We start from the raw sequence: 54253 nt of genomic DNA, 5'->3' as shown, positions 1-54253 counted from the left end.
GCCGTCGGCCTCTCGGGCTGGACCGGCTTCGCGCCGCTCACGCTGGCCAAGGAAGCCGGCATCTTCAGGAAGAACGGCCTCGACGTCACGCTGAAGAAGATCCCGCAGAAAGACCGTCACCTCGCCATCGCTTCCGGTGACGTGCAGTGTGCCGCGACCACCGTCGAAACGTGGATCGTGTGGAACGCCAACGGCGTCGCCACCACGCAGATCTTCCAGCTGGACAAATCCTTCGGCGCCGACGGCATGGTGGTCAAGGGCAACGTCCAGAAGATCGCCGACCTGAAGGGCAAGACGATTGCCGCCAGCGCGCCCGGCACCGCGCCCTACTTCACCATGGCCTGGATGCTCAAGAAGAACGGCCTCACGCCCAAGGACGTGAGAATCGTCAACCTCGAGCCGCAGGCCGCCGCCAACGCGATCATCGCCGGCACCGCCGATCTCGACGCGGCGATGACGTACGAGCCCTATCTCTCCGCCGTGCGGGCCAAGCCGGAGGCCGGCAAGATCATCGCGACGACGCTCGACTACCCGATGGTGATGGACACCTTCGGCTGCACGCCGAAGTTCCTGGCCGACAACCCGCGCGCCGCCAAGGCGCTGGCCGACAGCTACTTCGAAGCGTTGGAGATGATCCAGCGCGAACCGGCAAGGAGCTTCGGGATCATGGCCGCCGACGTGAAGCAGAGCGCCGAGCAGTTCGAGGCGAGCCAGAAGTACCTGCGCTGGCAGGACCGCGCGGCCAACCAGAAATTCTTCGCCGGCGAACACGCGGCGTTCAGCAAGGAAGCGGCGGAGCTGCTGCTGGAGGCGGGGATCATCCGGCAGATCCCCGATCTGGCGAAGCTGGCGGACACGCGCTTCATCAAATAGCGTCGTCCCCGCGCAGGCGGGGATCCAGGGCTTCCGCTTTTGAATGCCCTGGATTCCCGCCTCCGCGGGAATGACGGAGGAGCAACATGAAACCTCTCGTCCCCGTCGCACCCGGAACGCGCGCGCTGCTCGGCGTCTCGTTCTTCGTGCTGTTCTTCCTCGTCTGGGCCGCCGCCACCTTCGGCGGCCTGGTGAGCAAGACCTTCCTGGCCGACCCGCTCACCATGGTGCATTCGGGTTGGACGCTGCTCACGCAGCATGGCTTCATCGGCGACATCGGCATGACCGTGTGGCGCGTGGTCGGCGGCTTCCTGATCGCCGCCGTCCTCGCCGTGCCGCTCGGCGTGCTGATGGGCGCGTACAAGCCGGTGGAGGCGTTCTTCGAACCCTTCGTGAGCTTCGCGCGCTACCTGCCCGCTTCCGCCTTCATCCCGCTGCTGATCCTCTGGGCCGGCATCGGCGAGGCGCAGAAGCTCGCGGTGATCTTCATCGGCTCCTTCTTCCAGCTGGTGCTGATGATCGCGGTGAGCGTGGGCAACACGCGGCGCGATCTCGTGGAAGCCGCGTACACGCTGGGCGCGCTGGACCGCGGCGTCGTCACGCGCGTGCTGCTGCCTTCCAGCGCGCCCGAGGTCGCCGAGACGCTGCGCATGGTGCTGGGCTGGGCCTGGACCTACGTGATCGTCGCCGAACTGATCGGCGCCTCCAGCGGCATCGGCCACATGATCACCGACAGCCAGGCGCTGCTGGCCACCGACCAGATCATCTTCGGCATCATCGTGATCGGCCTCATCGGGCTGGTGACGGACTTCGCCTTCAAGGCATTCAACCGGAAGCTTTTCCCATGGGCGCAATTGCGATGAAGATGCCTGAAGTTGTCATCCCGGGCTTGACCCGGGATCCATGGATTGCGGGTCAAGCCCGCAATGACAAGTCGGGGGCGGTGCTGGATGTCAAAGGCGTCGGCAAGACCTTCACCGGCGGCACCGTCGCCCTGCAGGCCACCGACCTCTCCGTGCAGGAGAACGACTTCATCGCCATCCTCGGCCCCTCCGGCTGCGGCAAGAGCACGCTGCTGCGCATGGTGGCCGGCCTGGACGCGCCCTCCGGCGGAACCATCACCCTCGACGGCAAGACCGTCGCGGGACCCGGCGCCGACCGTGGCATGGTGTTCCAGAGCTACACGCTGTTCCCCTGGCTCACCGTGCTGGAAAACGTCTGCTTCGGACTGCGCGAGAAGGGCATGCCGCTCGCGCAACAGCGCGAAATCGCGCAGCGCTTCCTCGCCAAGGTGGGCCTCAAGGGCTTCGAGAAGCACTACCCGAAGCAGCTCTCCGGCGGCATGCAGCAGCGCACCGCGCTGGCCCGCGCGCTGGCCAACAATCCGCGCATCCTGCTGATGGACGAACCCTTCGGCGCGCTCGACCACCAGACGCGCGAGCTGATGCAGGAACTGTTGCTGGGGATCTGGGAGGACGAGCGCAAGACGGTGCTGTTCGTCACCCACGACATCGACGAGGCGATCTTCATGGGCAGCCGCGTGGTGGTGATGAGCGCGCGGCCGGGCCGCATCAAGTGCGACATCCCCGTGCCGATGCCGCATCCGCGCCACTACTCGATGAAGACGACGCCCGCGTTCGCGGAGCTGAAGGCGCGCCTGACGGAGGAGATCCGTACCGAGGTCCAGCGGGCCGCCGGACTGCTGCCTTGAGTCAGTGCATCGCCATCGCGTGCTCGACGGCGGGCGGCGACAGTTCGCGGCCGACCATGGCGCGGGCGTAGAAGTAGTTGTTGCGGGCCCGTTCGCTCATGCGGTCGAGGTCGACCTCGCCGTGGTCGTCGCAGGGGAACGCATAACCCCGGCCGCTGTGGAACAGGGAGCGGAAGCACAGCTGGTATTGGTTGACGGTGGTCTCGATCATTTTCGGTCTCCTGGGGCTTCTTGCCTTTGGGCTTGCTTCCACTATCGGCGACAGACCGGTTTACCGCGATCGGAGGACGCAGCATCCGCGCCTCGGCGCGCTTCGATTCGCGACGACGCCACGGGCTGAGGCTGGATAGGCGCCGTCTTATGCCGAGGTGGATGCGCGCTCGTAGGGCGCCGTCCTACCTGGGCAGGAAGAAAGGAGGCTCAGGCGGCCTTGCCGGGAATGGCGCCCGGCTCCGTGCGCCTGGGCGCGGGCGTGGCCGGCAACTGGCTGACGATGAGGAGCGAGAGGACGGCGGTCGCAGTCATCAAGCCGAGCAGTGCGGCGAATCCGGCCTGCTTCACCAGCGGCCCGATGAGCCAGACGGCCAGCGAGCTCGCGCCGAGGGAGACCGTCAGGCGCATGCCCGAGACCCGCGAACGCATGCTGTCGTCGACGAATCGCACGATCATGGTGTCCGTGAACGGGATGGCCCCGAAGATGGCGGCCATGAACAGGAACTGCAGCACGTAGAAGGTCCAGCCATCCGAGATCGCCGCGAGCGCGAGCAGCACCGCCTGCGCACCGACGATGCCCAGGTACAGGGTCTTGAGCGGCATGCGGTCGATCAGGTGGCCGACGAGCAGTTGCGTCACCGAGGCGGCCGCGTAGGTCATCGCGAGCAGCACGCCGATCCGCGCCGGGTCCTGCAGGATGCTGCGCAGGCGGTCGGTCAGCAGCTCGTAGTTGCTGTTGGTGGAGAAGTTGAACAGCAGGCTGGCGCTGGTGGCGGCCACGGTCATCACCAGCAGCAGCCTGGCGATCGACACGCCCGGCGGCACGACGGCACTGCTCGCCTTCTTCTTCGCGGGCGCCGCGTGCTCGCGGGTGGCCATCAGCGCGAACGCGCATCCGAACAGCAGGCACAGGGCACCCGGAACAGCGAAGGCCATGCGCCAGCCCAGGTACTTGACCAGGAAGCCGGTGGTGACCGCTGCGACGGCGACGCCCAGGTTGCCGACGAGGCCGTTGAGGCCGATGGTCAGGCCCGGCCGCACGGCTCCCTGCACGAGCATCGGGATGCCGACAGGGTGGTAGATCGAGGCGAAGCAACCGAGGAGCGCCAGGGCGAATGCCATCTGCAGGGGCGACTGCGTCACGCTCACCAGCAGCGCCGCGGCGCCCATGCCGAAGAAGAACACCGTCATCATCTTGCGGCGGCCCCAGTGGTCGCCGAGCTTGCCGGAAGGCAGCGAGCCGACGCCGAAGAAGAAGAACGCCGCCACGCTGTAAGGCATCAGGTCTTCCCAGCGGGCAATCCCGAAATCCGCTGCGATGCTGGTGACCGCCGTCGCGAAGATCAGCAGGAACATGTGGTCGATGGCATGACCGATGTTCAGGAGCCACTGGGTGGCCATCGAGTTGCCGGGGCGGACGGGGTGCTGGGCGGAATCCATGTGCGGATTGTCAGCAGGACGGGCCTGGCCGTCCTGCGACGGTCGGCCGTAAATCCCCGAATCCCGGCCAAGATGGGAGGCCGGGAGGAAGCTGGCGCGGCTGGCGGGGATCGAACCCACGACCCTTGGCTTCGGAGGCCAATACTCTATCCACTGAGCTACAGCCGCAGAGGGGTCCATTCTAGCGGCAGGCGGGCATCCCTTCCGCGGCAGGCCCGCCGGCCGCCGGCTTCATTCGTTCGTGATCTTGCGTTCCTTCACGATCGCGCCCCACTTGGCGGACTCCTTCGTCATGAAGTCGGTGAGTCCGGCACGCGAGGTCGGATGCGGCGTGAGGCCGTGCTTGGCGAGCGCTGCCTGCACCTCGGGGTCCTTCAGCACCTTGACCACTTCGGCGTTCCAGCGGTCCAGGATGGTCGCGGGCGTCTTGGCCGAGGCGACGAAGGCATACCAGTTCAGCGCCTCGAAGCCGGGCAGGCCGGCCTCGGCGACCGTCGGGATGTTGGGCATGTAGGCCGGGCGCGTGAGGCCGGTGGTGGCCAGCGGGATCACCTTGCCCGTTTCCACGTGCGGCAGCGCGGTGGGCGGCGCGGCGAAGTAGCCCGTGAAGCGGTTCGCCAGCAGGTCCTGCATCGCGGGGGCGCCGCCCTTGTAGGGCACGTGCGTCATCTCGGCGCCGATGCGCTGCGCGAACAGTTCGCCGGTGAGGTGCGAGGCCGAACCCGAGCCGGTGGACGCGAAGGTGACGTTGCCGGGCGACTTCCTGGCGGCGGCGATGAAGTCGGCGAGCGTCTTGATGCCCGATTGCGCGCTGACCACCAGCATGTTCGGGAAGTACACGCCGCCCGAGATCGGGGCGAGGTCCTTGAACGGGTCGTAGCCCACCTTCATCATGTGCGGCGCGATGGTGAGCGGGCCGATGGACCCGAACAGCAGCTGCGAACCGTCGCTCGGCCCGTTGGCCGTGAGCTGGTGGGCGATGTTGCCGCCCGCGCCCGCCTTGTTCTCCACCACCACGGTCTGGCCGATGTTGTCGGACAGCTTCTTGGCGATCAGCCGCGCGGCGGCGTCGGCCGCACCGCCGGGCGCGAAGCCGACCATCATGGTGACGGGCTTCTTGGGCGGGAAATCCTGGGCAAGGGTCAGGCCCGGCAGGGCGAGGGCGGCCGCGGCAAACAGGCCGGCGCGCAACACGTGGCGCTTTTGCATGACAACGTCTCCTGGTGTGTTTGTGCCCCTATCGTAGCGGCGCCGCGCCACCGGGCCCCGCGCGCCGCCGCGCAGGCGGGGCGGCCGGGGGGCGCTGGATATAATCGACGATTGATCCGAAAAACGTGCATTCATTGAGGACGCCATGAGCGACAGCCACGAAGCCCACACCGGCCCGATCAAGACGCCGAAGCAACTGCTGATCGCGGTGCTGTTCTCCTTCCTGATTCCCGTCTTCATCATCATCGCCCTGGTGGCGTACGTTTCGTCCGAGAACAAGCCCGCCGGCTCGCAGGACATCGACAAGTACGTGCTGGGCGGCGTGACCGCGCAGGACCTCGAGCGCGGCGTCTCCCAGCGGATCAAGAAGGTCGGCACCGTGGAGATCCGCGACGCCAACCGGCCCCTGGCCACCGGCGAGACGGTGTTCAAGGCCCAGTGCTCCGCCTGCCACACCGCCGGTGTCGCCGGCGCGCCCAAGTTCGGCGATGCCGCTTCCTGGGCCAACCGCATCAAGACCGGATTCGACGCGCTGGTGACGTCCGCGCTCAAGGGCAAGGGCGCGATGCCCGCCCAGGGCGGCGGCGACTTCAGCGACACCGAGATCGCCCGTGCCGTGGCCTTCATGGCCAACGCCGGCGGCGCCAGGTTCGCCGAACCCGCTGCGCCGACGCCCGTCGCTGCCGGCGCCGCCCCGGCGGCTCCCATCGCCACGGCTGCACCCGCTGCCGGTCCCGCCGCCGCGACCGCTGCCGCTCCCATCGCGGGCGGCACCGCCCCCACCCCGGTCGCCGCAGCCGGCGCCGGTGGCGAAGCCCTCTACAAACAGGCCTGCATGGCCTGCCACGCCGCGGGCGTGGCCAACGCGCCGAAGTTCGGCGACAAGGCCGCCTGGGCGCCGCGCATCGCCCAGGGCGTGCCCGCGCTGGTGACCAGCGCGATCAAGGGCAAGGGCGCCATGCCGCCCAAGGGTGGCACCTCCGCGCCCGACACGGAGATCAAGGCCGCCGTCGAATACATGGTGAACGCCGCCAAGTAAGGCGCGTCTCGCCACGAAAAAAGCCGGCCTAGCGCCGGCTTTTTTGCGTCGGGGTTTGGGCTGCTCCGCTCACCCCGACCTACGGGTGACTGGCCTCGACCCGCTGCGCCGGACTCGTCACATAACCATAGCGCGCCGGCAATTCCGCCGCGCGCACGTCCAGCGGCACCCAGCGTCCCGACTCCACGGCCTCCGACGCCTGCACGATGTCCTGCGTGTGCACCAGGCCGAAGCCGCGATCGGTTTCGAGATAGAGGCGGCCCGCTTCGTCGACCAGCGAGGACCGCACCTGCGCGGGCTCGCCCGTGTGCGTCATCACGCGGTCGACGCCGGCGACGCGGAAGATCCAGGGCGTCGCCGCCAGCTCCACGTACACGCGCTGCGGCCCGTTCTGGAAGAACCACTGGCCGCCTTCGTCGCGGTCGTAGTTGCGGTGGATGAAGTCGATCAGCTTCTCGTGCCGCAGCAGCGAGCCCTTGGACTGCGGGAACGGGCCGGCCGCCTGCACGCGGTCGTCGCGCATGTACCAGTTGCCGCGCTCGTCCAGCCCCAGCCAGCCGAAGCAGTTCGGCACGTTGGGCCACTTGGCCATCGCCTGGCGAACGATATCGTCCATTGAATGATTATGGTGCCGCAGGCGCCGTATTGCAGGTGGACAGTGACTCCGCGCAGCGGCACATGGACCGCGTGGAATAACATGCAACGCGGTCTCCCTTGCGAAGAGGATCCGGCTTTGCCGGTCCTCTTCGCACTGATCAGGCCACTGAAAAGAGTCGCTTGCGACTTTTTTCAGTGAATCATCTAAGGAAGGCGTCGTAACCGGTCTTGAGGATGAGCGCGCTGACGACGAGGATGAACACGCCGCGCACGAAGGATGCGCCATGCTTGAGCGCGAGATGCGTGCCCAGCAGGCTGCCCAGCACGTTCGCGACGGCGAGCGCCGCCGCGTATTGCCACCAGACGTGGCCCTTGAGCGCGAACAGGATCAGCGCCGCGAGGTTGGTCGCCGTGTTGAGCAGCTTGGCCGCGGCCGAGGCATTGAGGAAGTCGTAGCCCAGCACGCGCACGAACAGGAACACGAAGAAGCTGCCGGTGCCCGGGCCGAAGAAGCCGTCGTAGAAACCGAGCACCAGGCCGATGCCGCAGGCGGCGAGCGTCTGCGCCCGGCCCGTGAGCGTCGGCGCGTGGTCGCGCCCGAGGTCCTTGCGCACCAGCGTGTAGAACAGCACGCACAGCAGCACGATCGGCAGCAGCTTGCGCAGGAATTCGGACGGCAGGACGGTGACCGCCCAGGCACCGGCGAAACCGCCGGTGAAGCCCGCCGCCGCGGCCGGCAGGAGCGAGCGCCAGTCGATCTCGACGCGCCGGCTGAACTGGCGCGCGGCGAAGGCCGTCCCCCAGACCGAAGCGCTCTTGTTGATGCCGAACAGCGTGGCGGGGTGGGTGGTGGGGAACACCGCGAACAGCGCGGGCACCAGGATGAGGCCGCCGCCTCCCACGATCGCATCGACGAACCCGGCCAGCAGCGAGGCCAGCGTCACCAGAATCCACTCCATGCCCCGGATTGTGGCATCCGCCGCGGCAAGCTCTTCCGTCCAGTGCGCGGACAAATAAAAAAGGCGCCGCATCGGCGGCGCCTGAATTTGCCCGGCCCTCTACGGGTGCCGTGCGACAGTGTTCGTGTTCTGGTCGGGGTTTGTCTCCTCGGTCCCTCGTCCTGCCGTGCCCACGGTGGGGCCCGGCGCGAGTGCACGCAATGTAGCGTGGCGCACGGGCCCGGTGCATCAGGGCTTACCCGGCAGTCGGCTGTGGTATAGGAGCGCTGCCGCGGCGAGCGTCCTGCAGGATCCAGTCGGCGGCCTTCTCCGCCATCATCAGCACCGGCGAATTGGTGTTGCCGCTGGTGATCGTGGGCATCGCGCCCGCATCCACCACGCGCAGGCCGGCGATGCCGCGCACGCGCATCTGCGCATCGAGCACCGCGCGCGGGTCGCCATCGGCGCCCATCCTCGTCGTGCCCACGGGATGGAAGATCGTCGTGGCGATGTCGCCGGCCAGCCGCGCGAGATCGTCGTCGCTCTGGTATTGCGGACCCGGGCGCCATTCCTGCGGCCGGTACTTCGCGAGCGCGGGCTGGGCCGCGATGCGGCGCGTGACGCGCAGCGAATCGGCGGCGACCTTGCGATCCTCCGGCGTGCTGAGGTAGTTCGTCGCGATCGCCGGTGCGTCCTCGAATTTCCTGCTGCGGATGCGCACCGAACCGCGGCTGGTCGGATTGAGGTTGCAGACACTCGCCGTGAACGCGTTGAAGCCGTGCAAGGGTTCCCCGAAGGCATCGAGGCTCAGCGGCTGCACGTGGTATTCGATGTTCGGATACTGCTGCTCCGGCGAACTGCGGGTGAAGGCGCCCAGCTGCGACGGCGCCATGCTCATGGGACCGCTGCGCTTGAACGCGTACTCCATGCCGATCTTCAGCTTGCCCCACCAGCTGTTCGCCAGCGTGTTCAGCGTGGTGACGCCGTCGACCTTGAACACGGCGCGGATCTGCAGGTGGTCCTGCAGGTTCTCGCCGACACCGGGCAGGTCGTGCACCACCGGCACGCCGTGCTGCTGCAGCAGCGCCGCCGGCCCGATGCCGGAAAGCTGCAGGATCTGCGGCGAGCCGATGCTGCCGGCGCACAGCAGCGTCTCCTGCGTGGCCTGCACCTGCACCATCTCCGTCCCGGTCCAGACCTGCGCGCCGGTGCAGCGCTTGCTGCCGTCCTCGCGCGTTTCGAACAGCAGGCGCGCCACCTGCGCACCGGTCCACAGCTCGAAGTTGGGTCGCCCGTAGCACGTCGGCCGCAGGAAGGCCTTGGCCGTGTTCCAGCGCCAGCCGTCCTTCTGGTTCACCTGGAAATAGCCCACGCCTTCGTTGCTGCCGCGGTTGAAGTCCTCGCTGTGCGGGATGCCCGTTTCCTGCGCGGCCTGCGCGAAGGCATCGAGCACGTCCCAGCGCAGCCGCTGCCTTTCGACCCGCCACTCGCCGCCCGCGCCGTGCAGCGCGTCGGCGCCCTTGTAGTAGTCCTCGTGCTTCTTGAAGAAGGGAACGCAGTGGTCCCAGGTCCAGGAGGCGTCGCCCACTTCGCGCGCCCAGCCGTCGTAGTCGCGCGCCTGGCCGCGCATGTAGATCATGCCGTTGATGCTGGAGCAGCCGCCCAGCGTCTTGCCACGGGGATAGCGCAGCTTGCGGCCGTTGAGGCCTTCGTCGGGCTCGGTGTAGTACAGCCAGTCGGTGCGCGCGTTGCCGATGCAGTACAGGTAGCCGACCGGTATGTGGATCCAGTGATAGTCGTCGCGGGCGCCGGCTTCGATCAGCAGCACGCGCTTCGAAGGATCCGCGCTGAGGCGGTTGGCGAGCAGGCAACCGGCGGTGCCGGCGCCGATGATGATGTAGTCGAAGGTCGTGTCGCTCAATCTTGTCTCCTCGCGGGCGTTCTACGACGCCTCTTGAACAACCAACATCCGGACGCAGAGGCCGCAAAGGTTTCGCAGAGGTCGCAAAAAGTTTTCAAGAATTTTCTGCGTTCTCTGCGTGACCTCTGCGTTCTCTGCGTCCGGTTGTTTGTCTTTCCGACCTACTTCGCCGTCGGCATCACGAACTCGGCGCCCTTGCCGATCGACTCCGGCCAGCGCTGCATGATCGACTTCTGCTTCGTGTAGAAGCGCACGCCCTCTTCGCCGTAGGCGTGCATGTCGCCGAACAGGCTCTTCTTCCAGCCGCCGAAGCCGTGCCAGGCCATGGGCACCGGGATCGGCACGTTGACGCCGACCATGCCCACCTGCACCCGGCGCGAGAACTCGCGGGCCGTGTTGCCGTCGCGCGTGAACAGCGACACGCCATTGCCGAACTCGTGCGCGTTGATCAGGTCGGTGGCTTCCTTCAGGTCCTTCGCGCGCACGCAACCGAGCACCGGGCCGAAGATTTCTTCCTTGTAGATCTTCATGTCCGGCTTCACGTCGTCGAACAGCGTGCCGCCGATCCAGAAGCCGTTGTCGCAGCCGGCGCCCGCCATCGCGCCCTGGAACTTGCGGCCGTCCACCACCAGCTTGGCGCCCTCGGTCTCGCCCTGCGCGATGTAGCCGGTGATGCGCTGCTGCGCGGCGCTGCTGACGATCGGGCCCATCTCGGCATCGAGCTCGGCGCCGTTCTTCACCTTCAGCGACTGGGTACGCTCCGCCAGCTTGGCCATGATCTTGTCACCCGCTTCGCCCACGAGGATGCCCACCGAGATCGCCATGCAGCGCTCGCCGGCGGAACCGAAGGCCGAGCCGATCAGCGCGTCGACGGCCTGGTCCATGTCGGCATCGGGCATCACCACCATGTGGTTCTTGGCGCCGCCCAGAGCCTGCACGCGCTTGCCGTGCTTGGCGCCGGTTTCGTAGATCTTCTGGGCGATGGGCGTGGAGCCCACGAAGGAGATCGCCTTCACGTCCGGATGTTCCAGCAGCGCGTCGACGGCATCCTTGTCGCCCTGCACCACGTTGAACACGCCGTCGGGCAGGCCGGCTTCCTTCAGCAGTTCGGCCATGCGCAGCGAGGGGCTCGGGTCCAGCGGGCTGGGCTTGAGGATGAAGCAGTTGCCGGCGGCGATCGCCACCGGGAACATCCACATCGGCACCATCACCGGGAAGTTGAAGGGCGTGACGCCCGCAACGACACCGAGAGGCTGGCGCAGCGTCCAGTTGTCGATGCCGGTGGAGACCTGGTCGGTGTAGTCGCCCTTGAGCAGCTGCGGGATGCCGCAGGCGAACTCCACGATGTCGATGCCACGGGTGACCTCGCCCTGCGCGTCGGTGAACACCTTGCCGTGTTCGGCGGTGATCATGCGCGCCAGTTCGTCGCGGTGCTTGTTCAGCAGTTCGAGGAACTTGAACATGACGCGCCCACGGCGGATCGGCGGCGTGTCGGCCCAGGCCGGGAACGCGGCCTGCGCGGAGGCGACGGCCTGCGCCACTTCGGCGTTGTTGGCCATCGCCACGCGGCCGCTCACCCGGCCGGTGGCGGGATTGAAGACCTCGGCGCGGCGGCCGCTCTGGCCGGCCGCGACCTTGCCCTGGATCCAGTGTTCGATGGACGCCAGCGCGGGCGCCGGGCGGTTCGTGTCGGGTGCGTTCATGGCGGGGGATCTCTCTGCGACGGTGGGCCAGTCTAGGCCGGCCGCTTCCGTTTGGAAATACGCTGCAGCTGATCAGATTGTTTGGGAAAATGAACAATCCCCATGAAAACCAGCCCCGTCCCCGCCTTCGCCGACGTCCACCTGCTCACCGTGCTGGGCGAGACGCGCAGCTACACCCAGGCCGCGCGCCGCCTGGGCATCTCCAAGGCGTCGGTCAGCAGCCGCATCGCGGAGCTGGAGCGCGCCGCCGGCGTGCCGCTGGTGCGGCGCACGACACGCTCGGTGGGACTCACGCAGGCGGGCCAGCAACTCGCCGACGAGACCCGTGCGTCCTTCGAGCGCATCTCGCAGAGCTTCGCCGGCATCCGCGACCTCGCCGGCACGCCGCGCGGGGTGCTGCGCGTGACGGCACCGGTGGCGCTGGGCCGGCAGTACGTCGCGCCCAGCCTGCCGGCCTTTTTGCAGCAGTACCCGGAGATCCGCCTCGAGCTGGACCTGGGCGACCGGCTCGCCAACCTGCCGCAGGAAGGCTTCGACCTGGCGATCCGCCACACCCAGGCACCGCCAGAAACGCACGTGGCCTGGCAGCTGTGCGCCTCGCGCTCGCTGCTGGTGGCGAGCGCGGAGTACCTGCGGCGACATGGACGGCCCACGCATCCGTCGGAACTGGCGGAGCACGCCTGCCTCGCGTACCTGCGCGACGCGGCGGGACAGGGCTGGTCGTTCGAGCGCGGCTCGGGGCGCAAGTCCGAGCGAGTCGTCGTGCAGGTGCAAGGGCCGTTCAAGGCGAACAACAGCGAGGTGCTGCGCGAGGCGGTGCTGGGCGGGTTGGGGATCGGGCTGCTGCCGGACTTCAGCGCGGCTGCGCACCTGGGGCCGCGGCAACTGGTGCAGGTGCTGCCGGAATGGCGGCCGCTGGGGTTTTTCGGCGACGGAATCTATGCAATCCGGCCGTGGGCACCGCAGGTGCCGAGGGCGGTGCAGTGTTTCGTGGATCATTTGCGATCCGTGTTTGCCGGCGGATTTGCCGCCTGACGGGCTGGGGTTGCACCCCAGCCTACGGGTAGTCGTAGCTCCTCGCCTTCGCCCGCGGCACCTTCACCGGCATCGCCAACAGGATCTGCGCCATCCCCTTGCCCAGCGGATCGTTGCGCAGCGACGCCATGCCGCCGCCATCCAGCGCCTCGGTGCAGAGGAAATTCATCGCGTGGATCCCCGGCACATCGAAGCGCAGGACATCTCCCGCGACGAGATGTCCCAACCATTCCTTCACCCGCGCCTCCGTCACCTGCGCGCGCAGCCACGGCAGCCACTCGGGCCTGCGTGCGATCACGCCGATGTTGGAGTGGTTGCCCTTGTCGCCGCTGCGGGCCCAGGCCAGTTGCACCAGCGGCACGTCCACCAGTTCGCCCGAGGGCATGGCCGCCGGCACCGCTGACACCGCACCCGGCGGCGGCACCGGCGCCTGGCCGCTCGGCACGTGCACGTCGGTCACTTCGCCGCCCAGATGCAGTTGCACGCCCACCCGCGTCTTGTCGACGAAAAACCCGACCTGCCGGATGCAGGGCGAAGGACTCGGCCTGCCGCCCGCCCCCGTCGTCCCCGGCGACCAGCTGGTACCCGCCGGCGCGATCTCGCGCGCGAACAGTTCCAGCGCTTCCTTCTGCGGATGCATCACCGCCACCTGCAGCACCGCCTCGCGCACGTCCTGCGTGCGTGCATGCGGCCCGTAGTTGGAGAGCTCGGAACCGAGCACCTCGATGTGCGTGCGCGTGTACGGCAGCCAGCGCTTGTGCGCGATCAGTTCGCGGGTCCGCGCGAGGATCGCCTCGCCGGTGCGCTGGGCCTTGCGCGCCGCATCGATGCCGACGATGGTGAGCTGCGAGGTGCAGCGGTAGCCATCCATGGCCGTCGCCGACACCTTGTACGCCGGCCCGGGCGCGATGCCGCGCGCGCCAGTCACGCGCACCCGCTGTTCGCCCAGCTGCTCGAGCTTCACGCCGGTGAAGTCGCAGCTCACGTCCGGCAGCAGGTAGCGCCGCGGATCGCCGATCTCGTAGAGGACCTGTTCGGCGATCACCGCCGTGTTGACGAGGCCGCCCGTGTCCTGCGGTTTGCCGACGACGAAGCTGCCGTCCTCCTCGCACTCGATCACCGGGTAGCCGATGTGCGGCCAGTCGGGCACAGCCTCCCAGTCGGTGTGCAGGCCGCCGGTCGCCTGGCAGCCGCACTCGATGATGTGGCCGGCGAGGCTGCCCTGCGCCAGCCGGTCGTAGTCGTCCTCGCGCCAGCCGAAGGCGTGCATCAGCGCGCCCAGCGTCACCGCGCTGTCGACGCAGCGTCCGGTGATCACCACGTCGGCACCGGCGTCGAGCGCCGCGCGGATCGGCAAGGCGCCAAGATAGGCGTTGGCGGTGACCAGTCGTTCGGGCAGCGGCGCGTCCGTCTGCAACTCGCGCACACCCTGCTCGCGCAGTTCCGGCAGCAGCGGCAGCACGTCGTCGCCGGTGACCACCGCGACCTTCAGCGCCACGCCCTGCTCGCCGGCCAACGCCTCGAGCGCCTGCGCGCAGGCCCGCGGGTTCACGCCGCCCGCATTGCCGATCACGCGGATGCGCTTGGCGACGACATCGCGCAGGATCGCCTTCATCGTGACCTGCACGAAGTCGGTCGCATAACCGAGCTCGGGGCTCTTGCCGCGCGCCGCCGCCAGGATCGACATCGTCAGTTCGGCCAGGTAGTCGAACACCAGGAAGTCGATCCTCCCCTTGGCCACGAGCTGCGGCGCGCCGACGCTGCTGTCGCCCCAGAAGCCGGAGGCGCCGCCGATGCGGATGGTGCGGGTCATGCCTGTCTCCTTCCGGCGCCGTTATACCGCCGGGCTGCGCCCATCGCTGTCCTGCCCGCGCCACCGCTGCCACGCGGCCCGTTCTCCTACACGGCAGGACCTGACTCTGCCGTTAGCATGACAGCCCCTTCCCGCGCCCATCATGACCGACGCCACGCCCCGCTTCGAACAGGCGACAGCGCCGACCGGCCGCGCCGTCCGGCTGCTGGGCGACTGGACGGCCGGGCAGTTCGCCCACCCCCGGCTGGCCGGCGAGCTGCGCCGCGGCCTGCCGCGCGCGCGGGGCGAAGCCTGGGACCTGCGCGAAGCGAGCCAGCTCGATCACGTGGGCGCGCAGCTGCTGTGGGACCACTGGGGACAGCGATGGCCCGAGCAGCTCGAAGCCTCGCCGGCGCAGCGCGCGATCCTGGAGCGGGTGTCGCGCTTCACCGCCCGCCGTCCCCGCCCGTCCCGGCCCAATCTCTGGACCCTCTTTCTCGCCTTCGGCGCTTCGCTGCTGCGGGCGATGGGCCACATGCGCGGCTTCGTGCGGCTGATCGGCCTGCTCACGCTGGACCTGCTCGAACTCGCCCGCGCGCCGCACCGCGGTCCCTGGCGCGATTTTTCCGGCCACCTGTACCGCATCGGGGCGACGGCATTGCCGATCACCGCGCTGGTGGGTGGCCTGATCGGCGTGGTGCTGGCCTACCTCACCGCGCAGCAGCTGCGGCAGTTCGGCGCCGACGCGTACATCGTCGACATCCTGGGCATCGCGCTGGTGCGCGAGCTCGGTCCCATGCTGGGGGCGATCCTGATCGCCGGGCGTTCCGGCTCCGCGATCACGGCGCAGATCGGCGTGATGCGGGTGACCGACGAACTCGATGCGATGCGCGTGATGGGCATCTCGCACACCTACCGGCTGGTGATGCCGCGCGCGATGGCGCTGGCGATCGCGATGCCGCTGATCGCCGCCTGGACCACCGTCGCCGGACTGATCGGCGGCATGGTCGCTGCCGACCTCTCGCTGGGGATCAGCCCGATCTTCTTCCTCAAGGCGCTGCCCGGCGCGGTGAGCCTGCCCAACCTGATCCTGGGCCTGTCGAAGTCGGTGGTGTTCGGCATCCTGATCGCGCTGATCGGCTGCCACTTCGGCCTGCGCGTGCAGCCCAACACGCAAAGCCTCGGCCAGGGCACCACCGCCTCGGTGGTGACCGCGATCACGGTGGTGATCCTGGTCGATGCGCTGTTCGCCATCCTCTTCAGCCAGGTGGGGATGTGATGGCGGAGATCGCGACCCGCAACGACGACGGCGGCGAACCGCTGGTGGAGATCCGCAAGCTCTCGTCCGTGTTCGACATGCCGGAGCGCAAGCTGGTGATCCACAAGGATCTCGACCTCACCGTGAACCGCGGCGAGGTGCTGTCGATCGTCGGCGGCTCCGGCTCCGGCAAGACCGTGCTGCTGCGGCAGATCCTGGGGCTGGAGCGGCCCGCGGCCGGCGAGGTGCGCATCATGGGCCGGCCGGTGCAGGCCTGGTCGCGGCGCGGCGCTTCCAGCCGCATCGGCATGCTGTTCCAGCACGGCGCGCTGTTCTCCGCCTTCACGGTGCTGGAGAACGTGGCCTTTCCCCTGCGCGAGCTCAAGACGCTGCCGCAGCGGCTGATCGAGGAAGCCGCGCTGGTGAAGCTGCAGATGGTGGGACTGAAGCCGAGCGATGCCGACAAGATGCCATCCGAGCTGTCGGGCGGCATGATCAAGCGCGCGGCCCTGGCGCGGGCGCTGGTGATGGACCCGCCGCTGCTGCTGCTGGACGAGCCCACGGCCGGGCTCGACCCCGACAGCTCGGACGCCTTCGTCCACCTCCTGCGCTCGTTGCACCGCGAACTGGCGCTCACCGTCATCATGGTCACCCACGACCTCGACACGCTGTTCGAGCTGTCCACGCGCATCGCCGTGCTCGCCGACCAGCGCGTCATCGTCAATGCCCGGCCCAAGGAGGTGATCGCCTTCCGGCATCCCTTCGTGGAGGACTTCTTCCTGGGCGAGCGCGGGCAGCGCGCGATGGAGCTGCTGCGGGAGTACCCGTTCGCGATCTGAGAATAGGAGAACAACAGCATGGAAAACAAGGCCCACGCCCTGGCCGCCGGCATCTTCGTGGCGGCGCTCACCGTCCTGGTGCTGGCGCTGGCCGCCTGGCTCACGCGCGACACGGGCATCCGCGACCCCTACGAGATCTCCACCAAGGAGACCGTCACCGGCCTGCAGGAGCAGGCGCCGGTGCGTTTCCGCGGCGTCGACGTCGGCAAGGTGAAGAAGATCGGCTTCGACCCGAAGGCCAACGGCAGCGTGCTGGTGCGCATGGAGATCGACCGCGACACGCCGCTGACGCGCGACACCTTCGCCACGCTCAGCTACCAGGGCGTGACCGGCCTCGCGTTCATCCAGCTGTCCGACGACGGCAAGCCCGCGCCCAAGCTGGTGCCCAACGACGAAGTGCCGCCGCGCATCCCGCTGCGGCCCGGCCTGCTGGCGCGGCTGGAGGAGAAGGGCGAAGTGATCCTGGACAAGGTCGACCAGGTGACGGGGCGCGTCAACACGCTGCTGGGCGACGACAACCAGAAGCGCATCGCCGCGGCGCTGGAGAACATCGCGACGGCGGCGCACGGCGCCAACCAGCTCACGGCGCGCCTGGACAACACGGTGCGGCAACGGCTCGATCCCGCCATCGCCGAGGCGACCGTCACCTTCCGCGGCGCCCAGCGCAGCATCGACCAGATCGGCGCGGCCGCCACGCAGTTCGGCCAGACCGCGCAGAAGATCAACGCGCCCGGCGGCGCGCTGGACCGCGTGAGCGAAGGCACCGATGCCCTGGCGCATGCCGCCGAGACCTTCAGCGTGACCAGCCTGCCGCGCATCAACCGCGTCACCGACGAAGTGACGCGCACGGCGCGCACCGTGAACCGCGCGATCAACGACCTCACCGACAACCCGCAAATGTTGATCTACGGAGAAGGCCCGATCCGCCCCGGCCCCGGCGAACCCGGATTCCAGGCGCCGGGGGTGCGCCGATGATGCGGCGCCGCGCCGTCGTGCTGCTGGGCGTGGCGCTGGCGGGCTGCAAGAGCCTGCCCGACAAGCCTAAGGCGCAGACCATGTACGACTTCGGCCCGGCCGCGGCCGCCGCCACCGCCACGGTGCCGCAGCGTCCCGCGCTGCTGCTGCCCGAAGTCGAAGTGAGCGGCGTGCTGGAAACCACGGCCTTGCTGTACCGCCTCGGGTACGAGGACCCGTACCAGCTGCGCCCCTATGCCTTCGCGCGCTGGAGCGCCGCGCCGGGCCAGCTGGTCCGGCAGCGGCTGCGCGACGTGCTCGGTCGCGAGCGGCCGGTGCTCGATCAATCGGCAGCCGCCGCCCTTGCGCGGCGCGGCGGCACCCCGCCGCCGGTGCTGCGGGTGGAGCTGGAGGAGTTCAGCCAGCTGTTCGACTCGCCGCGCGAGAGCCAGGGCGTGCTGCGCCTGCGCGCCACGCTGCTGGAGAACACGAGTGGCGGCGAGCGCCTGCTGGCGCAGCGCAGCTTCGACGTGCGCCGGCCCGCGCCCAGTGCCGACGCGCCCGGTGGCGTGCGGGCGCTCACCGCTGCCGTCGATGCCGCCGCTGCCGACCTGGCGGCCTGGCTGCGCGAGCGCTGATCCCATGGACAAGCCTGGCCTCGAGGAGCAGATGCGGGCCAAGGGCCTGGAGATCCTAGGCTGCTGCGAGCGCCTGTCGCGGTGGCCCGAGCTGTGCGAGCAGAGCATGCTGCTGCAGGACCTGAGCGCCGAGGAAGTCGATGTGGTGGGCTCGCTGATGTTGCATGTGCGCGCGCAGCCGGGCACGATGCTGATCGTCGAAGGCGAGGTGAGCGACTGGATGATGCTGCTGCTGCGCGGCACCGTCGACGTCGGCAAGCGCATCGGCCCGGAAGCCGACACCGAGGAGCGCAAGGACAACACCCGCCTGGCGGTGCTGCGCACGGGCGCGGTGCTGGGCGAGATGTCGATGTTCGACGGCGAGCCGCGCTATGCGAGCTGCTGGGCGCTGAGCGAAGTGGAGGCCGCCGTGCTGGACAAGGGTGCGGTGGCGCGGCTGGTGAAAGCGCGGCCCGAGATCGGTGCCAGGCTGCTGGTCAAGCTCACGCAGCTGCTGGCGCAGAGGCTGCGCAACACGAGCAGCCAGCTGGTGAAGGTGTTGCGGCGCCACGTGGCGTGACGCGAAGGAGGCATCCATGGTCCGAGCGCTCGTCCTGCAGAAGGACCCCGAATTCAGCGCCGCGGTGCGCGAGGTCGACGATGCCTTCCTGCCCGAAGGCGACGTCACGGTGGCGGTGGAGTACTCCACGCTCAACTACAAGGACGGCCTGGCCATCACCAACAAGTCGCCGGTGGTGCGCAGCTGGCCGATGGTGGCGGGCATCGACGGCTCCGGCACGGTGCTGGAAAGCAGTTCGCCGCACTGGAAGCAGGGCGACGCTTTCGTGCTGAACGGCTTCGGCGTCGGCGAGACGCACAAGGGCTGCCTCACCGGCAAGTCGCGGCTGAAGAGCCCGTGGCTGGTCCGCCGTCCCGCCGCGTTCAGCGCGAAGCAGGCGATGGCGATCGGCACCGCCGGCTACACCGCCATGCTGTGCGTGCTGGCGCTCGAGCGGCACGGCGTGCGCGCCGGCGACGGCGAAGTTCTGGTGACGGGTGCGACCGGTGGTGTCGGCTCCGTCGCGGTGGCGCTGCTCGCGAAGCTGGGCCACAAGGTCGTGGCGGCCACGGGCAAGGCGGCCGAGGTGGATTACCTGCGCTCGCTCGGCGCTGCGTCGGTGATCGATCGCAGCGAACTCGCCGCGCCCGGCAAGCCGCTGCAGAAGGAACGCTGGACCGCGGTGGTCGACGCCGTGGGCAGCCACACCCTGGCCAATGCCTGCGCGCAGACGCGCTACGGCGGCGCCGTTGCGGCCTGCGGCCTGGCCCAGGGCATGGATTTCCCGGCGACCGTGGCGCCCTTCATCCTGCGCGGCATCGCGCTGCTGGGCGTGGACAGCGTGATGGCGCCGATGGCGCTGCGCGAGCAGGCATGGACGCGGCTGGCGCGGGACCTGGATCCGCAGTTGCTGGAGAGCATGACGACCGAGATTCCGCTCGAGCAGGCGATCGAGGCGGCCCACGATCTGATGGCCGGCAAGGTGCGCGGGCGGATCGTGGTGAAGACCGGCGGGTAGTGGCCCACTCGTTGTCATCCCGGGCTTGACCCGGGATCCATGGATTGCGGGTCAAGCCCGCAATGACAACCGACGTAGGTCGGCGGTGAGCGCGCGCAGCGCCGAACCCCGACGCACCGCGTCTACTTTCGTATCCCTTCCCGCGCAGCCCCTATAGTGGCTGCTCCCATGGACGGCAGCCCACCCCGCAAGCGCAACCCGCTCACGCGCCGCGCGCAGGTGGCGCACTGGCGCATGTCGCGGCTCGACCCGGGCGTGCGCGGCCTGCTGTGGGCGACGACCGCGGGCTTCCTGTTCGTGGTGCTGAACTCGATCATGCGCGGCCTGTCGATCGCGCTCGATCCCTTCGAGACGCAGTTCCTGCGCTACCTGATGGGCCTCGTCGTGATGCTGCCCTTCGTGCTGCGCGGTGGCTTGGCAGCCTACCGGCCGAAGAACGTCGTCGGCCAGTTCGCCCGCGGCGCGGTGCACACCGTGGGACTGGTGCTGTGGTTCATCGCCGTCGCGCACATCACGATCGCGGACACCACCGCCATCGGCTTCATCGGCCCGATCTTCATCATGCTGGGCGCGGTGCTGGTGTTCAAGGAGCCGATGCGCTGGGAGCGCTGGCTCGCCGCCGCGATCGGCTTTGCCGGCGTGCTGATCGTGGTCGGTCCCAAGCTGTCGGGCAGCGGCGGGCTGTACACGCTGGTGATGCTCGCGTCGTCCCCGGTGTTCGCCGCCTCCTTCCTGATGACCAAGGCGCTGACGCGCTACGAGCGGACGGAAGTGATCGTGGTGTGGCAGGCGATCACGGTGACGGCGTTCAGCCTGCCGCTGGCCTTGCTGCACTGGCAGATGCCGGGACCCGCGCAGTGGCTGCTGTTCCTGCTGTGCGGCTTGCTGGGCAGCACCGCGCACTACTGCCTGACGCGGTCCTACGCGGTGGCGGACATCTCGGCCACGCAGTCGGTGAAGTTCCTCGACCTGGTGTGGGCCACGCTGATCGGCTGGCTGGCGTTCGGGGATGCGCCGAGCAACTCGACGCTCATCGGCGGCGTGGTGATCTGCGCGTCGACGATCTGGATCGCGCGGCGGGAGGCGCGGGGACGGTGATCGGGTGATGGTGGGCCAGCAAAGCTTGCCCACCCTACAAACTTGTCATCCCGGGCTTGACCCGGGATCCATGGATTGCGGGTCAAGCCCGCAATGACAGGCACCCGTGCGGTCACTTGACCAGGTTCGCGATGCCTGCCGCCACATGTCCCGCCGGCACATGCAGCGCCGCATGCGACACATGCCGCGTCTGGTCGTCGAAGAAGAAGTCCGGCTCGAATTCGCGCAGGAACTCGCCCTTGGGCAGGCCGCCGAGGAACATCGCCTCGTCGACGTCGACCTTCCAGTCCATCAGCGTGCGGATGGCGCGCTCGTGCGCGGGCGCGCTGCGCGCCGTCACCAGCGCCGTGCGGATGCGCATGCGCGAATTGCCGGCGTTCTGCAGCCGGTGCAGCGCCGCCAGCAGCGGCTTGAACGGGCCGCTGGGCAACGGCTGCGCCGCCTTGGTCAGCTCGTGCGCCTGGAAGGCCTCCAGCCCGCTCTTCTGGAACACGCGCTCGGCCTCGTCGGAGAACAGCACCGCGTCGCCGTCGAAGGCGATGCGCACTTCGTTCGGGTAGCTCGCGCTGGCCCGCACCGACTCGGTCAGCACCCGCGCCGCGGGAAAGCCCGCCGCCAGCGCGCCGCGCACGTCGTCGGCGTTGGCCGAGAGGAACAGCGTGGCCTTCAGCGGCCGCAGGTAGCCGAAGGGCGAGCGGCCCTGCGTGAACACGCCGCGTTCCAGGTGGATGCCGTTGGCCTGCGCCGAGCGGAACACCCGCATGCCGGAGACGGGGTCGTTGCGGGACAGCACCACGACCTCGACGCGCTGGGCGCCGCCGTCGTTAAAGGCCAGCAGCTTCTTGACCAGCGAGAAGGCGATGCCCGGCGCGGCCGGCTGGTCCAGCCGCTGCAGCTGCAGCTTCATGTAGCCGTCGGGATCGCCGCCTTCGAAGACGCGGTTCTCCTCCTCGAAGTCGAACAGGGCGCGCGAGGAGATCGCCACCACCAGCTTGTCGTCGAGGGTCGGGGTCGCCATGGGGGCTATCGTACCCACTGGTTCAGCTGGATGATCGGCAGCAGCACCGCCAGCACGATCAGCATCACGATCACGCCCATGCCGATGATCAGCAGCGGCTCCAGCAGGGTGGCGAGCTGCAGCGCACGCCGCTGCACTTCCGCCGAAAGCTGGTTGGCGGCGCGCTGCAGCATGGCGGGCAACTGGCCCGTCTGCTCGCCCAGGCGCGCGAACATTCCCAGCAGGCCGGGAAAGCGCTTCTTCTGCGCCAGCGCCGAGGCCAGCGGCGCGCCTTCGCGCACCAGCACCAGGGCGTCGAGCGCGTCGGCCCGCATCGCACGGTTGCCCAGTGTTTCGGCAGCGGCCTGCAAGGCTTTCAGGATCGGTACGCCGGCGCCGGCCAGCATCGCCAGCGTGCCGGCGAAGCGCGCGGCGTTGTAGCCGCGGGACAGGCGCCCCACCAGCGGCAGCCCGAGCCAGCCGGCGTCGAAGCGCTGGCGGAAATCGGGATTGCGCAGGGCCAGGCGCAGCAGGACGACGCCCACGACCGCGGCGCCCAGCAGCACCAGGCCCCAGCTGCGCACGAACGCGCTGAGGCCGAGCATCACGACGGTGAGCAGCGGCAGCGCGCGCTTGGTCCCGGCGAACACCTGCGCGACCTGCGGCACGACGTAGGTCATGAGCAGCAGCACGATGACGATCGCCGCGCCCGTGACGATGGCGGGATAGAGCGTGGCCGCCAGCAGCTTGGCGTTGAGCGACTGCCGCTCCTCCAGGTCGTCGGCCAGGCGCTCCAGCACCAGGCCCAGGTGGCCGCTCTGTTCGCCGGCGCCGACCACGGCGACGTAGATGTCGGAGAACTCGCGCGGAAAGCGGTCCAGCGCCTTGGCGAAGGAAGAACCGGCGTTGACTTCGGCGCGCAGCGCGGCGACCAGGTGGTGCTGCCGCTCGTTGTCGGCCTCGTCGGCGAGCGCCGTCAGCGCGCGCTCCAGCGTCAGGCCGGAGCCGACCAGGCCGGCGAGCTGGCGCGTCCAGATCGCGAGCCCCGTGGCGTTGAAGACCGGCCGCTGGAACAGGCTGCGCGCGGCGGCGCTGCCCGCGCGGTCCGTCACGGCGACCGGCTTGACCTCCAGCGGCACCAGCGCGCGGCCGCGCAGGAGGCCGCGCGCCGCCCGGGCCGTGTCGGCTTCGACCACGCCCTTCTGGGTGGCGCCCTCCGCGTCCAGCGCCTCGAATGCATAGGCAGGCATGGGCGGATGATACGGGCGGCGGACGAGGAGATGCGCACGCGGCCGGACGCCGGACGGCATACTGCCGCCGATGACCCAGCTGGCCACCGAGCTGCCGAACTGCGTGCTGCGCCCCTGGCGAGCGGCGGACAAGTCGAACCTGGTGCGCCACGCCGACGACCGCCGCGTCTGGCGCAACATGACGCACACCTTCCCGCATCCCTACACGCCGGAGGATGCGGACCTCTGGCTGCGGATCGCGGCGAATCCGGGCGCCAGCATCCAGCTCGCGATCGAGGTCGACGGCGAGGCGGCCGGCGGTATCGGCGCGATCGCCGGCGAAGGCATCTTCTGCGGCACCGCGCAGTTCGGCTACTGGCTGGGCGAAGCCTGTTGGGGCCACGGCATCGCGACCGCCGCCGCGCGGGCGCTCGCCTCGCGCATCGCGGCCGAACGCCTGTTCGCCCGGCTCGAAGCCCAGGTGTTCGAGTGGAACCCGGCGTCGATGCGCGTGCTGGAGAAGGCCGGCTTCACGCGCGACGCGGTGCTGCGCAGCGCCGCCACCAAGGACGGGCGGCTGCTGGACACCGTGCTGTATTCGCGCGTGCTGGCGAAGTCGGGGGCCGTCTCGCTCGGGCCCGGCTGACGGCGGCACAGCACAATCTGCGGATGCAACGTTCCTTCTTCGGCCTGGCCCTGGTGCTGGGCCTCGTCTCCGCCGTCGGCCCCTTCGCCATCGACATGTACCTGCCGGCCCTGCCTTCCATCGGGCAGGCGCTGGGCGCGTCGCCGGCGGCGGTGCAGGCGAGCCTGATCGTGTTCTTCATCGCGCTGGGCGCGGGCCAGGTCGTGTATGGACCGGTCTCCGACATGCTCGGTCGCAAGCGGCCGCTCTACTTCGGGCTGGCGCTGTTCGGGCTGGGCAGCATCGGCTGCGCGCTGGCACCGGACGTGACCACGCTGATCGCCATGCGTTTCGTGCAGGGCCTCGGCGCCTGCGCCGGCATGGTGATCCCGCGCGCGGTGGTGCGCGACCTGCACACCGGCACCGACGCGGCACGCCTGATGTCGATGCTGATGCTGGTGTTCAGCGTCTCGCCCATCCTCGCGCCGCTCACGGGCAGCCTGCTGATCGAGGCCTTCGGCTGGCGCGCGGTGTTCTGGGCGGTGGTGGTGGCCGCGGTGTTCGCGGTCGTGCTGCTGTTCAAGGCGCTGCCGGAGACGCGTCCGCCCGAGGAGCGCGTGGGCAGCAGCTTCGGCAGCGCCTTGCAGTCGTACGCGGTGCTGCTGCGCGATCCGCATTTCGTCGGCCTGTCGCTGATCGGCGGCTTCGGCGTGGCGAGCTTCTTCGCCTATCTCGCCAATTCCTCCTTCGTGCTGATCGAGCACTACGGACTGACCCCGCGCCAGTACAGCGTCGCCTTCGCGGCCAACGCGGCGTCCTTCATCGGCGCGTCGCAGCTCACCGGCCGCTGGGGCGAGCGCTTCGGGCTGGCGCGCATGGTGAAGGTGGCGGTGACGATCTATGCGGTGCTGATGGCGATCGCCTTCATGGTGCAGCTCACCGGGGTGCAGGACCTCGCGGTGATGCTGGGGCTGCTGTTCGTGGGCTACGGCGCGCTGGGCCTGGTGATCCCGGCGACCATGGTGCTGTCGATGGAGGAGCATGGCAGCATCGCCGGGGCGGCGTCGGCGCTGGGGGGAACGCTGCACTTCGTGTGCGGGATCGCGGTGATGGGGCTGCTCAGCGCGTTCGCGAATCGAGAGCCGGTGCCGATGCTGGCGGGGATTGCGGGGAGCGCGGCGCTCGCTTGCGCGTTCGCGTGGGGCACCTTGCGGCGGGGTTCGCCTGCGGGCTCACCCCGCCCTACGGAGGTTTCGTAGGCTGGGGTGCAACCCCAGCGCTTTGCGCGTTGCTGGGGTTGCACCCCAGCCTACCCCGACCCCGGCCTACAGTTGGCGGAGCTTGAACCGTTGGAGCTTGCCCGTCTCCGTGCGCGGAAGCGCGCCCACGAAAGCGATCTCCCGCGGGTACTTGAACGGCGCGATGGTCGCCTTCACGTGGTCCTGCAGCGCACGCACCATCGCGGCGTCGCCGGTCTGCCCCGGCTTGAGCACGCAGAAGGCCTTGACGATCATTCCGCGCTCCTCGTCGGGCTTGCCGATCACGCCGCATTCGGCCACGGCGGGATGCTGCAGCAGCGCGTCCTCCACCTCCGGCCCGCCCACGTTGTAGCCGGCCGTGATGATCATGTCGTCGGCCCGCGCCTGGTAGACGAAGTAGCCCTCCGCATCCTGCAGGAAGGCGTCGCCCGGGTAGTTCCAGCCGTCCTGCACGTAGTTCGCCTGCCGCGCGTCCGCCAGATACCTGCAGCCGGTGGGGCCGATCACGGCGAGCCTGCCGATGGTGCCGCGCGGCACTTCCCGGCCTTCGTCGTCCACCACCTTCGCCTGGTAGCCGGGTACCACCTTGCCGACGGCGCCGCGCTTCACTTCGGCCGGCGGCGAGGAAATGAAGATGTGGAACATCTCGGTGGCGCCGATGCCATCGAGCATCTCGATGCCGCTCGCCTCCTTCCACAGCTGCCGCGTCGCATCGGGCAGGCCTTCGCCGGCGCTCACGCACAGGCGCAGCCGGCCGACACCGAGCGCGCGCGCGAGCGGCGCGGCCTGCCGGTAGAAGGTCGGCGCGGTGTAGCAGATCGTCGCGCCCACTTCCGCGATGGTGCGCACCAGCGACTCCGGTGTGTACGGCGCATCGGGAAAGTACACCGAGGCCCCGGCCCACATCGGAAACACCAGCAGGCCGCCCAGGCCGAAGGTGAAGGCCAGCGGCGGCGTGCCGACCACGATGTCCTCCGGCGTCGCCTTCAGCACGTGGCGCGGCCAGGCCTCGCAGGCGGCCAGGATGTCGCGGTGCGTGTGCACGGCGGCCTTGGGCTGGCCGGTGGTGCCGGAAGTGAAGGCCAGCATGGCGATGTCGTCGGCCGCCGTGGGACACGCGCTGAACCCGCCCTCCTTCTGCGCCGAGCGCACCGCCAGCGAGCCCGGCTCGGTAGGCGCGTTGAAGGGCACCACGGTCTGCAGCACCGGGCGCTCGCGGCGCGCGAGCTCCAGTTCCTCGAGCAGCTGGACGTCGCACAGCGCGATCGTGGGTCGTGCCTTGTCGATGATGTCGCCGAGCTCTCGCGCGCGCAGCAGCGGCATGGTGGCGACGGCGATGCCGCCGGCCTTGACCACCGCCAGCCAGGCGAGCGCCATGCCGATCGAATTGCCGCCGCGCAACAGCACCCGGTTGCCGGGGACCATTCCCAGGTCGTCCACCAGCACGCGGCAGATGCGGTCGACGCGGTCGCGCACGTCGGCGTACGACAGCACGATCCTGGAGGAGCGCAGCAGCGGGCGCTCACCCCAGCCCTGGTCCGGCGCGCGATCCAGCAGTTGCTCCACCAGGTTGCATTGCGCCGGCAACTGCAGCTCCTGCCGGTCGTAGCGCAGCTCGGGCCACTGCGCGGCCGGCGGCAGGCGGTCGTGCACGAAGCGGTCGCCCTGGGCGGAAGGCGCCTTCATGAGGCCGTCTCCTGGCGCGCCAGCGCCTGGTCCTTCACCTTGCCCAGCAGCCTGTGCAGGGTGGCCAGGTCCTTCTCGTTGAGGCCGGCGAAGGCCTCCACGATCCAGCCCTCGTGCTGCCGGGCCATGTCGTTGAACTGCTTGCGGCCTTTTGACGTCAGTCGCACCCGGTAGGCGCGCCGGTCGCCCTCGACGTCGATACGCTCCACCAGGCCTTCGGCCACCAGCTGGTCGGTGATCCCGGTGACGTTGCCGCCGGTGACCATCATGCGGCGCGACAGCTCGTTCATCTTGAGGCCGGCGGGTGCCCGCTCCAGCTGCGCCATCAGGTCGAAGCGCGGCAAGGTCGTATCGAAGCGCTCCCGCAGCAGGGTGCGCACTTGCTTCTCCACCAGCTGGGTGCAGGTCAACAGGCGCAGCCACAGGCGCAGCGCCTCGGGGTGCTCGCTGTGCGCGCGCGCTTCCATGTCCATGCGGATCCTTTCGGTTGGGCCTGAATAGTTTAGGCATGAACAAATCGGGTCGCAACCCGATGCGCCCTTCGGCGGTTGACCGGATGGGTTGCCTTGGCAAGAATGTTTCCCATGGAATCGTTGGTCCAGAAACTAGAACACCGGTTCGCCGAGTTGCCCGTTCCCCTGTCGGTCGCCCTGCCCGGGGGGCAGCGTGTCGGCCCGGCGGACGCGCCCGTGAGGCTCGAATTTCCGGACTGGTCGACGGTGGCCGCGCTGGCCACCGGCCAGATCGGCAAGCTGGGCGAGGACTTCGTCGAGAAGCGGGTGAAGATCGAAGGCACCATGCGCGACGTCATGGGGGCCGCCGCCGCGCTCCTGCCCGGCAGTCCGGTGCCGGACGACGGTGCCGGCTGGTGGGTGCAGATGATGCGCAAGGCGCGCTCGATCGCCGCCCACACGCCGCAGAAGGACGCCGAGCAGATCCAGTTCCACTACGACGTCTCCGACGATTTCTACGCGCTGTGGCTCGATCCCCGCCGCGTCTATTCCTGCGCCTACTACCGCGAGCCGCAGATGTCGCTGGCGCAGGCGCAGGAGGCCAAGCTCGACCACATCTGCCGCAAGCTGATGCTGCGCCAGGGCGAGCGCTTCCTGGACATCGGCGCCGGCTGGGGCGGCCTGCTGCTGTGGGCGGCCGAGAACTACGGCGTGCAGGCCACCGGCATCACCCTGTCGAAGAACCAGCATGCCCACGTCAACCGCCTGATCCAGGAAAGGGGCCTGGGCGGCCGGGTTCAGATGCTGATGCTCGACTACCGCGACCTGCCGGAGGACCAGCCTTTCGACAAGGTGGCCTCGGTCGGCATGTTCGAGCACGTGGGCTACGCCAACATGCAGGCCTACTTCGCCAAGATCCACCGCCTGCTCAAGCCGGGCGGCATGGTGCTGAACCACGGCATCACCGCCGGGTGCCTGGAGCCCGGCCAGCTGGGCGCCGGCATGGGCCAGTTCATCTCCAAGTACATCTTCCCCGGCGGCGAACTGCTGCATCCCAGCCTGGTGCTGCGCGAGATGGCCGCCGGCGGCCTGGAGATGGTGGATGCCGAGAACCTCCGGCCCCACTATGCGCGCACCTTGTGGGAGTGGTCGGACGCCCTCGAAGCCCGGCTGGAAGAGGCGCGCGCGGTACTCGAGCGCACGCACGGGGCGGAAGACGCGGGCAAGGTGCTGCGCGCCTATCGCCTCTACCTCGCCGGCTGCGCGATGAGCTTCGAGCGCGGCTGGAACGCGCTGCACCAGTTCCTGGCGATCCGGCCCGACAACAACATGAACACCGGCCCCTTGCGCGGCGCGCAGTCGGCCTATCCCTTCTCCCGCGGCCACATGTATCGCTGACAATCGGACGATGCTTTACAAGTTCAAGTCCAAGGCCACCGGCGACCTGATCATGCTGGAGCCGAACGGCCGCCGCGTGCTGGAGATCATCGGCAAGGACGCCGGGCCCAAGGGCATCATCCTGCCCGAGGACATGCCCGGCGCCCTGCAGGCGCTGGACGCCGCGATCCAGCGCGAGGAAGCCGAGCAGAAGGCCGCCGTCGACGAAGCCAAGGCCAAGGGCCAGGTGGCGCCCCGCTTCGAAGCGGTGTCCCTGCGGCAGCGCGCCGTGCCCTTCGTCGACATGCTCAAGCGCGCGAGCGCCGCCGGCAAGGAAATCGTCTGGGGCGTGTGAGCCCCGCGCTCACTCGTTTTCGACGACCGCCAGCTCCACCGGGATCAGGGCCTGCGCGACCAGGCGCCCCGGGTGATCCACCCGATGCGCGTCGCCGGGCTGCAGCACCTTGCCCTGCTTCTCGTGCTCGTGCGTGAGCCACAGGCAGCCGCTGCGGCAGATCAGCGTGACGCCCTGCAGGCCGCCGCGGATCCACATCTCGCCCGGCGCGAGCCGCACCGAGCGGGGGAATCCGGACCTCGCCTGCGTCCGGACCGGCGCCAGCGCGCCGATGAGCCGCCGCACGGCGGCGAACTGCAGTGGCAGGGTCAGGGCGGCGCTCGCGTGCATGGTGTTCTCCGTGGTGGACAGCCTGCACTCTCCGCCCCGAGGCCTTGCGTGTCCTGAAGCGACCTGAAACGCGCCTTAAACCTGCGCCACCCGCGGCTCAGTCCACCTTCGCGCCGGAGTTCTTCACCACCGGCGCCCACTTCCTGATCTCGCGATCGATCAGCTGGGCGAACTGCTGCGGCGTGTTGCCGCTCGGGATGGCGCCCTGCGCCAGCAGCCGCTCCTTCATCGCCGGCGTGGCGAGGGCCTTGGCGGTCTCCTGCTGCACGCGGTTGACGATGTCCTGCGGCGTGCCCGCGGGTGCCAGCAGGCCGAACCAGGAGCTGGCCTCGTAGCCCTTGAGATGGGCGGCCTCTTCCACCGTCGGCACGTCGGGCAGCGCCTGCGAACGCACCGCGCTCGTGACGGCCAGCGCCTTGAGCTTGCCGGCCTTGATGTGCGCCATCGACGAAGGCAGGTTGTCGAACATCACGTCCATGTCGCCGCCCAGCATGCCCATGAGCGCGGGACCCGAGCCGGTGTACGGGAAGTGCGTCATGTACACGCCCGCCATGCTCTTGAACAACTCGCCGGCCAGGTGGATCGAGGTGCCGTTGCCGCTGGAGGCCATGTTCACCTTGCCCGGGTTGGCCTTGGCGTACTTGATGAAGTCGTTGACGGTGTGGATCCCGCGGGCGGCGGCCTTCTCGCTGTTCACCACCATCACGTTGGGCACGCCGGCCACCAGCGAGATCGGCACGAAGTCCTTCTGCGGATCGAAGGGCATCCTGCTGTAAAGCGACTTGTTGATGCCGTGCGTGCCCACGGTTCCCATCAGCAGCGTGTAGCCGTCCGGGGCCGCCTTGGCCACGAGGTCGGCGCCGATGTTGCCACCGGCCCCGGGCTTGTTCTCCACGATGAAGGACTGGCCGAAGGCCTTCGACAGTTCGGGCGCCAGCGCGCGCGCCAGGATGTCGGTGGTGCCGCCGGGGGCGAAGGGCACGACGATGCGCACCGGCTTGGTGGGCCAGGCGGCTTGCGCGAAGGCAGCGGCGGGCAGCAGCGCGCCGGCGGCGAGCAGGGTGCGGCGGGAGAAGGCAGGCATGCGGGTCAAGGGATGTCTCCGGTGATTCGTTGTGCGCAGGATGATGCCATCGTGCAGGGCAAAAAAAAGCCGCCCCGAAGGGCGGCCTTTGCGCGCATCGCGTCGGCGATCAGTCGACGTAGACGCCGGCGGCCTTGATGACCGGGCTCCACTTGGCGATCTCGGACGCCACGAACTTCTTGTGCTCGGCGGGCTCGACGCGCTTGTCGTTCACGACGACGGCGCCCAGGCCTTCCTGCTTCTTGATGAATTCCGGATCCTTCAGGGCGACCTTCAGGGCATCGTTCAGCTTCTTCAGCACCGGCGCCGGCGTGCCCTTGGGGGCGTACAGGCCGTGGAAGATGCTGACGTTGAAGCCCTTGTAGCCGGCTTCCTGCATCGTCGGCAGGTCCTTCAGCGCGGGCGTCGTCAGGCGCTTGGGCGAGCTGACCGCATACGCCTTCACCTTCTTGCCCTCGATCTGCGAGGTGGTGTTGGTGGTCTGGTCGCACATCAGGTCGATCTGGCCGCCCATCAGGTCGGTCATCGCCGGGGCGGTGCCCTTGTACGGCACGGAGGTCATTTCCACGCCCAGGGCCTGCTGGAACAGCATGCCGCACAGGTGCGAGGCGGAGCCGACGCCGGCGTTGCCCAGGTTGACCTTGCCCTTGTTCTGGGCCACCCAGGCCGCCAGTTCCTTCATGTTGTTGGCCGGCAGCGTGGGCTTGCCGATCACCGTCATGGGCACGTCGTTGATCATGCCGACGTACTCGAAGTCGGTCTCGACCTTGAAGGGGATGTTGCGCACCAGCGTGGGCATGGTGGCCATGCCGATGTGGTGGACCAGCAGCGTGTAGCCGTCGGCGTTGGCCTTGGCGACCTTGTTGGCGCCGATCGAACCGCCGGCGCCGGCTGCGTTGTCCACCAGCACGGTGGCGCCGCCCAGCGGCTTGCGCAGGGCTTCGGCCAGGTCGCGCGCCACGCGGTCGGTCGGGCCGCCGGCGGTGAACGGAACGATGATCGTGACGGGCTTGTCGGGGAAGTTCTGGGCGGCGGCGCCCAGGGCGGTCGCGGCCACGGACAGGGCAACGAGCGTCTTGTACAGCTTTTTCATTCGCAGTCTCCGGTATTGAACCGCGGGATGATACCTACTTGTAGCTGCGCGCATCCTCGATGACTTTGCCGTCGTTGGGCAGGGTGCCCGGCTGTAGCAGCTGGACGTCGGCGCGCAGCTTGGTCACGTCGCGCACCGCTTCGCCGATGCGCGCATCCAGCCCCTGCGGCGCCGAAGCGGTTTCCACCTGGAACGTCATCACGTCGTTGGCCATTTCGCCGGTGACGACCAGCCGCGCCTTCACGATCTCCGGAAAGCGCCGGGCGATGTCCGCGACCTGGCCGGGATGCACGAACATGCCGCGGATCTTGGTGGTCTGGTCGGCGCGTCCCAGCCAGCCCTTGATGCGCATGTTGGTGCGGCCTGTCGGGTCCTCGCCCGGCAGCACGGCCGAGAGGTCGCCCGTCCCGAAGCGGATCAGCGGATAGGCCGGGCTCAAGCTGGTGACGACCACTTCGCCAACTTCGCCGGGCGCCACCGGGTCGCCGGTGCCGGGCCGCACGATCTCGACGATCACGCCCTCGTCGATCACCATGCCTTGCCGCGAGGCGGTCTCGTAGGCGATGAGGCCGAGGTCCGCCGTTGCATAGCTCTGGTAGATGTCCATGCCGCGTTCGGTGAACCAATCGCGCAGGCTGGGCGGGAAGGCCTCGCCGCCGACCAGGCCCTTCCTGATGCTGGAGATGTCGCCGCCGGACTCCTGCGCCTTCTCCACCAGGATGCGCAGGAAGCTGGGGGTGCCGAGATAGGCGACGGGCCGCAGCTCGGAGATCACCTGCAGCTGCTGTTCGGTCTGGCCGGTGCCGGCGGGGAACACCGTGCAGCCCACCGCGTGCGCGCCCGATTCCATGATGAAGGCGCCGGGCGTCATGTGGTAGCTGAAGCAGTTGTGCGCGAGGTCGCCGGAGCGGAAGCCGGCGGCGAACATGGCGCGGCCGGCGCGCCAGTAGTCGCGGATGCCGCTGTCCGGTTCATAGATCGGGCCGGGCGAGGCGAACACGTGCGGCATCGCGGGGCCGCGCACCACGGCGGCGAATCCGCCGAAGGGATCCTGCGCGCGCTGGGCCTTCTGCCGCTCCAGCAGCTCGCCCTTGCGCGTGACGGGCAGCTTCGCCAGCGCCTCGCGCGAGTGCACCTTCGCCGGATCGACGTGCGCCAGGATCCCGGCGAAGGCCCGGGTCATGGTCTTCGCATGCGCCACCTGCGCGGGCAGCGCCGCCATCAGCTGCGCCTCGCGCTCGGCGGGCTTGCGGGTCTCGAGGCCGTCGAAATGTTCTTGTGTCTGCATCTGCTCCCTCCCCGCGTTCAGGCCAGCCAGCGCTTGCGGCGCTTGTAGCTCTTGACCTCGCGGAAACTCTTGCGCTTGCCGGCGCCGACGCCCAGGTAGAACTCCTTGACGTCCTCGTTGCTCGCCAGCTCGGAGGCCGGCCCGTCCATCACGATGCGGCCGCTTTCCATGATGTAGCCGTAGCCGGCGTACTTCAGCGCCATGCCGGTGTTCTGCTCCGCCAGCAGGAAGGTCACCTTCTCCCTGGCGTTGAGGTCCTTCACGATCTCGAACACCTCCTCGACGATCTGCGGCGCGAGGCCCATGGAGGGTTCGTCCAGCAGCACGAGGTTCGGATTCGCCATCAGCGCGCGCCCGATCGCGCACATCTGCTGCTCGCCGCCCGAGGTGTAGGCCGCCTGCGACTCGCGCCGCTGCTTCAGCCGCGGGAAGTAGGCGTAGACCTTGTCCAGGTTGGCCGCGACCTCGCCCCTGCTCTTGCGGGTGTAGGCGCCGGTCAGCAGGTTCTCCTCGATCGTGAGGTGGGCGAAGCAGTGCCGCCCTTCCATCACCTGCACCACGCCGCGCTCCACCAGGTCGGCCGGCGTGAGGTTCTCGATGCGCTCGCCGCGCAGCACGATGGAGCCCTTGGTGACCTGGCCGCGCTCGCCCTGGAGCAGGTTGGACACGGCGCGCAGCGTGGTCGTCTTGCCCGCGCCATTGCCCCCGAGCAGCGCCACGATGCCGCCTTCGGGCACCTGCAGCGACACGCCCTTGAGCACGAGGATCACGTGGTTGTAGATGACTTCGATGCCGTTGACGTCCAAAACGATGTTGGGTGTGCTCATATGGCTTCCGGCTGTTGCCCCTTCCCCCTCTGGGGGAAGGCTGGGATGGGGGCGCTCTTGCGCTCGCGATTTACAAGCGCCGCAGCGCCCCCACCCCAACCCTCCCCCGGAGGGGGAGGGAGCCTGGTTCACTCAGGTCAGGATTGGCAGTCAGCCGGCGTGCGCGCCGTCAGCTTCTTCTCCGCCGCGTACTTCGCCGCCGTGCTCCGCACCAGCGGCTTGATCACCTGCTCGTCGCCCTGCAGCCAGTCGGAGGTGAACTTCCACTGCTTGCCGTCCCAGGTGTGGATGCGCGCCCAGGCCGCGCCCATGTGGTCGACGCAGGAGGTGCTGATCGGGCGCATCACGCCGGCGAAGCCGAGGCCGTCGAGCTTCTGCTGCGTGAGGTTCAGGTTCTCCAGGCCCCAGCGCACCTGCTCGCCACTCATCACCTTGCCCTTGCCGAAGCGCTCCTGCGCGGCGCGGATGCCTTCGATGCCCAGCATGGCGCTCATCGCGCCGCGCATGTAGAGCACCTGGCCCACTTCCTCCTTCGGGCCCGTGCCCTGGCCCTTGGCGTGCACCAGGGCCTGGATGTCCTTGACCACCTTGGACTGCGGCTCGGCGCCGTGCTGCATGGTCACCGCGTTGTAGCCCTTGGCGCCGTCACCGACGTCCTTCACGTCCGGCTCGGCACCGGCCCACCACACGCCGTACATCTTCTCGCGCGGGTAGCCGGTGGCGACGGCTTCCTTGATCGACGTGGAGTTCATCACGCCCCAGCCCCACAGCAGCGTGTAGTCGGGACGCGCCTGGCGGATCTGCAGCCAGGTGGCCTTCTGCTCCACGCCCGGGGCGGCCACCGGCAGCAGCTGCAGGTCGAAATGGTGCATCCGGCTGCGTTCCTGCAGCAGCGGGATGGGCTCCTTGCCGTAGGGGCTGTCGTGGTAGACCAGCGCGATCTTCTTGCCCTTGAGCTTGTCCCAGCCGCCTTCCTTCTTGGCGATGGCCTGCAGGATCGCGTCGGCCGCCACCCAGTAGTTGCCCGCGATCGGGAAGTTCCACTTGAAGACGGTGCCGTCCGCGGACTCGCTGCGGCCGTAGCCGACCGAGACCACCGGGATCTTGTCGTTGGGCGCCTTCTCCGTGATCGCGAAAGTCGCGCCCGTCGACAGCGGCTGCACGAACGCCGGATTGCGGCTCTTGAGGCGCTCGTAGCACTCGACGCTGCGCGCGGTGTCGTAGCCCGTCTCGCATTCCTCGAAGGCGAGCTTCACGCCGTTGACGCCGCCCTTGGCGTTCACCAGCTTGATGTAGTCGACGTAGCCGTTGGCCCAGGGCGTGCCGTTGGGTGCGTAGGGGCCGGTGCGATAGGACAGCACCGCGATGAACTGCTCCTTGGCCTGCGCGTGCGCGCTGGTCGTGAGTGCGGACGTCGCGGCGGCCGCCACCATGGCTGCGGCCAGGACCACATTGCGCAATTTCATGCCTGTCTCCTTGTGAATGGAAGTGGTGCCAGTGAAAGGGAGAAAACTCGGGGAAGCATCGGGACTTGCAGCTAGGGACTTACCCCGCGTCAATGCGGGAAGGGCCACAGGCGCAGCTTCTGCTTGCCGATGGACCACAGCCGCGCCAGCCCGTGCGGCTCGACGATGAGGAACCAGACGATCAGCACGCCGAAGATCATGAATTCGGTGTGCGACACGCCCGCGGTGGAGATCGTGATGCCGACCAGCGCGCCGAGCGCCGGCAGCGCCTGGTTCAGGAAGATCGGCAGGACCACGATGAAGGCGGCGCCGAAGAAGCTGCCCATGATCGAGCCGAGCCCGCCGATGATCACCATGAACAGCAGGCGGAAGGACATGTCCACCGAGAAGGCGGCCGGCTCCCAGGCGCCGAGGTAGACGAAGGCCCACAGTGCGCCGGCGACGCCGATGATGAAGGAGCTCACGGCGAAAGCGCTCAGCTTCGCGTACATCGGCCGGATGCCGATCACGGCGGCGGCCACGTCCATGTCGCGGATCGCCATCCACTCGCGGCCGATGGCGCTGCGCACCAGGTTCTTCGCGAGCAGCGCAAGCACCACCAGGATGCCCAGGCAGAACAGGTAGCGGCTCGGCGCGCTGTCGATGGGCCAGCCCAGCACCTGCAGGTTGGACACCGCCACGGAGCCGGAGGGCGTGTCCATGGTGAACCACTTGATGCGCAGGAACATCCAGTCGGAAAAGAACTGCGCGGCGAGCGTCGCCACCGCGAGGTACAGGCCGCGCACGCGCAGGCTCGGCAGGCCGAACAGGACGCCGAAGGCGGTGGCGCACAGGCCGCCCGCGAGCAGCGCGGGCACCAGCGGCATGCCGGGCACGCGCATGAAGACGTTGTAGGCGCCGTAGGCGCCCACGGCCATGAAGGCGCCGGAGCCGAGCGAGATCTGGCCGCAGTAGCCGACGAGGATGTTCACCCCCAGCGCCGCCAGCGACATGATCAGGAAGGGGATCAGGATCGCGCGGAACAGGTAGTCCGACGCGAACAGCGGCACGGCGACGAAGGCGACGAGGAGGATCGCCAGCAGCGCCCAGCGGTCCTGCAGGATCGGGAAGATCTGCTGGTCGGCGCGGTAGGTGGTCTTGAACTGGCCGTTTTCTCTGTAAAGCATGGTCAGACCCGATCGATGATCTTTTCGCCGAAGAGGCCCTGCGGCCGGAACAGCAGCACGACGAGCGCCAGCATGTAGGCGAACCAGATCTCGATGCCGCCGCCCACCATCGGGCCGATGTAGACCTCCGACAGTTTCTCGCCGACGCCGATGATGAGCCCGCCCAGGATGGCGCCGGGCACGGAGGTGAGGCCGCCGAGGATCACCACCGGCAGCGCGCGCAAGGCCACGGTGGACAGCGAGAACTGCACCCCCAGCTTGGAGCCCCAGATCATTCCCGCGACCAGCGCCACGACGCCGGCCACGCACCACACGATCACCCAGATGCGGTTCAGCGGGATGCCGATCGACTGCGCGGCCTGGTGGTCGTCGGCCACCGCGCGCAGCGCGCGGCCGGTGCCGGTCTTCTGGAAGAACAGCGTGAGCAGCGCCACCAGCGCCGCGGCGATCGCCGCCGCGATCAGGTCTTCCTTGCTGATCAGGATGCCGCCCTGGAAGGTGGACTCGAACGCGAGCCAGGGATCCTTGGGCATGCCGACGTCGATCTTGTAGATGTCGCTGCCGAAGAGGGTCTGGCCGAAGCCGTCGAGGAAGTAGGTGATGCCCAGCGTCGCCATCAGCAGCGTGGCGCCCTCCTGGTTCACCAGGTGCCGCAGCACCAGGCGCTCCACCAGCCAGGCCACCACGAACATGATCGCGCCGGCGACCAGGAAGGCGAGCAGGTTGGCGAGGATGGCGCTCTCGAAGCCGAGCCACTTCGGCAGCCACTCGGCGAAGCGCGCCATCGCCAGCGCCGCGAATAGCACCATCGCGCCCTGCGCGAAGTTGAAGACGCCGGAAGCCTTGAAGATCAGCACGAAGCCGAGGGCGACCAGCGAATAGAGCATGCCCGTCATCAGGCCGCCGAGGAGGGTTTCGAGGAAGAAGCCCATCACGCCTCCACCTTGTCATCCCGGCCTCGAGCCGGGATCCATGGATTGCGGGTCAAGCTCGCAATGACAATCATCTTGTTCAATGCGAAGTCCCCAGGTAGGCCTTGATCACGTCCGGATTGCTCCGCACTTCGTCGGGCGTGCCGTCGCCGATCTTCTTGCCGTAGTCCAGCACCACCACGCGGTCGGAGATGTCCATCACCACGCCCATGTCGTGCTCGATCAGGACCACGGTGGTGCCGAATTCGTCGTTCACGTCGAGGATGAAGCGGCACATGTCCTGCTTCTCCTCCAGGTTCATGCCCGCCATCGGCTCGTCGAGCAGCAGCACCTGCGGCTCCATCGCCAGCGCGCGGCCCAGGTCCACGCGCTTCTGCAGGCCGTAGGGCAGCTGCCCCACCGGCGTCTTGCGGAAGGCCTGGATCTCCAGGAAGTCGACGATCCGCTCGACGTGCTCGCGGTGCCGGATCTCCTCGCGCTCCGCCGGCCCGATGCGCAGCGCCTGCAGCAGGATGTTGCTCCTGATGCGCAGGTTGCGGCCGGTCATGATGTTGTCCAGCACGCTCATGCCCTTGAAGAGGGCCAGGTTCTGGAAGGTGCGGGCGATGCCCATCTCCGCCACCTGCCGGCTCTTCATGTGGTGGAAGGTCCTGCCGCGGAAGGTGATGCTGCCCTGCTGCGGCTGGTAGACGCCGTTGATGCAATTGAGCATCGAGCTCTTGCCGGCGCCGTTGGGCCCGATGATGGCGCGCACCTCGTGCTCGCGCACGTCGAAGGAGATGTCGGTGAGCGCCTTCACGCCGCCGAAGGCGAGCGAGATGTTCTTCACGTCCAGGATCACGTTGCCGAGGCGACGCGTGCCGGCCGGGGTGGAAGGGGACGCGGCGATGCCGGAAAGGTCGGGATCTCTCATGATCTTCATGCCGCCGCCCTCACCGGCGCGAAGGTGCGGGCATCCATGATCTTCAGCGTCGCGCTCACGCTGCCGGTGCGCCCGTCCTCGAACTTCACCTGCGTCTCGATGTACTGCTCGGACTTGCCGCCGTACAGAGCGTCCACCAGCACCTGGTACTTCTCGGCGATGAAGCCGCGGCGGACCTTGTTGGTGCGGGTGAGCTCGCCGTCGTCGGCGTCCAGCTCCTTGTGCAGGATCAGGAAGCGGTGGACCTGGCTGCCGGCGAGCTTCTCGTCGCCGGCGAGGTCCGCGTTCACTTTCTCGATGCAGTCCTTCACCAGGGCGTACACCTCGATCTTCTGCGCGAGATCGGTGTAGCCGGCATACGGCAGGTTGCGCTTCTCGGCCCAGTTGCCGACCGCGTCGAAGTCGATGTTGACCATCACGCACACCCTGTCGCGCTGGTCGCCCACCGCCACGGCTTCCTTGACGTGCGGGAAGAACTTCAGCTTGTTCTCGATGTACTTGGGCGCGAACATCGAGCCGTCGGCCAGGCGCCCGACGTCCTTGGCGCGGTCGATGATCTTCAGGTGGCCGCCGGCATCGAGGAAGCCGGCATCGCCGGTGCGGTACCAGCCCTCGCCGTCCTTCACCTCCGCGGTCGCCTGCGGGTTCTTGTAGTACTCCTTGAGCAGGCCGGGCGAACGCACGAGGATCTCGCCGTTGTCCGACAGCTTGATTTCGACGTCGCGGCACGGGATGCCCACCGTGTCGGCATGCACCTGGTGGTCCGGCTGCATGCAGACGAACACCGCCGTCTCCGTGCTGCCATAGAGCTGCTTGAGGTTGATTCCGATCGCGCGGTAGAACGTGAACAGGTCGGGCCCGATCGCCTCGCCCGCGGTGTACGCCACGCGGACCCGCGACATGCCCAGGTTGTTGCGCAGCGGCCCGTACACCAGCACGTTGCCGACGGCGTACAGCACGCGGTCGAGCGCGGCGACGCTCTTGCCGTCACGCAGCGCGGGGCCGACGCGGCGCGCGACGTCCATGCAGGCATGGAACATGCGCCGCTTGATGGCGCCGGCATCCTCCATGCGGATCATCACGCTGGTGAGCAGCGCTTCGAAGACGCGCGGCGGCGCGAAGTAGTAGGTGGGCCCGATCTCCTTGAGGTCGATCATCACGGTGCCGGCGGACTCGGGGCAGTTCACCACGTAGCCGCAGGCCAGCCACTGCGCGTAGCTGAAGATGTTCTGGCCGATCCAAGCCGGCGGCATGTAGGCCAGCACTTCCTCGCGTTCGGTGAGCCGGTCGAACTCGGCGCCGGCGTGCGCGCGATCGAGCAGCGTGCGGTGCGTGTGCACCACGCCCTTGGCCTGGCCGGTGGTGCCGGAGGTGAAGAACATCGCCGCGACGTCGTCGGGGCGGCCCTGCTCCACCTGGGCGGGGAACAGGCCGGGGTTGTCCCGCGCCAGCTTCGCCCCCGTTTCCAGCAGCGCGTCCACGGACTGCAGGCCCGGCTCGCCGTAGTGGCGCAGGCCGCGCGGATCGTCGAACCAGATGCCCCGCAGCTGCGGGCATTGCGGCCGGATCTCCAGCAGCTTGTCGACCTGCTCCTGGTCCTCCGCCAGCGCGAAGCGCACCTCCGCGTTGTTGATCGGGAAGACGCATTCGGCCGCCGCCGCGTCCTGGTACAGCGGCACGGGGATCGCGCCCAGCGATTGCGCCGCGAGCATCGTGGCGTACAGGCGGGGCCGGTTCGCGCCGATCACCACCATGTGCTCGCCGCGCGCGAGGCCGGCCTGGTGCAGGCCGCAGGCGATGTGTTCCACCATGCGCGCGAGGTCCGCCCAGGCGAGCGCCTGCCAGATGCCGTATTCCTTCTCGCGCATCGCCGCCGCTTCGGGCCGCTGCGCGGCGTGCTGCAGCAGCAGGCGGGGAAAAGTCGTTTCCATGCCTTGTCCTTTGGAAGAAGGCGTATGGGGCGCAATGTAGGCGGGGGTTTGACGTCTTTCTGTCTTTGCAATGACAATCCTAGGGATACTCCCGAGGGGGCTGTCCCTAACGTCCATGCCGGCCGAACTCACCCTCCACCAGCGCCGCCGCGATCCCACGCCAGCCGAGCTCGCCGGCATTCCCTGGCTCGCGGCGTTGCAGGCGCACGAGCGCGCCGTGGCGATGCAGGACATCAAGGTGGGCGACGCCCTGCCCGGCGACTACGTTTGCCGCGTCGGCCGCCCGGTGACCTACTGGTTCGGCGTGGTCGAAGGGCTGCTGAAAATGAGCACGGACAACGCGCAGGGCCGCACCATCACCTTCAGCGGCCTGCCGCCCGGCGGCTGGTTCGGCGAAGGCACCGTGCTCAAGCGCGAGCCCTACCGCTACAACATCCAGGCGCTGCGCAAGAGCGTGGTGGCGGGCCTGCCGACCGAGCGTTTCCACTGGCTGCTGGACCACTCGATCGGCTTCAACCGCTTCGTGATGAACCAGCTCAACGAGCGGCTCGGCCAGTTCATCGCCGCGCGCGAGATCGACCGCATGAACAATCCGGACGTGCGCGTGGCGCGCAGCCTCGCGGCCCTCTTCAACCGCGTGCTGTTCCCCGGCGTGGGCGAAGTGCTGCGCATCACGCAGCAGGAGCTGGCCTACCTGGTGGGCCTGTCGCGCCAGCGCGTGAACGAGGCGCTCTCCGCGCTGCAGGAGCAAGGCATCATCCAGGTCGAATACGGCGGCCTGCGCATCCTGGACCTGGAAGCGCTGCGCACCACTACTGCCCCCAACCGCAACAACGATGCAACCTGAGTCTCCTGCCGCCGGCGCCACGACGCGCCTGAACAAACGCATGGCCGAACTGGGCCTGTGCTCGCGCCGAGAGGCCGACGACTGGATCGCCAAGGGCTGGGTGAAGGTCGACGGCGCCGTCGCGCCCATGGGCCTGCAGGTGGGGCCGCAGTCGAAGATCGAGATCGATCCGCGCGCTCGCGGCCAGCAGCGCGAGCAGGTCACGATCCTGCTGCACAAGCCGATCGGCTACGTGAGCGGGCAGGCCGAGGACGGCCACGAGCCCGCCGTGGTGCTGGTTCAGGGGCGCGCGCGCTGGAAGGGCGACATGGGGCCGCAGCGCTTCCAGCCGAATCAACTGAAGGGGCTCGCGCCGGCCGGCCGCCTGGACATCGATTCCACCGGCCTGCTGGTGCTCACGCAGGACGGCCGCGTCGCGCGCCAGCTGATCGGCGAGGACTCGACGATCGAAAAGGAATACCTGGTGCGCGTGAGCTTCGGCCAGGCGACGACCGACGTGCAGGCGGCCTTCCCGCAGGCGCAACTCGCGCGCCTGCGCTTCGGCCTCAGCCTCGACGGCCAGCCGCTGAAGCCGGCCAAGGTGGACTGGCAGAACCCCGAGCAGCTGCGCTTCGTGCTCACCGAAGGCAAGAAGCGGCAGATCCGCCGCATGTGCGAGGCGGTGGGGCTGAAGGTGGTGGGACTCAAGCGGGTGCGCATCGGGCGCGTGACGCTCGGCCAGTTGCCGATCGGGCAATGGCGTTACCTGGCGCCGCACGAACGTTTTTGAATGAGGAGCCGCGCCTTGACACGCTTTCTCGCCCTGCTGCTCCTCGCCTCGGCCGCATCGGTCTCGCACGCCCAAGGCACCGTCACCGCCCTCTGCAGCACCGACCAGTCCTGGTGCGAACTCGCGGCACAGGAGTTCACCCGCGCCACCGGCATCCGCGTGCTGCAGACGCGCAAGCCCACGGGCGAGGCGCTCGCCCAGATCCGCGCCGAAGCCGCCAATCCGAAGACCGACCTCTGGTGGGGCGGCACCGGCGACCCGTACTACCAGGCGGCCGAAGCGGGCCTGCTCGATCCCTATCGCCCCGACTACCTCGACCAGCTGCACGGCTGGGCGGTGCGGCAGTACGCCATGAGCCAGAACCACGTCGGCGGCTTCTACACCAGCGCCATCGGCTTCGGCTGGAACGAGGAAGTGCTGAAGAAGAAGAAACTGCCGGCGCCGAAGTGCTGGAAGGACCTGCTCGATGCGAAGTACAAGGGCGAGATCGAGACTTCGCATCCGGGCTCCAGCGGCACCGGCTACACCATTCTCGCGGGTCTCGTTCAGCTGATGGGCGAGGACGCCGCCTTCGATTACCTGAAGAAGCTGCACCGCAACGTCACGCAGTACACACGCAGCGGCACCGCGCAGGCGCGCAGCGTGGCCAAGGGCGAAGTGGGCATCGGCGTGAGCTTCATCTTCGGCTTCGACAACGAGCGCCTCACCAACAAGTTCCCGGTGTACGCCGCGGCGCCCTGCGAAGGCACCAGCTACGAGATCGGTGGCATTGCTCTGGTGAAGGGCTCGCGCAGCCGCGCCGAGGCAAAGCGCTACTACGACTGGCTCATGAGCCCGGCCGGCCAGCAGATCGGCGCGCGCGCCAACAGCCTGCAGGTCCCCGCCAACAAGACCTTCCAGCCGGATCCGCGCATCCCCGCCATCGACAACGTGCGCCTGATCAAGTACGACTTCGAGAAGTACGGCAAGGCGAGCGAGCGCAGGCGGCTGGTGGACCGCTGGGTGAAGGAAGTGGAGTCGCTGCCGCGCTGAGCTCAGGGCTTCGCGGCGTTCGCGCGGTGCGCGGCGTCGACTTCGCGCTGCGCCTTGCGGATCTCCGGCGGCCATTGCGACTGGATCCATGACAGCGCGGCAACGATCTCCGCGTCGCCCAGGACGCCTTCGTAGGCCGGCATTGCCGAGTCGTAGTCCTTCAGGTTCGCGGCCCTGGCGACGCCGTACTTGGTGATGCGGAACAGCACCTCGTCGGGGTGATGCCAGGTGTGGCCGCTGGCGTCGTGCGGTGGCGCGGGCAGCCGTCCGGCCGCGTCGCGCAGGCGCCAGTTCGGCTGGCCTTGCAGGCGCGCGCCATGGCAGGCGGCGCAGTGCTGTTCGTAGACCTTGCGCCCGGCCGAGGTCACGGCGGCATCGTCGGGCCGCATCGCATGCGGATCCGGGGGCGTGCGGTCGCAACCTGCTGCGAGCAGCAGCAGGCTCGACGCGACGATCAGGCGCACCGGCACGCGGTGTTCAGGCTTCCTTGCGGGGGATGTCGAGGCCACGCTGCACCGCGGGCCGCGCGACGAAGGATTCGAGCACGCGCCTGACTTCGGCGAACGCGTCGAAGCCCACCAGTTCGCCGGCGCCGTAGGAGCCGACCAGGTTGCGCACCCACGGGAAGATCGCGATGTCGGCGATGCTGAATTCGTCGCCGAGCATCCACGCGCGGCCCTTCAGGTGCCGGTCCAGCACGCCGAGCAGGCGCTTCGATTCGGCGACGTAACGATCGCGCGGCCGCTTGTCCTCGTAGTCCTTGCCGGCGAACTTGTGGAAGAAGCCGAGCTGGCCGAACATGGGCCCGATGCCACCCATCTGGAACATCAGCCACTGGATGGCCTCGTAGCGGCGCGCGGGATCCTGCGGGAGCAGCTTGCCGGTCTTCTCGGCGAGATAGAGCAGGATGGCACCCGACTCGAACAGCGCGAGCGGCTTGCCGCCCGGCCCCTGCGGGTCGACGATCGCGGGGATCTTGTTGTTCGGGTTGAGCGACAGGAACTCGGGCGAGAGCTGGTCGTGGTTCTCGAAGGCGACGCGATGCGGCTCGTACGGCAAGCCGGTCTCCTCCAGCATTATCGACACCTTCACGCCGTTGGGCGTGGGCAGCGAATAGAGCTGCAGGCGATCCGGATGCGTCGCCGGCCACTTCTTCGTGATGGGGAATGCGCTCAGTTCAGCCATGCAGGTCCTCGTGAAAGACCGGGCAGCTTACTGCAGGCGTGAAAAAGCCCTCACAAGGAGGGCTTTCAATTTGGTTGCGCGGGCAAGATTTGAACTTGCGACCTTTGGGTTATGAGCCCAACGAGCTACCAGGCTGCTCCACCGCGCGTCAGAGATTGCAATTATAGCTTATTCGGAGGCCTGCTGCTCGGCACCGGTGGCTTCCGTCGGCTCGGGACGGTCCACGAGCTCGACCAGCGCCATCGGCGCGTTGTCGCCGACGCGGAAACCCATCTTCAGGATGCGGGTGTAGCCGCCCGGACGCGTCTGGTAGCGCGGGCCGAGTTCGTTGAACAGCTTGGTCACGATATCGCGATCGCGCAGGCGGTCGAAAGCCAGGCGCTTGTTCGCCAGGGTGGGTTCCTTGGCCAGCGTGATCATCGGCTCGACGACGCGACGCAGTTCCTTGGCCTTGGGCACCGTGGTCTTGATGGCTTCGTGCTGGAGCAGCGAGACCATCATGTTGCGCAGCATCGCGAGGCGGTGCTCGCTGGTGCGATTCAGTTTGCGGAGGCCGTGGCCGTGACGCATGGTGTGTTCCTTTCCTTATCTAAAGGCAGCCGTGTCAGGTACTGCCAGTTCACCATCGGTTGATTAACGCTTGTCCAGGCCGGCGGGCGGCCAGGATTCCAGTTTCATGCCAAGGGTCAGGCCGCGCGAGGCGAGCACTTCCTTGATCTCGTTGAGCGACTTGCGGCCCAGGTTCGGGGTCTTCAGCAGCTCGTTCTCGGTGCGCTGGATCAGGTCACCGATGTAGTAGATGTTTTCGGCCTTCAGGCAGTTCGCCGAACGGACGGTGAGCTCGAGCTCGTCGACCGGACGCAGCAGGATCGGGTCGAACTGCTGCGAGCTGCGCTGCACCGGCTGGTCGAAGGCGGCCAGTTCGGAGCCTTCCAGCTGGGCGAACACGGCGAGCTGTTCGACGAGGATCTTGGCCGAGGCACGCACGGCGTCTTCCGCCGTGATCGCGCCGTTGGTCTCGATCTCCATCACCAGCTTGTCGAGGTCGGTGCGCTGTTCCACGCGGGCGCTTTCGACGGTGTAGCTCACGCGCTTGACGGGCGAGAACGACGCGTCCAGCACGATGCGGCCGATCGACTTGGTGGGCTCGTCGCCGTAGCGGCGCACGTTGCCGGGCACGTAGCCGCGGCCCTTTTCCACCTTGATCTGCATGTCGATCTTGCCGCCTTGCGACAGCGTGGCGATCACGTGCTCGGGGTTGATGATCTCGACGTCATGCGGCGTCTGGATGTCGGCGGCCGTGACGACGCCTTCGCCGTCCTTGCGCAGCGACAGGGTCACCTCATCGCGGTTGTGGAGCTTGAACACCACGCCCTTGAGGTTCAGCAGGATGCCCACCACGTCTTCCTGCACGCCGTCGATCGACGAGTACTCGTGCAGGACACCGGCGATGGTCACCTCCGTCGCCGCATACCCGACCATCGACGAGAGCAGGACCCGGCGCAGCGCGTTGCCGAGCGTGTGGCCGTAGCCGCGCTCGAAAGGCTCCAGGGTCACCTTGGCGCGGTTGTGGCCAAGCTGTTCCACGTTGATGGATTTGGGTTTCAGCAGGTTGGTTTGCATGCAGGACTTTCCTCTCAATACCCCCGGCTCGTTACACCGGTAAGGCTGGGGCCCCGGCGCCGTGCCCGGCCGCCGGGGAACTAGACACTCTCTCGCGGATTAGCGCGAATACAGTTCGACGATCAGCGCTTCCTTGATGTCGGCGCCGAACTCGTCGCGGTCCGGGACCTTCTTGAAGGTGCCTTCGGCCTTGTCGACGTTCACTTCGATCCAGGCGGGGATGCCGACCTGGGTGGCCAGCTGCAGGGCCTCGACGACGCGGTTCTGCTTCTTCGACTTCTCGCGCACGGCAACCACGTCACCGGCCTTGACCTGGTAGGACGGGATGTTGATCGGCTGGCCGTTCACCGTGATGGCCTTGTGGCTCACCAGCTGGCGCGCTTCGGCGCGGGTGGAGCCGAAGCCCATGCGGTACACCACGTTGTCCAGGCGCGACTCGAGCAGGAACAGCAGGTTGGCGCCGGTGTTGCCCTTGCGGCGGTCGGCTTCCTCGAAGTAGCGGCGAAACTGCTTTTCCAGCACGCCGTACATGCGCTTGACCTTCTGCTTCTCGCGCAGCTGCAGGCCGAAGTCGCTGGTGCGCTGGCCGGAGGTGCGGCCGTGCTGGCCGGGCTTGGAGTCGAACTTGGCCTTGTCGCTGATGGAGCGGCGGGCGCTCTTCAGGAACAGGTCGGTGCCTTCGCGGCGGGACAGTTTGGCCTTGGGGCCGAGGTAACGTGCCACTTTTCTCTTTCCTTCAAATGACTACCGCGGCCTGATGCCGCGGGAGCCGGCGACGCGTGGGCCGCCGGCGGTGGGCTTACCAAATAGAGGTGCCCGGGCAATCGCGCTGAGCGCTTCTTGATCCGGCACCTGGTCCTTGGTTAGATACGACGCCGCTTTTGCGGGCGGCAGCCGTTGTGCGGCACCGGCGTGACGTCCGAGATCGAGTTGATCCGGATGCCCAGCGCGGCAAGCGCACGCACCGAGGACTCGCGGCCCGGGCCGGGGCCGCGGATCTCGACGTCCAGGTTCTTGATCCCCTGCTCCATGGCGGCGCGGCCGGCCACTTCGCTGGCCACCTGGGCGGCGAAGGGAGTCGACTTGCGCGAGCCCTTGAAGCCCTGGCCGCCGGAGGAGGCCCAGGACAGGGCGTTGCCCTGGCGGTCGGTGATCGTGATGATCGTGTTGTTGAAGGACGCGTGGACGTGGCAGACGCCGTCGCTCACGTTCTTGCGGACCTTCTTGCGCACGCGCTGCGCGGCGTTGTTGGCGGGAGCCTTGGCCATGTCTTTTCTCTTCCTTGATCAGAGGGGTCCGAGCAATCGCGCTTCGCGCTACTTGGTCCGACCCCTAGAAGTTATTTTTTCAGCGCCTGCGCAGCCTTGCGCGGACCCTTGCGGGTGCGGGCATTGGTGCGGGTGCGCTGGCCGCGCATGGGCAGGCCGCGGCGATGACGGAATCCGCGGTAGCAGCCGATGTCCATCAGTCGCTTGATGTTCATCGTCGTCTCGCGGCGCAGGTCACCCTCGATGGTGAACTGGGCGATCTGGTCGCGGATCTTCTCCAGGTCGGCGTCGGTCAGGTCCTTCACCTTCTTGGAGTAGGGAATGCCCGTCGCTTCGCAGATCTGACGGGCGCGCGTGCGACCGATGCCGAAGATGGCGGTGAGGCCGATTTCGGTGTGCTGGTGCGGCGGAATGTTGATGCCGGCGATACGTGCCATGTGCGTCGTTCCTCTAAATCTCTATCAGCCCTGGCGCTGCTTGTGGCGCGGGTCGGTGCAGATCACGCGCACGACACCCTTGCGGCGAATGATCTTGCAGTTGCGGCAGATCTTCTTGACGGAAGCCGAAACTCTCATTGCTTTTCTCCTAAATCCTCTCCGCTACTTCACGCGGAACACAATCCGTGCCCGCGACAAGTCGTAGGGCGTCAATTCCACGGTGACCCTGTCACCCGGCAGGATGCGGATGTAGTGCATCCGCATCTTTCCCGAAATATGTCCGAGCACGATGTGCCCGTTTTCCAACTTCACCCGGAATGTTGCATTGGGAAGGTTTTCGACCACTTCCCCCTGCATCTGGATGACATCGTCTTTCGACACGGTCAGCCGCCGAGTGACGTCTTGAAGTTCGCTTTCTTCAGCAGACTTTCGTACTGCTGGCTCATCAGATAGTTCTGCACCTGCGCCATGAAGTCCATCGTGACCACCACGATGATCAGCAGCGACGTTCCACCGAAGTAGAACGGCACGTTGTACTTCAGGATCAGGAACTCCGGCAGCAGGCACACGAAGGTGATGTAGATCGCGCCGGCGAGCGTCAGCCGCGCCAGGATCTTGTCGATGTACTTCGCCGTCTGCTCGCCCGGACGGATGCCCGGGACGAACGCGCCGCTCTTCTTCAGGTTGTCCGCCGTCTCGCGGCTGTTGAAGACCAGCGCCGTGTAGAAGAAGCAGAAGAAGACGATCGCCGCAGCGTAGAGCATGACATAGATCGGCTGGCCGGGGCTCAGCGTCGACGCAATGTCCTTCAGCCAGCGCATGGAATCACCCGTGGAGAACCAGCTCACCACCGTCGCCGGCAGCAGGATGATCGACGAGGCGAAGATCGGCGGGATCACGCCGGCCATGTTCAGCTTCAGCGGCAGGTGCGAGCTCTGGCCACCGTAGACCTTGTTGCCCACCTGGCGGCGCGCGTAGTTGACCAGGATCTTGCGCTGGCCGCGTTCCACGAACACCACGAAGTAGGTCACCAGGGCGACGGTCGCGACGATGAAGATCGCCACCAGCGGTCCCATGGAACCCGTGCGCACCAGCTCCAGCAGTCCGCCGATCGCGTTGGGCAGGCCCGCAGCGATACCGGCGAAGATCAGGATCGAGATGCCGTTGCCGAGGCCGCGTTCGGTGATCTGCTCGCCGAGCCACATCAGGAACATCGTGCCGGCCGTCAGGCTCACCACCGCGGTCATGCGGAAGCCGAAGCCCGGGTTCAGCACCAGGCCGGCGGAGCCTTCCAGCGCCATGGCGATGCCAAGCGATTGGAAGAGCGCCAGGCCCAGCGTGCCGTAGCGGGTGTACTGCGTGATCTTGCGGCGGCCGGCCTCGCCCTCCTTCTTCAGCTGCTCGAACGTGGGGATCACGTACGTGAGCAGCTGCATGATGATGGAGGCCGAGATGTACGGCATGATGCCCAGCGCGAACACCGTGAAGCGCGACAGCGCCCCGCCCGAGAACATGTTGAACAGGCTCAGGATGCCGCCCTGCTGGCCCTTGAACAGCTGCGCGAGCTGGTCCGGGTTGATGCCGGGCACGGGGATGTGCGCGCCGATGCGGTAGACCACCAGCGCGAGCAGCAGGAAGACCAGCCGGCGACGGAGGTCGCCGAACTTGCCGGTCTTCGCGATCTGGGCTGCGGTTGCCACTTGTGAGCGTCGCCTCTGCTTAGTTGAGGGAGCCGCCGGCAGCCTCGATGGCCGCCTTGGCACCCGCGGTGGCACCGATGCCGGTCAGCTTGACCGCGCGCTTCAGCTCGCCCGACTTGATCACCTTCACGTTCTTCACGATCTGGGCAACCAGCTTGGCTTGCTTCAGGGCCAGCAGGTCGACTTCGGCCGCGCCCAGCTGTTCCAGCTGACCCAGCGTCACTTCGCCGTTGAACTGCAGGTTGTGCGACTTGAAGCCACGCTTGGGCAGGCGGCGCTGCAGCGGCATCTGGCCGCCTTCGAAGCCGACCTTGTGATAGCCGCCCGCGCGGGACTTCTGGCCCTTGTGGCCGCGGCCGGCGGTCTTGCCCAGGCCGGAGCCGATGCCACGGCCGACGCGGCGACGCGCCTTCTTCGAGCCCTCGGCGGGCTGGATGCTATTGAGTTCCATGTCAGAGCACCTTCACCAGGTAGTCGACCTTGTTGATCATGCCGCGCACCGCAGGGGAGTCCTGCAGTTCGCTGACCGAGTTCAGCTTGCGCAGGCCCAGGCCGCGGATGGTCGCGCGATGCGATTCCTTGGTGCCGATCGGGCTGCGGACCAGCTGGACCTTCACGGTCTTTTGCTGTTCGTTCTTTGCCATTGCGTTTCTCCTCAGGCGGCGAAGATGTCTTCGACCGACTTGCCGCGCTTGGCCGCCACTTGCCCGGGGGTGGTGGCGTTCTTGAGCGCGTCGAAGGTGGCGCGGACCATGTTGTAGGGGTTCGTCGAACCGTGGCTCTTGGCCACGATGTCGGTGATGCCCATCACTTCGAAGACGGCGCGCATCGGGCCGCCGGCGATGATGCCGGTACCCTTGGGAGCGGGCGCCATCATGACGCGGGCGGCACCGTGCTGGCCGAACACGTTGTGATGGATCGTGCCGTTCTTCAGCGACACCTTGGTCATGTTGCGGCGGGCTTCTTCCATCGCCTTCTGCACGGCGGCGGGCACTTCCTTGGACTTGCCCTTGCCCATGCCGACCTTGCCGTCGCCGTCGCCGACCACGGTCAGAGCGGCGAAACCGAGGATACGGCCGCCCTTCACCACCTTGGTCACGCGGTTCACCGCGATCATCTTTTCCCGCAGGCCGTCTTCCGGACCGTCACCCTGGGTCTTAGCTTGTACTCGTGCCATGTTGCTGATCCTGTCCGTTAGAACTGCAGGCCCGCTTCACGGGCGGCCTCGGCCAGCGCCTTGACGCGGCCGTGGTAGGCGAAGCCGGCGCGGTCGAACGCGACCTTCTCGACGCCGGCGGCCTTGGCCTTCTCGGCGATGCGCTTGCCGACCTGCTGCGCGGCGGCGACGGTGGCACCCTTGCCGGAGCCGCCGAGTTCCTTGCGCAGGTCCGCTTCCACGGTGGAAGCCGTCGCCAGCACCTTGGAACCGTCGTCCGAGATCAGCTGGGCGTAGATGTGCAGGTTGGTGCGGTTGACCGTCAGACGGGCCACGCCTTGCTGCGCAATGCGGATGCGGGTCTGGCGCGAACGGCGCTGACGCTGATCCTTCTTGGTCAAAGACATGTTGTGGCTCCTTACTTCTTCTTGGTCTCTTTGATCACGACCTTCTCGTCCGAGTAGCGGATGCCCTTGCCCTTGTAGGGCTCGGGCGGACGCACTGCGCGGATCTCGGCGGCGATCTGGCCGACACGCTGGCGGTCGGCGCCCTTCACCACGATTTCCGTCGGGGCAGGGGTGGCGACCGTGATGCCCTGGGGCATCTCGATGTTGACGGGGTGCGAGAAGCCGATCTGCAGGTTCAGCTTGCTGCCCTGGGCGGCGGCGCGGAAGCCCACGCCGACCAGGTTCAGCTTCTTCTCGAAGCCCTTGGTGACGCCCGTCACCATGTTGTTCACCAGCTGGCGCATGGTGCCGCTCATGGCGTTGGCTTCACGCGATTCGTCGATGGGCGCGAAGGTCAGCTTGCCGCCTTCGTTGCTCACCTTGACCAGGCTGTTCTGCGCGAGGGCCAGCGTGCCGCCGGCGCCCTTGACGCTGATCTGGTCTTGCTTGATGGCCACGTCGACGCCCTGGGGGACGGCGACCGGCGCTTTTCCGACTCGGGACATGTTCCTATCCTTCCCTTACGCGACGTAGCACAGGACTTCGCCGCCCACGCCAGTGGCGCGCGCCTTGCGGTCGGTCATCACGCCCTTCGGGGTGGTGACGATCGCGACGCCCAGGCCGTTCATGACCTGGGGGATGTTGTTGCGGCCCTTGTAGACGCGCAGGCCGGGACGGCTCACGCGTTCGATACGTTCGATCACCGGACGGCCAGCGTAGTACTTCAGGGCGATCTCGAGCTCGGACTTGCCGTTCTCGCTCTTCACCTGGAAGCCGTCGATGTAACCCTCGTCCTTCAGCACCTGGGCGATGGCCACCTTCACCTTGGAAGAGGGCACCGACACCGTCGCCTTGGAGACCATCTGCGCGTTACGGATACGCGTCAGCAGGTCGGAGATGGGATCACTCATGCTCATATCTGTCTCTCCTGCCTGCGCTTACCAGCTGGCCTTGACCACGCCCGGGACGTTGCCTTCGAAGGCCAACTCGCGGATCTTGTGGCGGGCGAGGCCGAACTGGCGGAAGGTTCCGCGGGCACGGCCGGTGAGGTCGCAGCGATTGCGCTGGCGGGTGGGGTTCGCGTTGCGGGGAAGCTTCTGCAGCGCCTGGCGGGCAGCCATGCGCTCCTCGTCGCTCTTCTTCGCATCGTTGGCGATGGACTTCAGCTCTTCGTACTTCTTCGCGTACTGGGCAACCAGCTTGTCACGCTTCAGTTCGCGCTGGATCAGGGCAGTTTTAGCCACGTCGTTACCTCAGTTCTTGAAGGGGAAGCGGAAGCCCGCCAGGAGCGCCTTGGCTTCCTCGTCGGTCTTGGCCGTCGTCGTGATCGAGATGTTCAGGCCGCGCAGGGCGTCGACCTTGTCGTACTCGATTTCCGGGAAGATGATCTGTTCCTTGACGCCGATGTTGTAGTTGCCGCGACCGTCGAAGGCACGACCACTGACACCGCGGAAGTCACGCACGCGCGGCAGCGCCACGTTGACGAAGCGGTCCAGGAATTCGTACATGCGGTTGCCGCGCAGCGTGACCATCGTGCCGATCGGCTGGCCTTCGCGGATCTTGAAACCGGCGATGGCCTTCTTGGCCTTGGTCACCACGGGCTTCTGGCCGGAGATCTTGGTCAGGTCGCCCACGGCGTTTTCCATGACCTTCTTGTCCGCCACGGCCTCGCCCACGCCCATGTTCAGCGTGATCTTGGTGATGCGCGGCACCTGCATCGGCGACTTGTAGCCGAACTTCGTGGTGAGCTCGGGAGCGACCTTGGTGCGGTAGTGTTCTTGGAGTCGGGACATGGTCAGGCCACCTTGATTTCTTCACCGGACGACTTGAACACGCGGGTGCGCTTGTCGCCGTCGATCTTGATGCCCACGCGGTCAGCCTTGCCGGTGGCGGAATTGAAGATCGCCACGTTGGACTGGTGGATCGGCATGGCCTTTTCCACGATGCCGCCGGTGGTGCCCTTCATCGGGTTGGGCTTGGTGTGCTTCTTCACCTGGTTGACGCCCTCGACGACCAGGAACTGGTCGTCCTTGCGCAGCGACACGCGGCCGCGCTTGCCCTTGTCCTTGCCGGCCAGGACGATGACTTCGTCACCCTTGCGGATCTTGTTCATGGCGGGATTCCTTACAGGACTTCGGGAGCCAGCGACACGATCTTCATGAACTTCTCGGTACGCAGCTCGCGCGTCACGGGTCCGAAGATGCGGGTGCCGATCGGCTCCAGCTTGTTGTTGAGCAGCACGGCGGCATTGCCGTCGAACTTCACGAGCGAGCCGTCGGCGCGACGGATGCCCTTGGCGGTGCGCACCACCACGGCGCTGTAGACCTCGCCCTTCTTGACGCGGCCACGCGGAGCGGCTTCCTTGATGCTCACCTTGATGATGTCGCCAACACTGGCGTAACGACGCTTCGAGCCTCCGAGCACCTTGATGCACAGGACGGACTTCGCGCCGGTGTTGTCGGCGACTTCGAGCCGAGATTCAGTCTGGATCATTTCAGTTGTTCCCAACTTGTCCCGAATGCACCCTGCAGGACGATCCGGCAGGACATCGGGGCAGTCTTGGGCCCGCCGTCTTCCCCGCAGTGCCTCTTGCACTTGCCCCGGGGATTCCGAATGGGCAGAAGCTCACCTATAAAAAGGCGAGCCCGCGATTATGGCACAAGGAGTCCATTTGTCAAACGGGTCCTACGAAGGCATCCGCAAGTAACTGGCGGCGAGCTCCCGGAACTCCGCCGCCCTGGAGTCGATTCCGGTCTCGGAGCGCAGCAGTTCGCCGACCTCTGCCGCGATCGAGGCCGCGAGCTTCGCATCGAGGAACAGCAGGCGGAAGCGCCGCGCCAGCACGTCCTCCACCGTCCGTGCGTACTCATGTCGGGCAGCGAAGCGGACCATCGCCGCGGTCAGGCCGCCGCCGATGTGGTGGCGGTCGCCCTGTAGCGAGGCCACCTCGGGCGCCTCACTTCCATACAAATGGATCCCCGGGGCGGCGCTGATCGAGGTCGCGATGCCTCCCGGATCGGGCGCGCCGACCAGGCGCAAGTCAGCCGTCACTCCGGCGGGACGCCGCGCCACCAGCCGCGCGTCGAAGCATTTCTCCAGGACGTCTTCCGCCATCGCCCGGTAGGTCGTCCATTTCCCGCCGGTCACGGTGACCAGTCCCGACTTGCTGACCAGGACGGTGTGCTCCCGGCTCAGCGATTTGGTCGTCTCCCCATCGTTTCCCACGGGCTTCACCAGCGGACGCAGCCCCACCCAGAGGCTGCGGATGTCTTCCTTGCGCGGCGGACGGACGAGGTAGCGCGCGGACTCGCCGAGGATGAAATCCAGCTCCTCGCGGAAGGGCCGGGGTTCGCGCGCCAGGTCCCCGCGAGGGGTGTCCGTGGTCCCCAGGACGAGCTTGCCGAGCCAGGGGACGCCGAACAGCACGCGGCCGTCGGCGGTCTTGGGGACCATCAGCGCGTGCTGGCTCGGCAGGAAATCGCGGTCGACCACCGCATGCACGCCCTGGCTGGGCGCGACCATCGGCTTGACCGGCCGGCCGGTGGCCTGCGCGTCCTGCCGGCGCAGTTCATCCACCCACACTCCGGTGGCGTTCACCACGCAGGTGGCGCGCACGGCGTACTCGCGGCCGGTCTCGGCGTCGCGGCAGGTGAGTCCGGCGAGCTTGCCGTCGCGGTGAACCAGGCCGGTCACCGGGCAGTAGTTGACGACCAGCGCGCCTTTCGCGGCCGCGGTGCGGGCCAGGGCCAGTGCGAGGCGGGCATCGTCGAACTGCCCGTCCCAATACTTCACGCCACCCTTCAGGCCCTCGGGCCGCGCCGTGGGCAGGCAGGCAAGGGTCTCGCGCCGGCTCAGGAACTCGGTGGCGCCGAGCCCGGCGGACCCCGCCAGCGCGTCGTACATCTTGAGCCCCACGCCGTAGAACGGCATCTCCCACAGCTTGTACGAAGGCATCAC

General features: G+C 67.9%; 62 protein-coding genes and 2 tRNA genes (2 of these 64 running past the window's edge). 19 read left to right on the top strand and 45 right to left on the bottom strand.

Annotated elements, in window-relative coordinates:
* The 3 genes from VF522_RS06230 to VF522_RS06220 all read left to right on the top strand — a co-directional run.
* Positions 1–873: the 3' portion of an ABC transporter substrate-binding protein gene (locus VF522_RS06230; RefSeq protein ID WP_330907366.1), read on the top strand. Its footprint begins 72 nt before the window's first position; the window shows 873 of its 945 coding nt (coding positions 73–945); its start codon lies beyond the left edge, outside the window; its stop codon occupies positions 871–873.
* An 86-nt stretch (positions 874–959) separates the two neighbouring features.
* A complete protein-coding gene (locus tag VF522_RS06225) occupies positions 960–1736 on the top strand; it encodes an ABC transporter permease (RefSeq protein WP_330907365.1) in 777 nt (258 codons plus the stop codon).
* Positions 1737–1816: 80 nt separating this feature from the next.
* Positions 1817–2584, top strand: coding sequence for an ABC transporter ATP-binding protein (locus VF522_RS06220; protein ID WP_414709461.1), 768 nt, complete (start codon positions 1817–1819; stop codon positions 2582–2584).
* 1 nt (position 2585) lies between these two features.
* Here VF522_RS06220 and VF522_RS06215 read toward each other — a convergent pair whose 3' ends face one another.
* From VF522_RS06215 to VF522_RS06200, 4 genes are all read right to left on the bottom strand, one after another.
* On the bottom strand, positions 2586–2795 hold the full coding sequence (locus VF522_RS06215; protein WP_330907364.1) for a hypothetical protein: 210 nt from the start codon (positions 2793–2795) through the stop codon (positions 2586–2588).
* Positions 2796–3004: 209 nt separating this feature from the next.
* Positions 3005–4237, bottom strand: a complete 1233-nt coding sequence (locus tag VF522_RS06210) for an MFS transporter (RefSeq protein ID WP_330907363.1) — start codon at positions 4235–4237, stop codon at positions 3005–3007.
* A gap of 92 nt (positions 4238–4329) precedes the next feature.
* Positions 4330–4405: transfer RNA gene (locus tag VF522_RS06205), tRNA-Arg, on the bottom strand.
* A 63-nt stretch (positions 4406–4468) separates the two neighbouring features.
* On the bottom strand, positions 4469–5446 hold the full coding sequence (locus VF522_RS06200; RefSeq protein ID WP_330907362.1) for a tripartite tricarboxylate transporter substrate binding protein: 978 nt from the start codon (positions 5444–5446) through the stop codon (positions 4469–4471).
* A 145-nt stretch (positions 5447–5591) separates the two neighbouring features.
* On the opposite strand from VF522_RS06200, the gene VF522_RS06195 reads away from it, so the two are divergent.
* On the top strand, positions 5592–6485 hold the full coding sequence (locus VF522_RS06195; protein WP_330907361.1) for a c-type cytochrome: 894 nt from the start codon (positions 5592–5594) through the stop codon (positions 6483–6485).
* 79 nt (positions 6486–6564) lie between these two features.
* Here VF522_RS06195 and VF522_RS06190 read toward each other — a convergent pair whose 3' ends face one another.
* The 4 genes from VF522_RS06190 to VF522_RS06175 form a co-directional block, all read right to left on the bottom strand.
* Positions 6565–7101, bottom strand: coding sequence for a DUF2946 family protein (locus tag VF522_RS06190; protein ID WP_330907360.1), 537 nt, complete (start codon positions 7099–7101; stop codon positions 6565–6567).
* A gap of 181 nt (positions 7102–7282) precedes the next feature.
* Positions 7283–8041 (bottom strand): sulfite exporter TauE/SafE family protein, encoded by a 759-nt coding sequence (locus VF522_RS06185; RefSeq protein ID WP_330907359.1) that lies wholly within the window; start codon positions 8039–8041, stop codon positions 7283–7285.
* Between the two features lie 235 nt (positions 8042–8276).
* Positions 8277–9941, bottom strand: a complete 1665-nt coding sequence (locus VF522_RS06180) for a GMC family oxidoreductase (RefSeq protein WP_330907358.1) — start codon at positions 9939–9941, stop codon at positions 8277–8279.
* A gap of 161 nt (positions 9942–10102) precedes the next feature.
* Complete coding sequence (locus tag VF522_RS06175) at positions 10103–11644, bottom strand: CoA-acylating methylmalonate-semialdehyde dehydrogenase (protein WP_330907357.1); 1542 nt, start codon at positions 11642–11644, stop codon at positions 10103–10105.
* 102 nt (positions 11645–11746) lie between these two features.
* On the opposite strand from VF522_RS06175, the gene VF522_RS06170 reads away from it, so the two are divergent.
* Positions 11747–12679: a LysR family transcriptional regulator gene (locus tag VF522_RS06170; protein ID WP_330907356.1), complete on the top strand. Its 933-nt coding sequence runs from the start codon at positions 11747–11749 to the stop codon at positions 12677–12679.
* Between the two features lie 22 nt (positions 12680–12701).
* On the opposite strand, the gene VF522_RS06165 is transcribed toward VF522_RS06170, so the two are convergent.
* The gene (locus tag VF522_RS06165; RefSeq protein WP_330907355.1) at positions 12702–14492 is read right to left on the bottom strand and encodes an acyclic terpene utilization AtuA family protein; all 1791 of its coding nucleotides are present in this window, start codon (positions 14490–14492) and stop codon (positions 12702–12704) included.
* Positions 14493–14634: 142 nt separating this feature from the next.
* On the opposite strand from VF522_RS06165, the gene VF522_RS06160 reads away from it, so the two are divergent.
* From VF522_RS06160 to VF522_RS06130, 7 genes are all read left to right on the top strand, one after another.
* Positions 14635–15750 carry an ABC transporter permease gene (locus VF522_RS06160; RefSeq protein ID WP_330907354.1) on the top strand — a complete coding sequence of 372 codons (1116 nt, stop codon included), beginning with the start codon at positions 14635–14637 and terminating at the stop codon, positions 15748–15750.
* The gene (locus VF522_RS06155; RefSeq protein WP_330907353.1) at positions 15750–16568 is read left to right on the top strand and encodes an ABC transporter ATP-binding protein; all 819 of its coding nucleotides are present in this window, start codon (positions 15750–15752) and stop codon (positions 16566–16568) included. The genes VF522_RS06160 and VF522_RS06155 overlap by 1 nt, the downstream gene beginning before the upstream one ends.
* 18 nt (positions 16569–16586) lie before the next feature.
* Positions 16587–17543 (top strand): MlaD family protein, encoded by a 957-nt coding sequence (locus VF522_RS06150; RefSeq protein ID WP_330907352.1) that lies wholly within the window; start codon positions 16587–16589, stop codon positions 17541–17543.
* Positions 17540–18160 (top strand): ABC-type transport auxiliary lipoprotein family protein, encoded by a 621-nt coding sequence (locus VF522_RS06145; protein WP_330907351.1) that lies wholly within the window; start codon positions 17540–17542, stop codon positions 18158–18160. Before VF522_RS06150 ends, VF522_RS06145 begins: the two co-directional genes overlap by 4 nt.
* A gap of 4 nt (positions 18161–18164) precedes the next feature.
* Positions 18165–18719: a cyclic nucleotide-binding domain-containing protein gene (locus tag VF522_RS06140; protein ID WP_330907350.1), complete on the top strand. Its 555-nt coding sequence runs from the start codon at positions 18165–18167 to the stop codon at positions 18717–18719.
* A 16-nt stretch (positions 18720–18735) separates the two neighbouring features.
* Positions 18736–19716, top strand: a complete 981-nt coding sequence (locus tag VF522_RS06135; protein ID WP_330907349.1) for an MDR family oxidoreductase — start codon at positions 18736–18738, stop codon at positions 19714–19716.
* A gap of 168 nt (positions 19717–19884) precedes the next feature.
* Positions 19885–20814, top strand: coding sequence for a DMT family transporter (locus VF522_RS06130; RefSeq protein ID WP_330907348.1), 930 nt, complete (start codon positions 19885–19887; stop codon positions 20812–20814).
* Positions 20815–20926: 112 nt separating this feature from the next.
* On the opposite strand, the gene VF522_RS06125 is transcribed toward VF522_RS06130, so the two are convergent.
* Both VF522_RS06125 and gspF read right to left on the bottom strand, forming a co-directional pair.
* On the bottom strand, positions 20927–21832 hold the full coding sequence (locus tag VF522_RS06125) for a 5'-nucleotidase (protein WP_330907347.1): 906 nt from the start codon (positions 21830–21832) through the stop codon (positions 20927–20929).
* Positions 21833–21837: 5 nt separating this feature from the next.
* On the bottom strand, positions 21838–23061 hold the full coding sequence (gspF, locus tag VF522_RS06120; protein WP_330907346.1) for a type II secretion system inner membrane protein GspF: 1224 nt from the start codon (positions 23059–23061) through the stop codon (positions 21838–21840).
* Between the two features lie 70 nt (positions 23062–23131).
* Between gspF and VF522_RS06115 the strand changes: the two genes are divergently transcribed.
* Positions 23132–23686: a GNAT family protein gene (locus VF522_RS06115; protein WP_330907345.1), complete on the top strand. Its 555-nt coding sequence runs from the start codon at positions 23132–23134 to the stop codon at positions 23684–23686.
* A 23-nt stretch (positions 23687–23709) separates the two neighbouring features.
* Positions 23710–24924: a multidrug effflux MFS transporter gene (locus VF522_RS06110; protein WP_330907344.1), complete on the top strand. Its 1215-nt coding sequence runs from the start codon at positions 23710–23712 to the stop codon at positions 24922–24924.
* Between the two features lie 66 nt (positions 24925–24990).
* Here VF522_RS06110 and VF522_RS06105 read toward each other — a convergent pair whose 3' ends face one another.
* Both VF522_RS06105 and VF522_RS06100 read right to left on the bottom strand, forming a co-directional pair.
* Entirely contained in the window at positions 24991–26610 is a 1620-nt protein-coding gene (locus tag VF522_RS06105) for an AMP-binding protein (RefSeq protein WP_330907343.1), read from the bottom strand.
* Positions 26607–27083, bottom strand: coding sequence for a MarR family transcriptional regulator (locus tag VF522_RS06100; RefSeq protein ID WP_330907342.1), 477 nt, complete (start codon positions 27081–27083; stop codon positions 26607–26609). The genes VF522_RS06105 and VF522_RS06100 overlap by 4 nt, the downstream gene beginning before the upstream one ends.
* Positions 27084–27194: 111 nt before the next feature.
* On the opposite strand from VF522_RS06100, the gene VF522_RS06095 reads away from it, so the two are divergent.
* Positions 27195–28460 (top strand): class I SAM-dependent methyltransferase, encoded by a 1266-nt coding sequence (locus VF522_RS06095; protein WP_330907341.1) that lies wholly within the window; start codon positions 27195–27197, stop codon positions 28458–28460.
* Between the two features lie 10 nt (positions 28461–28470).
* On the top strand, positions 28471–28794 hold the full coding sequence (locus VF522_RS06090) for a DUF1840 domain-containing protein (RefSeq protein ID WP_330907340.1): 324 nt from the start codon (positions 28471–28473) through the stop codon (positions 28792–28794).
* Between the two features lie 9 nt (positions 28795–28803).
* Here VF522_RS06090 and VF522_RS06085 read toward each other — a convergent pair whose 3' ends face one another.
* From VF522_RS06085 to VF522_RS06040, 10 genes are all read right to left on the bottom strand, one after another.
* A complete protein-coding gene (locus VF522_RS06085; protein ID WP_330907339.1) occupies positions 28804–29124 on the bottom strand; it encodes a DUF2917 domain-containing protein in 321 nt (106 codons plus the stop codon).
* Between the two features lie 97 nt (positions 29125–29221).
* Positions 29222–30208 (bottom strand): tripartite tricarboxylate transporter substrate binding protein, encoded by a 987-nt coding sequence (locus tag VF522_RS06080; RefSeq protein WP_330907413.1) that lies wholly within the window; start codon positions 30206–30208, stop codon positions 29222–29224.
* 109 nt (positions 30209–30317) lie between these two features.
* A complete protein-coding gene (locus tag VF522_RS06075) occupies positions 30318–31301 on the bottom strand; it encodes a tripartite tricarboxylate transporter substrate-binding protein (RefSeq protein ID WP_330907338.1) in 984 nt (327 codons plus the stop codon).
* Positions 31302–31335: 34 nt separating this feature from the next.
* A complete protein-coding gene (locus VF522_RS06070; RefSeq protein WP_330907337.1) occupies positions 31336–32589 on the bottom strand; it encodes a phenylacetate--CoA ligase family protein in 1254 nt (417 codons plus the stop codon).
* 17 nt (positions 32590–32606) lie between these two features.
* Positions 32607–33416 carry an ABC transporter ATP-binding protein gene (locus VF522_RS06065; protein ID WP_330907336.1) on the bottom strand — a complete coding sequence of 270 codons (810 nt, stop codon included), beginning with the start codon at positions 33414–33416 and terminating at the stop codon, positions 32607–32609.
* A 137-nt stretch (positions 33417–33553) separates the two neighbouring features.
* Positions 33554–34882, bottom strand: a complete 1329-nt coding sequence (locus VF522_RS06060) for an ABC transporter substrate-binding protein (RefSeq protein WP_330907335.1) — start codon at positions 34880–34882, stop codon at positions 33554–33556.
* 89 nt (positions 34883–34971) lie between these two features.
* The gene (locus VF522_RS06055; protein WP_330907334.1) at positions 34972–36048 is read right to left on the bottom strand and encodes a branched-chain amino acid ABC transporter permease; all 1077 of its coding nucleotides are present in this window, start codon (positions 36046–36048) and stop codon (positions 34972–34974) included.
* Between the two features lie 2 nt (positions 36049–36050).
* Positions 36051–36980, bottom strand: coding sequence for a branched-chain amino acid ABC transporter permease (locus VF522_RS06050; protein WP_330907333.1), 930 nt, complete (start codon positions 36978–36980; stop codon positions 36051–36053).
* Between the two features lie 79 nt (positions 36981–37059).
* Positions 37060–37893 carry an ABC transporter ATP-binding protein gene (locus VF522_RS06045; RefSeq protein ID WP_330907412.1) on the bottom strand — a complete coding sequence of 278 codons (834 nt, stop codon included), beginning with the start codon at positions 37891–37893 and terminating at the stop codon, positions 37060–37062.
* A gap of 5 nt (positions 37894–37898) precedes the next feature.
* Positions 37899–39833 (bottom strand): AMP-dependent synthetase/ligase, encoded by a 1935-nt coding sequence (locus VF522_RS06040; RefSeq protein ID WP_330907332.1) that lies wholly within the window; start codon positions 39831–39833, stop codon positions 37899–37901.
* Positions 39834–39948: 115 nt separating this feature from the next.
* Between VF522_RS06040 and VF522_RS06035 the strand changes: the two genes are divergently transcribed.
* The 3 genes from VF522_RS06035 to VF522_RS06025 are packed head-to-tail and all read left to right on the top strand — an operon-like array spanning position 39949 to position 42481.
* Positions 39949–40680, top strand: coding sequence for a Crp/Fnr family transcriptional regulator (locus tag VF522_RS06035; RefSeq protein WP_330907331.1), 732 nt, complete (start codon positions 39949–39951; stop codon positions 40678–40680).
* A complete protein-coding gene (locus tag VF522_RS06030; RefSeq protein WP_330907330.1) occupies positions 40670–41449 on the top strand; it encodes a pseudouridine synthase in 780 nt (259 codons plus the stop codon). The genes VF522_RS06035 and VF522_RS06030 overlap by 11 nt, the downstream gene beginning before the upstream one ends.
* 15 nt (positions 41450–41464) lie before the next feature.
* On the top strand, positions 41465–42481 hold the full coding sequence (locus VF522_RS06025) for an ABC transporter substrate-binding protein (RefSeq protein WP_330907329.1): 1017 nt from the start codon (positions 41465–41467) through the stop codon (positions 42479–42481).
* A 2-nt stretch (positions 42482–42483) separates the two neighbouring features.
* Here VF522_RS06025 and VF522_RS06020 read toward each other — a convergent pair whose 3' ends face one another.
* From VF522_RS06020 to VF522_RS05915, 22 genes are all read right to left on the bottom strand, one after another.
* Positions 42484–42951, bottom strand: a complete 468-nt coding sequence (locus VF522_RS06020) for a c-type cytochrome (protein ID WP_330907328.1) — start codon at positions 42949–42951, stop codon at positions 42484–42486.
* A 7-nt stretch (positions 42952–42958) separates the two neighbouring features.
* Positions 42959–43666 (bottom strand): glutathione S-transferase N-terminal domain-containing protein, encoded by a 708-nt coding sequence (locus tag VF522_RS06015; RefSeq protein WP_330907327.1) that lies wholly within the window; start codon positions 43664–43666, stop codon positions 42959–42961.
* A gap of 71 nt (positions 43667–43737) precedes the next feature.
* A tRNA-Met gene (locus VF522_RS06010) sits at positions 43738–43814 on the bottom strand.
* A 20-nt stretch (positions 43815–43834) separates the two neighbouring features.
* Positions 43835–44236, bottom strand: coding sequence for a 50S ribosomal protein L17 (gene rplQ / locus VF522_RS06005; protein ID WP_330907326.1), 402 nt, complete (start codon positions 44234–44236; stop codon positions 43835–43837).
* A 63-nt stretch (positions 44237–44299) separates the two neighbouring features.
* Entirely contained in the window at positions 44300–45289 is a 990-nt protein-coding gene (locus VF522_RS06000) for a DNA-directed RNA polymerase subunit alpha (protein ID WP_330907325.1), read from the bottom strand.
* Between the two features lie 99 nt (positions 45290–45388).
* Positions 45389–46012: a 30S ribosomal protein S4 gene (rpsD, locus tag VF522_RS05995; protein ID WP_330907324.1), complete on the bottom strand. Its 624-nt coding sequence runs from the start codon at positions 46010–46012 to the stop codon at positions 45389–45391.
* A 140-nt stretch (positions 46013–46152) separates the two neighbouring features.
* Positions 46153–46557: a 30S ribosomal protein S11 gene (gene rpsK, locus VF522_RS05990; protein WP_330907323.1), complete on the bottom strand. Its 405-nt coding sequence runs from the start codon at positions 46555–46557 to the stop codon at positions 46153–46155.
* 71 nt (positions 46558–46628) lie between these two features.
* Entirely contained in the window at positions 46629–46994 is a 366-nt protein-coding gene (rpsM, locus tag VF522_RS05985; protein ID WP_330907322.1) for a 30S ribosomal protein S13, read from the bottom strand.
* Between the two features lie 24 nt (positions 46995–47018).
* Positions 47019–47132 (bottom strand): 50S ribosomal protein L36, encoded by a 114-nt coding sequence (rpmJ, locus tag VF522_RS05980; protein ID WP_011481465.1) that lies wholly within the window; start codon positions 47130–47132, stop codon positions 47019–47021.
* A 24-nt stretch (positions 47133–47156) separates the two neighbouring features.
* Positions 47157–47375, bottom strand: coding sequence for a translation initiation factor IF-1 (gene infA, locus VF522_RS05975; protein WP_330907321.1), 219 nt, complete (start codon positions 47373–47375; stop codon positions 47157–47159).
* Positions 47376–47377: 2 nt separating this feature from the next.
* Positions 47378–48694: a preprotein translocase subunit SecY gene (secY, locus tag VF522_RS05970; protein WP_330907320.1), complete on the bottom strand. Its 1317-nt coding sequence runs from the start codon at positions 48692–48694 to the stop codon at positions 47378–47380.
* Positions 48695–48713: 19 nt separating this feature from the next.
* Complete coding sequence (gene rplO, locus VF522_RS05965) at positions 48714–49145, bottom strand: 50S ribosomal protein L15 (RefSeq protein WP_330907319.1); 432 nt, start codon at positions 49143–49145, stop codon at positions 48714–48716.
* Position 49146: 1 nt separating this feature from the next.
* A complete protein-coding gene (gene rpmD / locus VF522_RS05960; RefSeq protein ID WP_330907318.1) occupies positions 49147–49338 on the bottom strand; it encodes a 50S ribosomal protein L30 in 192 nt (63 codons plus the stop codon).
* A gap of 11 nt (positions 49339–49349) precedes the next feature.
* On the bottom strand, positions 49350–49871 hold the full coding sequence (gene rpsE, locus VF522_RS05955) for a 30S ribosomal protein S5 (protein WP_330907317.1): 522 nt from the start codon (positions 49869–49871) through the stop codon (positions 49350–49352).
* Between the two features lie 17 nt (positions 49872–49888).
* Positions 49889–50257, bottom strand: coding sequence for a 50S ribosomal protein L18 (gene rplR / locus VF522_RS05950; RefSeq protein WP_330907316.1), 369 nt, complete (start codon positions 50255–50257; stop codon positions 49889–49891).
* 11 nt (positions 50258–50268) lie between these two features.
* Positions 50269–50802: a 50S ribosomal protein L6 gene (gene rplF, locus VF522_RS05945; protein WP_330907315.1), complete on the bottom strand. Its 534-nt coding sequence runs from the start codon at positions 50800–50802 to the stop codon at positions 50269–50271.
* A gap of 15 nt (positions 50803–50817) precedes the next feature.
* Positions 50818–51213 (bottom strand): 30S ribosomal protein S8, encoded by a 396-nt coding sequence (rpsH, locus tag VF522_RS05940; protein WP_330907314.1) that lies wholly within the window; start codon positions 51211–51213, stop codon positions 50818–50820.
* 21 nt (positions 51214–51234) lie between these two features.
* Positions 51235–51540: a 30S ribosomal protein S14 gene (gene rpsN / locus VF522_RS05935; RefSeq protein WP_330907313.1), complete on the bottom strand. Its 306-nt coding sequence runs from the start codon at positions 51538–51540 to the stop codon at positions 51235–51237.
* A 9-nt stretch (positions 51541–51549) separates the two neighbouring features.
* Positions 51550–52089: a 50S ribosomal protein L5 gene (gene rplE / locus VF522_RS05930; RefSeq protein ID WP_330907312.1), complete on the bottom strand. Its 540-nt coding sequence runs from the start codon at positions 52087–52089 to the stop codon at positions 51550–51552.
* 2 nt (positions 52090–52091) lie between these two features.
* A complete protein-coding gene (gene rplX, locus VF522_RS05925) occupies positions 52092–52409 on the bottom strand; it encodes a 50S ribosomal protein L24 (RefSeq protein ID WP_330907311.1) in 318 nt (105 codons plus the stop codon).
* An 11-nt stretch (positions 52410–52420) separates the two neighbouring features.
* The gene (gene rplN, locus VF522_RS05920) at positions 52421–52789 is read right to left on the bottom strand and encodes a 50S ribosomal protein L14 (protein ID WP_187079954.1); all 369 of its coding nucleotides are present in this window, start codon (positions 52787–52789) and stop codon (positions 52421–52423) included.
* Positions 52790–52981: 192 nt separating this feature from the next.
* On the bottom strand, positions 52982–54253 hold the 3' portion of the coding sequence (locus VF522_RS05915; RefSeq protein ID WP_330907310.1) for a glycerol-3-phosphate dehydrogenase/oxidase. Its footprint extends 327 nt past the window's final position; 1272 of the gene's 1599 nt are visible here — the last part of the coding sequence; its start codon lies off the right edge, out of view; its stop codon occupies positions 52982–52984.

Origin of the sequence: Ramlibacter sp., from assembly GCF_036383835.1 — a bacterium.
GTDB lineage: Bacteria > Pseudomonadota > Gammaproteobacteria > Burkholderiales > Burkholderiaceae_C > Ramlibacter.
Note: the sequence above shows the minus strand (reverse complement) of the source record. Positions and strands in the feature narration are given on the sequence as shown.

Bases quoted from the DNA above. Each gene is read 5' to 3' on its own strand.
- VF522_RS06050 (WP_330907333.1), bottom strand. From the start codon at position 36,980: ATGGGCTTCTTCCTCGAAACCCTCCTCGGCGGCCTGATGACGGGCATG.
- VF522_RS06035 (WP_330907331.1), top strand. From the start codon at position 39,949: ATGCCGGCCGAACTCACCCTCCACCAGCGCCGCCGCGATCCCACGCCA.
- VF522_RS06190 (WP_330907360.1), bottom strand. From the start codon at position 7,101: ATGGACGATATCGTTCGCCAGGCGATGGCCAAGTGGCCCAACGTGCCG.
- VF522_RS06110 (WP_330907344.1), top strand. From the start codon at position 23,710: ATGCAACGTTCCTTCTTCGGCCTGGCCCTGGTGCTGGGCCTCGTCTCC.
- rplO (WP_330907319.1), bottom strand. From the start codon at position 49,145: ATGGAACTCAATAGCATCCAGCCCGCCGAGGGCTCGAAGAAGGCGCGT.
- rpsE (WP_330907317.1), bottom strand. From the start codon at position 49,871: ATGGCACGAGTACAAGCTAAGACCCAGGGTGACGGTCCGGAAGACGGC.
- VF522_RS06160 (WP_330907354.1), top strand. From the start codon at position 14,635: ATGACCGACGCCACGCCCCGCTTCGAACAGGCGACAGCGCCGACCGGC.
- VF522_RS06175 (WP_330907357.1), bottom strand. From the start codon at position 11,644: ATGAACGCACCCGACACGAACCGCCCGGCGCCCGCGCTGGCGTCCATC.
- VF522_RS06140 (WP_330907350.1), top strand. From the start codon at position 18,165: ATGGACAAGCCTGGCCTCGAGGAGCAGATGCGGGCCAAGGGCCTGGAG.
- rpmJ (WP_011481465.1), bottom strand. From the start codon at position 47,132: ATGAGAGTTTCGGCTTCCGTCAAGAAGATCTGCCGCAACTGCAAGATC.
- VF522_RS06165 (WP_330907355.1), bottom strand. From the start codon at position 14,492: ATGACCCGCACCATCCGCATCGGCGGCGCCTCCGGCTTCTGGGGCGAC.
- VF522_RS06060 (WP_330907335.1), bottom strand. From the start codon at position 34,882: ATGAAATTGCGCAATGTGGTCCTGGCCGCAGCCATGGTGGCGGCCGCC.
- rplN (WP_187079954.1), bottom strand. From the start codon at position 52,789: ATGATCCAGACTGAATCTCGGCTCGAAGTCGCCGACAACACCGGCGCG.
- VF522_RS06195 (WP_330907361.1), top strand. From the start codon at position 5,592: ATGAGCGACAGCCACGAAGCCCACACCGGCCCGATCAAGACGCCGAAG.
- VF522_RS06125 (WP_330907347.1), bottom strand. From the start codon at position 21,832: ATGGCGACCCCGACCCTCGACGACAAGCTGGTGGTGGCGATCTCCTCG.
- VF522_RS06095 (WP_330907341.1), top strand. From the start codon at position 27,195: ATGGAATCGTTGGTCCAGAAACTAGAACACCGGTTCGCCGAGTTGCCC.
- VF522_RS06105 (WP_330907343.1), bottom strand. From the start codon at position 26,610: ATGAAGGCGCCTTCCGCCCAGGGCGACCGCTTCGTGCACGACCGCCTG.
- VF522_RS06070 (WP_330907337.1), bottom strand. From the start codon at position 32,589: ATGCAGACACAAGAACATTTCGACGGCCTCGAGACCCGCAAGCCCGCC.
- VF522_RS06215 (WP_330907364.1), bottom strand. From the start codon at position 2,795: ATGATCGAGACCACCGTCAACCAATACCAGCTGTGCTTCCGCTCCCTG.
- VF522_RS06055 (WP_330907334.1), bottom strand. From the start codon at position 36,048: ATGCTTTACAGAGAAAACGGCCAGTTCAAGACCACCTACCGCGCCGAC.
- VF522_RS06065 (WP_330907336.1), bottom strand. From the start codon at position 33,416: ATGAGCACACCCAACATCGTTTTGGACGTCAACGGCATCGAAGTCATC.
- VF522_RS06085 (WP_330907339.1), bottom strand. From the start codon at position 29,124: ATGCACGCGAGCGCCGCCCTGACCCTGCCACTGCAGTTCGCCGCCGTG.
- rplE (WP_330907312.1), bottom strand. From the start codon at position 52,089: ATGTCCCGACTCCAAGAACACTACCGCACCAAGGTCGCTCCCGAGCTC.
- VF522_RS06155 (WP_330907353.1), top strand. From the start codon at position 15,750: ATGGCGGAGATCGCGACCCGCAACGACGACGGCGGCGAACCGCTGGTG.
- rplX (WP_330907311.1), bottom strand. From the start codon at position 52,409: ATGAACAAGATCCGCAAGGGTGACGAAGTCATCGTCCTGGCCGGCAAG.
- VF522_RS06145 (WP_330907351.1), top strand. From the start codon at position 17,540: ATGATGCGGCGCCGCGCCGTCGTGCTGCTGGGCGTGGCGCTGGCGGGC.
- VF522_RS06130 (WP_330907348.1), top strand. From the start codon at position 19,885: ATGGACGGCAGCCCACCCCGCAAGCGCAACCCGCTCACGCGCCGCGCG.
- rpsM (WP_330907322.1), bottom strand. From the start codon at position 46,994: ATGGCACGTATCGCCGGCATCAACATTCCGCCGCACCAGCACACCGAA.
- rpsH (WP_330907314.1), bottom strand. From the start codon at position 51,213: ATGAGCATGAGTGATCCCATCTCCGACCTGCTGACGCGTATCCGTAAC.
- VF522_RS06080 (WP_330907413.1), bottom strand. From the start codon at position 30,208: ATGCCTGCCTTCTCCCGCCGCACCCTGCTCGCCGCCGGCGCGCTGCTG.
- VF522_RS06015 (WP_330907327.1), bottom strand. From the start codon at position 43,666: ATGGCTGAACTGAGCGCATTCCCCATCACGAAGAAGTGGCCGGCGACG.
- gspF (WP_330907346.1), bottom strand. From the start codon at position 23,061: ATGCCTGCCTATGCATTCGAGGCGCTGGACGCGGAGGGCGCCACCCAG.
- VF522_RS06170 (WP_330907356.1), top strand. From the start codon at position 11,747: ATGAAAACCAGCCCCGTCCCCGCCTTCGCCGACGTCCACCTGCTCACC.
- VF522_RS06185 (WP_330907359.1), bottom strand. From the start codon at position 8,041: ATGGAGTGGATTCTGGTGACGCTGGCCTCGCTGCTGGCCGGGTTCGTC.
- rpsK (WP_330907323.1), bottom strand. From the start codon at position 46,557: ATGGCCAAGGCTCCCGCCAACAACGCCGCGCAGCGCGTGCGCAAGAAG.
- VF522_RS06225 (WP_330907365.1), top strand. From the start codon at position 960: ATGAAACCTCTCGTCCCCGTCGCACCCGGAACGCGCGCGCTGCTCGGC.
- rplR (WP_330907316.1), bottom strand. From the start codon at position 50,257: ATGTCTTTGACCAAGAAGGATCAGCGTCAGCGCCGTTCGCGCCAGACC.
- VF522_RS06000 (WP_330907325.1), bottom strand. From the start codon at position 45,289: ATGCAAACCAACCTGCTGAAACCCAAATCCATCAACGTGGAACAGCTT.
- rplF (WP_330907315.1), bottom strand. From the start codon at position 50,802: ATGTCCCGAGTCGGAAAAGCGCCGGTCGCCGTCCCCCAGGGCGTCGAC.
- VF522_RS06200 (WP_330907362.1), bottom strand. From the start codon at position 5,446: ATGCAAAAGCGCCACGTGTTGCGCGCCGGCCTGTTTGCCGCGGCCGCC.
- rpmD (WP_330907318.1), bottom strand. From the start codon at position 49,338: ATGGCAAAGAACGAACAGCAAAAGACCGTGAAGGTCCAGCTGGTCCGC.
- VF522_RS06210 (WP_330907363.1), bottom strand. From the start codon at position 4,237: ATGGATTCCGCCCAGCACCCCGTCCGCCCCGGCAACTCGATGGCCACC.
- VF522_RS06040 (WP_330907332.1), bottom strand. From the start codon at position 39,833: ATGGAAACGACTTTTCCCCGCCTGCTGCTGCAGCACGCCGCGCAGCGG.
- VF522_RS06075 (WP_330907338.1), bottom strand. From the start codon at position 31,301: ATGAAAAAGCTGTACAAGACGCTCGTTGCCCTGTCCGTGGCCGCGACC.
- VF522_RS06135 (WP_330907349.1), top strand. From the start codon at position 18,736: ATGGTCCGAGCGCTCGTCCTGCAGAAGGACCCCGAATTCAGCGCCGCG.
- VF522_RS06100 (WP_330907342.1), bottom strand. From the start codon at position 27,083: ATGGACATGGAAGCGCGCGCGCACAGCGAGCACCCCGAGGCGCTGCGC.
- VF522_RS06090 (WP_330907340.1), top strand. From the start codon at position 28,471: ATGCTTTACAAGTTCAAGTCCAAGGCCACCGGCGACCTGATCATGCTG.
- VF522_RS06115 (WP_330907345.1), top strand. From the start codon at position 23,132: ATGACCCAGCTGGCCACCGAGCTGCCGAACTGCGTGCTGCGCCCCTGG.
- VF522_RS06150 (WP_330907352.1), top strand. From the start codon at position 16,587: ATGGAAAACAAGGCCCACGCCCTGGCCGCCGGCATCTTCGTGGCGGCG.
- VF522_RS06030 (WP_330907330.1), top strand. From the start codon at position 40,670: ATGCAACCTGAGTCTCCTGCCGCCGGCGCCACGACGCGCCTGAACAAA.
- rplQ (WP_330907326.1), bottom strand. From the start codon at position 44,236: ATGCGTCACGGCCACGGCCTCCGCAAACTGAATCGCACCAGCGAGCAC.
- VF522_RS06045 (WP_330907412.1), bottom strand. From the start codon at position 37,893: ATGAGAGATCCCGACCTTTCCGGCATCGCCGCGTCCCCTTCCACCCCG.